Below are 46,163 nucleotides of genomic sequence, written 5' to 3' on the forward strand. Positions count from 1 at the left end.
TTCGGAGCGCTGCAGCAGCACCACGCCGATGAGCGAGATGCAGACGATGATGTGGATGGTGAGCAGAATGCCGAGCAGCATGACGTGGTCCGATGCGTTCGGGCGGTCGCCCGCGCCGAAATGAAGCGCGCGCTCTACCACTGGGAAGATCGCAAGGCCATAGCTAGGGCGTCGCAGTTCGCGGGCAAGGCCATGATTCTCGAAACCGAACGCCTCAGTCTTCGGCCCCTGGAGGCCGCCGACGCCGAGTTGCTGTTCCCGATCCTCAGCGATCCGGAGGTCATGGCCCACTGGGACGTGCCCGAGATCGACGATCCCGACGTGGTGCGCGAGGTGGTCGAGGGCCAGGTCGCCGACGTCGAGGCCGAACGCGCGCTCCACTGGACCATCTGGACGCTGGAAGAGGCCGAGTTCCTAGGGGCCTGCGACCTCTCCGACATCGACCGGCGGCACAAACGCGCCGAAATCGGCTTCATGCTGGGACGCGGCGCCTGGGGCCAGGGCTATGCGCTGGAGGCCATGCGCGCGGTGATCGCCTTCGCCGCCTCGTCGGGCTTCCGGCGGCTGAGCGCTCGAACCCATTTGGGCAACCTGCGCTCCGACACCCTGCTGGAGAAACTCGGCTTCCACGAGGAGGGCCTGTTGCGCGGCCACGTCCTGCGTGACGGAGATCGCCGCGACTGCCGTCTGTTCGGCCTCTTGCTTTGAGGCGAGAAAGCCCGATCTGAGGCCCATGACCGCAAACCCGATCACCCTCGCCGGCCTCGACCACATCGTCCTGCGGATCACCGACAAGGCGGCGATGATCGCCTTCTATACCGAGGTGCTGGGCGCCAGCGTCGACTGGGACCGCCCCGAGCTAGGCCTGACCCATCTTCGGATCGGCGACGACCTCATCGACCTGGTGACCATCGACGGGCGTCTCGGATCGATGGGTGGGGCCGCGCCAGGGGTGGAAGGCCGCAACCTCGACCATTTCTGCCTGCGCGTGCGCCCCTTCGACGAGGCGGCTATTCGCGCACACCTGGAGGCCCACGGCGTCAGAATCGCCGACGAGGGCGAGCGCTACGGCGCCGATGGCGACGGGTTCTCGCTCTATCTGCAGGACCCGGAGGGCAACACGGTCGAGCTCAAGGGGCCGAGCGCCTAGAGCGCTCGGATAATCCCCAGGAAGTCCTCGGCCTTCAGGGACGCGCCGCCCACCAGGGCGCCGCCGACCTCGGCCGCGTGCAGGATCTCGGCGGCGTTCGAGGGTTTCACCGAGCCGCCATAGAGAATCGCCGGGGTCCTGCCGTGCTCCCCGAAGATCTCGACTAGGGTGGCGCGGATGGCCACATGAACCTCCTCGATCTCGGCCGTCGAGGGCGTCAGGCCGGTGCCGATGGCCCAGACCGGCTCATAGGCCACGGAGAAGGCCTTGCCCGCCAGCTCGGCCGGCAGGGAGCCCCTCACCTGCCCGGTGACGATCTCCAGGGCCTTGCCGGCCTTGCGTTCGTCCAGGGTCTCGCCGACGCAAACGATGGGCTCGAGGCCCGCGGCCAGGGCGGCGGCGGTCTTCGCGGCGACCAGAGCGTCGGTCTCGCCGTAGCCGGCGCGGCGTTCGGAATGGCCCAGGATCACCAGGCTCGCCCCCGCGTCGGCCAGCATGGCGGCCGAAACATCGCCGGTGAAGGCGCCGGAGGGTTCGGCCCGGCAGTCCTGGCCGCCGACCAGCACCTTCGTGTCCTTGAGCGCCGAGGCGGCGCGGGCGGTCAGCGTCGCCGGCGGGCAGATCGCCACCCGCGCCGTCGTCTCGCCCAGTCCGGCGGCTGTGGCGAGCGCCTCGGCCAGCGAGGCCAGGAGCCCGTTCATCTTCCAATTGCCGGCGATCAGGGGGATGGGTGCGGTCATCGAGGCCTCGCTTGCGGTGCTGCGAGGCGCGTTAAGCCAAGCCGCTCTTTCTGTCACGCGCTTGCGGGGGGGAAGCCGCCTCCACTATACCCCCGGTTCCACGGTTCATGCCGGACAGGCTCAGGTAAGATCAGATGCTCGCCGCCACACGCAAATTCTCGAGATCTTGGGTCGCCGCCGTGCTGATCGGCCTGCTGGTCGTCAGCTTCGCGATCTTCGGCATCAACGACGTGTTCAAGGGCAATTTCTCGAACGACGTGATCACCGCGGGCTCGCGCGGCGTCACCGCCGCCGACTTCAAGCGGGAGTTCGACCAGTTCCGCAAGAACGCCGAACAACAGATGGGCCAGCCGGTCACCGTCGAAATGGCGGTCGAGAATCGCGTGGACGCCCGAGTGCTCGAGGAGCTCGCTTCGAGCCAAGCCTTCGGCGAGCTGCTCTACAAGGCCGGCGTCCGTCCGTCGGATGGCCTGATGGAGAAGGAGATCCGCAAGATCCAGGCCTTCTTCAACCCGATCTCCGGCGCCTTCGACAAGGCCCTCTACCAGCAGCGGTTGAACGAAGCTGGCCTGACGCCCGAAAAGTTCGACACCGTCATGCGCGACGAGATCGCCCAGTCGCACGCCATCTCGGCCATGGTGAACGGTCTGCGCGTGCCGCGCGCCTATACCGCCCTCGGCGCCGTCTACTCGCTGGAAGCCCGGGACGTGAGCTACTTCCCCATCGATCCGCGCAGCGTCGAAGAGCCGAAGCCTCCCACCGACGCCCAGCTCACCGCCTTCATGAAACAGAACGAGGCTCAGCTCACCCGGCCGGAACTGCGCGTCCTGACCGTGGTCGCCTTCAGCCCGGCCATGATCCAAGGCGTCCTGCCGATCGACGAGGCCGAGGTCCAGAAGCGCTTCGATTTTCGCAAGGACACCCTGGCCAAGGCCGAGACCCGCTCGCTGGTCCAGGTTCCCGCCAAGGACGCCGCCACGGCCAGGACCATCGCCGCGCGCCTGGCCAAGGGCGAGGACGCCGGGGCTATCGCCAAGTCGCTGGGCGTAGAGGCCATCACCTATGTCGACAAGCCGCGCACCGCCGTCGCCGATCCGCGCGTGGGCGAGGCGGCCTTCGCGCTCAAGGCCGGCGAGGTCTCCGGCCCGATCCAGGGCGCGCTCGGGTTCGCGGTGATCAAGGTCGACAAGATCACCCCCGGCCAGTCCGTGACGCTGGAGCAGATCCGCCCGCAGATCGAGGCCGAGTTGCGCAAGGACGCCGCGTCCGAGAAGGTCTATGCGCTGAGCCAGGCCTATGAGGACGCCCGCGCCGAGGGCGCCAACCTGTCGGACGCCGCCAAGAAGGCTGGCGTTCCGTCCATGACCGTGGGCCCCGTCACCGCCCAGGGCATGGGCGCACAGGGCCAACCGGCGCCAGGCCTGACGCCGAAGATCCTGGAGGCCGCCTTCGGTCTGCCGGCCGGCGGCGAGAGCGACATCCAGGAAATCGGCAACGGCGAGTACTTCGCCGTCCGCGTCGAGCGGGTGATCCCCAAATCCATGCCGCCCCTGGCCGAGATCAAGCCGCAGCTCACCCGCGTCTGGATGATGCAGGAGCTGGTCAAGCGCATGCAGGCCAAGGCCGACACCTTCGTCGCGCGCCTGAACAAGGGCGAGACCCTGGAAGCGGTCGCCACCGCCGCCGGGACCAAGGTCGCCCGTGTGGTCGGCCTGGATCGCCAGAACGCCGGCCAGTCCCAGGCCCTGTCGCGCGACGCCCTCATGAAGGCCTTCGGCGCCAAACCGGGCGAGGTCTTCGTCGCCCAGGACCCGCGCTTCGGCCTGGTTGTCGCCAAGCTCGAGGCCGTCCGCGCCCCGCCGCCGGCCAACCTCGCCCGGATCACCGAGGAGACCCGACCCCAGATGACCATGGGCCTGTTCCGCGAGGTCGGTGAAACCGCCCGCCGCGCCGCCCGCGAAGAAGTGAAGGTCAAGATCTATCCCGACAAGGCGCGCGCGGCCCTCGGCCTCCCGCCCCTCAAGGACGAAGGCGAGGCCGGCGCCGCCGGCAAGGCGGAGAAGAGCAAGTGACAATCGAACCTGCGTTTGCGGACTTTGAGGCGAAATATGCTCAAGGCGCGCCGCAGGTGGTCTGGACCCGCCTGATCGATGATCTGGAGACCCCGGTCTCGGCCTATCTGAAGATCGCCCACGGGCGGCCTTACGCCTTCCTGTTCGAGAGCGTCGAGGGCGGCGCGCACCGGGGGCGCTACTCGGTGATCGCCATGAAGCCCGACCTCGTCTGGAGGTGCCGAGGCGACAAGGCCGAAATCGCCGTCGGGCCTGACATCGAGGCCGGCCGCTTCCAGTCCCAAGCCGGCGGGGCGCTGGATTCGCTGCGCGACCTGGTGGCGCGCTCGCGGCTGGACCTGCCCGAGGGCCTGCCGCCCATGTCGGCCGGGGTGTTCGGAGCGATCGGCTACGATATGATCCGGCTGGTCGAGCGTCTGCCCAACGTCAATCCCGACCCGCTGGACCTGCCCGACGGCCTGATGACCCGGCCCTCCATGGTCGCGATCTTCGACGCCATCGCCCAGGAAATCGTGCTGGTCACCACGGTGCGGCCCTCGGAGATCACGGCCAAGGCCGCCTATGAGGACGCCAAGGCCCGCCTGGCCGAGGTGATGGCCGACCTGCGCGGCTCAGCCCCGCCTCTGGTCGGCGACGGCGAGGCCCAGCCCGACCGTTTCACCACCCCGGTGAGCCGCGAGGACTATCACCGCATCGTGGCGCGGGCGAAGGACTACATCCTGGCCGGCGACATCTTCCAGGTGGTGCCCAGCCACCGGTTCCGCGCGCCGTTCGCCCTGGACCCGTTCGCGCTCTACCGGTCGCTGCGGCGGACCAACCCCTCGCCGTTCCTGTTCTATCTGAACTTCGGGGACTTCCAGCTCGCGGGCTCGTCGCCCGAGATCCTGGTGCGCCTGCGCGACGGCAAGATCACCATCCGCCCCATCGCTGGCACCCGCCCTCGCGGCGCCACGCCGGAAGAGGACCGCCGGCTCGAGGCCGAGCTGATCGCCGATCCGAAGGAACGCGCCGAGCACCTGATGCTGCTGGACCTGGGCCGCAACGACGTGGGCAGAGTGGCCATGCTGAAGAGTTCAGGCGCCAACGAGCCGCCCCAGGCCTCGCGCGGTCCCCGCGTGCGGGTCACGGGGTCGTTCTTCGTCGAACGCTACAGCCACGTCATGCACCTGGTCTCCAATGTCGAGGGCGACGCGCCGGAGGGGCTGGACCCCGTCGACGTGCTGATGGCCGCCCTGCCCGCCGGCACGCTCTCGGGCGCGCCCAAGGTGCGGGCCATGGAGATCATAGACGAGCTGGAGCTGGAAAAGCGCGGCATCGCCTATGCCGGAGCGGTCGGCTATTTCGGCGCCGACGGCTCGGTGGACACCTGCATCGTGCTGCGCACCGCCTGCTTCAAGGACGGGATGATGTACGTCCAGGCCGGCGGCGGGGTGGTCGCCGACAGCGACGCCGACGCGGAGTATGATGAGACCCTGCACAAGGCCCGCGCGCTGCGGCAGGCGGCCCAAGAAGCCTGGCGGTTCGTCTAGCCGGTCGCGACCATGACAGCCGCCGCCCGATATCAGATCATCACCCATGCCGGTTCAGGCGCGCCGTGGCTCGTCATGGTGCACGGCGCCACACAGCACAGCAGGCTCTTCTCAGGCCAGGTCGGGGCGTTCTCGCCAGGCTACCGACTTTTCCTCGTGGATCTCCCGGGGCATGGGCGCTCGTCAGACCTGACAGGTCCGTTCGGCCAAGTGGAATATGCGGCGAGCGTCAGGGCGGCGCTCATGGAGGCCGGGATCGAGCGCTTCCACTACTGGGGCACGCATACGGGCGCGGCAGTGGGTCTCCTATTGGCCCTCGAAGAGCCCGGTTGCGTCCTGTCCCTTATCCTCGAAGGTGCGGTCGTGCCCGGCGCCTCCATGCCGTACACCACCCGCAGAATCGAACAGGCGCGCGCCACGGCGCGTTCCCGGGGCGCCGCGATCGCAATCGAGGAGTGGTACGACACCGCCGAGTGGTTCGATGTCATGCGCCGTGATCCCCTTGCCTGCCGAGCCGCCGACCAGAAGGCCATGCTTGCAGAGTTCGGAGCTCGGCCCTGGCTGGATGACGCCGTCCCGGCGCCGGCTCCAACGGTCGAGGCTCGCTTGGGTGAGCTTCAGGTCCGCGTGCTGCTCGTCAATGGCGAGCGCGATCTTCCCGAATTCCTGGCGACCGCCGATCACCTCGAGCAGCGTCTTCCAGATGTGACTCGCGTCACGATCCCGGACGCTGGAGGTTTCCCGCTATGGGAGCGACCGGAAGCGGTGAACCATGTTGTTCTTGGGTTCCTCAGCCAATATTGACGGCCATGGCGGTCCTAGCGCGCCTTCTGCACGATGTGCGTCGTGGTCACCGGCGGGGCCAGGATCATGGCCGTGGCCAAGGCCAGGGCCGTCGAGGCGGCGAAGGCCGCGGCGATCAGGGCCGGCCAGACCCGTTCCTGGGCCTCGGGACCGGCGAGCAGCCGGCGGGCTCTGGCGATCATCACGGCGTCGAGGGCGGAATCGGGGGGCGGCATGGCCACAGCATCCCGCCAAGTTCACGTCTCCGCAATGCGGGGTCTTGGCGCAGAGCCGGCCTCAGCCTAGAGAACCCCTATGATCCTGGTGATCGATAACTATGACAGCTTCACCTACAACCTGGTTCACTATCTGAACGAACTGGGCGCGGAGACGCTTGTCTATCGCAACGACGCGCTCAGCGTTCAGGAGGCTCTCGGCCTGCATCCGCAGGGCGTGCTGCTGTCGCCGGGCCCCTGCACCCCCAACGAGGCTGGCATCTGCCTGCCCCTGCTGGGCGCGGCGCCGGAGGACCTGCCGATCCTTGGCGTCTGCCTGGGCCACCAGGCCATCGGCCAGGCCTATGGCGGCGACGTGGTTCGCGCCAAGCAGGTGATGCACGGCAAGACCAGCGCCATCAGCCACACCGGCAAGGGCATCTTCAAGGGCCTGCCCGATCCCTTCACGGCGACCCGTTATCACAGCCTGTCGGTCGAGCGCGACACCCTGCCCGCCGAGCTGGAAATCACCGCCTGGGCCGAGGACGGCGAGATCATGGGCTTCGCCCATCGCACCCGGCCGGTCCACGGCGTGCAGTTCCACCCCGAGTCCATCGCCACCGAGGGCGGCCATCTGATGCTGGCCAACTTCCTGGAACTGGCCGGCGTCACGCCCTTGGAAGTCGCCTAGCCCGATGTCGGACGCCTTTAAGCCGTTGCTGGGCCGTCTGGCCGATGGCGGCACGCTCACCGAGGACGATGCGGGCGAGTTCTTCGCCGCCTGCCTGCGCGGCGAGCCGACCCCGGCCCAGGTCGCCGCCGCGGTCACCGCCATGCGGATGCGCGGCGAGACGATCGGCGAGATCACCGCCTGTGCGCGCGCCATGCGCAAGGCCGCGGTGCACCTGGAACTGCCCTATGAGACCATGGACGTCTGCGGCACCGGCGGCGACGGCCTGCATACGCTGAATATCTCCACGGCCGTCGGCTTCGTGGTCGCCGGAGGCGGGATCAAGGTCGCCAAGCACGGCAACCGGGCCCTGTCGTCCAAGTCCGGCGCGGCCGACGTACTCCACGAACTGGGCGTCAACATCTCCGCCTCGGCGATCCGCCAGCGCCAGGCCCTGGACGAGGCCGGCATCTGCTTCATGTTCGCCCAGGCGCACCACGGCGCCATGCGCCATGTCTCGCCGATCCGCGCCGAGCTGGGTTTCCGCACCATCTTCAACCTGCTGGGCCCGCTGACCAATCCGGCCGGGGCGCAGCGCCAGGTCATGGGCGTGTTCGCCGATCGCTGGGTCGAGCCCCTGGCTCGGGTGCTGGGCGCCCTGGGCTCGACGCGCGCCTGGGTCGTGCACGGCGGCGGCATGGACGAGATGACGACCACGGGCGAGACCAGCGTGGCCGAGTTCCGCGACGGCCAGGTGCGGCTGTTCACGATCACGCCGGAGGCCGTCGGCCTGCCCCGCTCGGCCCTGGTCGACCTCACCGGCGGTTCGCCGGCGGAGAACGCCGTGGCGCTGAGCGAGCTGCTGGACGGGGCCAAGAGCCCCTATCGCGACATCGTGATGCTGAACGCCGCGGCCGCCTTCCTCGTCGCCGACCAGGTCGAGACCCTGCGCGACGGGGTGGAGCTGGCCGCCCAGGTGATCGATGACGGCCGGGCCAAGGCGACGCTCGCCAAGCTGGTCGCCGTCACCAACGTCCCATGAGCGACATCCTCGACAAGATCGCCGCCTACAAGCGCGACGAGGTCGCCGACCGCAAGGGCCGCCGTTCGCTCGCCGAGCTCGAGGCCGCCGCCAGGGCCGCCTCCCCGCCCCGCGGCTTTCGCGCCGCCCTGGAACGCCATCACGCCCCGGGGCGCCTGGCCCTGATCGCCGAGATCAAGAAGGCCTCGCCGTCAAAGGGCATGATCCGGGCGGACTTCGATCCTCCAGCCCTGGCGAAGGCCTACGAGGCCGGCGGCGCGGCCTGCCTCTCGGTGCTTACCGACGCCCCCAGCTTCCAGGGCGCCGACAGCTTCCTGACCGCCGCCCGCAACGCCGTCGCCCTGCCGGCGCTGCGCAAGGAGTTCCTGGTCGATCCGTGGCAGGTGGCCGAATCCCGGGCGCTCGGCGCCGACGCCATCCTGGTGATCCTGGCCATGGTCGATGACGCCTTGGCCGCCGAGCTGATGTCGGAAGCCGCGCGCCTGGGCATGGACGCCCTGGTCGAGGTGCATGACGAGGCCGAGATGGCGCGCGCGGGCAAGCTTGGCGCCGAGCTCGTGGGGGTCAACAACCGCGACCTGCGCAGCTTCACCGTCGACCTGGCGATCACCGAACGGCTGGCCGGCGCCGCGCCCGCCAGCGCCCTGCTGGTCACCGAGAGCGGCCTCTTCACGCCAGCCGACGCCGCGCGGCTGGAACGGTCCGGCGCGCGGGCCATGCTGGTGGGCGAGAGCCTGATGCGCCAGGCCGACGTCGCCGCCGCGACCAAGGCCTTGCTCGCTTGATCGGCGCGGGCCGCCGCGTCGGCGCGGCCAAGGCCCGGCAGGCGGGCAAGGCGCTGATCGCCCCGGGCGGCTGGGTCTTCCTGGTCAACGACACCCACGACTTCCTGAGCTGGCAGTTCGGCCTGAAGCGCTGGAGCCGCGCCGAACGCGACCGGGTCGCCGCCACCTTGGCCGAGCGGCGGAAGCTCATCGGATCCGCGCCCTATCTGATGTTCATCAGCCCGGAAAAGAGCGTCGCCTATCGCGAATATCTGCCGCTCGGCCTCGACCGCCTGCGGCTCTCGCCTCATCGCCCGGCGCTCGTGATGACGGCGATGGCGCCGAACGCAGTGCGCTATGTGGCCGACGCCTTCGAACGCTTGAAACGCTTCGGCCTGCTCTATTTCCGGGGCGACACCCATATGAATTGGCTGGGCGCCTATCACCACTACCGCATCGCCATCGAGACGGTGCGCGAGGCTGGGATCGCCACCCATCCGCCCAAGACCTATGGCGAGATGCGCTCCTGGATCGCGGGCATGGAAGGCGACGTCTACGTCCAGATCGACGAGGCCCAAAAGGCCGAGTTCGAGGCCGAGGCCAAACTCGGCCGGGCACGCGGAACCATGCTGGAGCTGACCATCGCGCTCTCGGTCCGCGACGACGAAGTCAAGGCGCGCACGGTCGAGATCACCCAGGACTACGCCGAGATCTTCGACGGCCGCGAGCTGATCATCAAGGAACAGGACGACAAAAGCCTGCCGACCGCCGTGGTGTTCCGCGACTCCACGGCCACCCTCAGCATCGATTTCCTGGCCGAGCACTTCTCCCGCTCTCTCTATGTCTGGCACGAGGGGGACGTGGTCGCCGACTTCATCGAGCGCGAACAGCCCGACGTGGTGCTGCACTTTGTGGCTGAGCGGTTCCTGGCCGTCTATCCGGCCACCCAGCCCCTGAGTCGCCTGCCGCAGATTCGGTCCTGACAGCCCTTCGGAAAGGCCTGAAATTTCAACGGTGAAGCCGGTAACTTGACATTAACCAGGAACACCTAGAGAACATTACCAACGTTTGCGCTTTGTTCTCCAAGGGTTCGACTGCCATGCTCACCCGTAAACAGCACGAACTGCTCATGTTCATCCATGAGCGGATCAAGGAAAGCGGCGTCTCGCCTTCCTTTGACGAGATGAAGGAGGCGCTTGATCTTGCGTCAAAGTCCGGCATCCATCGGCTGATCACCGCCCTGGAGGAACGCGGCTTCCTGCGCCGCCTGCCTCACCGGGCCCGCGCCCTGGAGGTGGTGAAGCTGCCACAGCAGGCGACGACCACGGCCCCGCCAAAGGGCCGCTCCCCCTTCAAGCCGCAACTGGTGGAGGCCGGCCAAGCCGCTCCCATGGTGGCCAACGACACCCGCGACCTTCCGATCCTGGGCAAGATCGCCGCCGGCACGCCGATCGAGGCGATCCAGCAGGAACGCGACCGTCTGCCGGTCCCCGAGGTCATGCTGGGCGCGGGCGAGCACTTCGTCCTGGAGATCCAGGGGGACTCGATGATCAACGCCGGTATCCTCGACGGCGACTATGTGGTGATCCGCAAGACCGACGCGGCCAATTCCGGCGACATCGTCGTGGCGCTGGTCATGGGCGAGGAAGCCACCTTGAAGCGTCTGCGCCGCAAGGGCGCCTCCATCGCGCTTGAGGCTTCCAACCCCGCCTATGAGACGCGAATCTTCGGTCCTGATCAGGTCCAGGTGCAGGGACGGCTGGTCGGCCTCATCCGCCGCTACCACTGAGCGTCCAGGGGCGCTGTCCGCGAAGGTCCTGCGCCCAGACGATTCGCCAGCCACCCGGCTGCCGATAGAGTTCGGCGGAACCGCCGCGGGCGAAGTCGGCCTGGGTGAGCGTCAAGGCGCCTGGGCACAGGGGAGCCTCGCCGCGAACCACCACGACTTCGGCCCAGTCGCAGAACAGCGGCAGCTTGCGCTCGATGGTCGAGGGCCTCCGCGTCATGATCGCGGCGATCCTCGGCGTCTCGGCGCCTGGGCGCCTGGGCGCAGGACCAGCGGTCGCAATCATAGGCCCTGTCGCGGGCCATCAGGCCGTCCTCCGGGACCGTCAGGCCGCGCCGCCGCGCCCAGAGCTCGGCGGCGAACAGCTTGGCGTCGGGCCGGAACAGCACCGCGTCCTCGCCGGCCCGCACAGCCACGGTCGAGCCGTCGGCGGCGATCCAGGCGTCCGGCGCGGGCGGCCGGGGATAGATCGCCACCGCCAGGGCGAACGGCAGGCCTAGCCAGCGCAGCGGGCCCTTGCAAAGACACAGCCAAAGGATGCCCAGGAAGGCCGCCGCCAGGGTCCAGCCCGGCGCGCTGGCCACGGTGAGCTGGGCGCCCGGCAGACCCGCCGCAGTCGTTGCGATCCGGTTCATGGTGTCGATCGCGAGGTCTGCCGCGGCCAGGGGAAGCGCGCCAAGGCCCAACGGCGCCAGCACCACGCCGATGGCCAGGGCGGGCATCATCAGGAACGAGGAGATCGGCGCCACCAGCAGATTGGCCACCAGGCCGTAGGTGGCGACCCGGTTGAAGTGCTGCATGGCGAAGGGGCCGGTGGCCAGGCCCGCCACGAAGCTCGCCCCAGGCTGGCCGCCGTCCAGACACCGATCCCCTGCACGAGGCGGATTGGCCAGGGCGTGTTGATCTCCTTGGGAACCCGGGGCCAGGCCTCGGCCAGGGCCACCAGGGCGGCGGTGGCGGCGAAGGACATCTGGAAGCCCGGCTCCGACACCGCCTCCGGAGGCAAGATCAGGATGCCCAGGGCGGCTATGGCCAGGGTCCGCAGGCTGATGGCCTGGCGGTCGACGAGGATGGCCCCGAAGGCCGCTGCCGCGGTGATCGCCGCCCGCTCCGCCGGGCTGGGCGCCCCTGACAGCACCAGATAGGCCAGGACCGCCGCGAGGCCGGCCAGGGCCGCGGTCTTCTTCGAGGAGATACGCAGCGCCGCCCAGGGCCAGGCGGCGATCAACAGCCGCACCAGGGCGAAGGTGAAGCCACCGACGATGGCCATGTGCAGACCGGCGATCGAGACGATGTGCGCCAGGCCGGCGGCGCGCAGGGCCTCGACTTGTTCCCTGGGAATGAAGGCCTCGTGGCCGGTGACCATGGCTGCAGCCAGACCGCCGCTCTCCACGCCCATCTCGCCGACGATCTGCTTGGCCAGCGACCAGCGCGCCGAATTGATTCGCATTTCCAAGGCCAGGCGCCACGGCGGCCGTTCGGCGGCCTCGATCTCGTGAACCGGGGTCAAGGCGAAACCCACCCCGCCGATGCCGTCGAAGAAGGCGTCGCGGGCGAAGTCGTAAGAGCCGGGGCTGGCGGGCGGCGGCGGGGCGTTCAGCATGCCGCGCAATCGGATGGCGGTCCCCGGGGCCGTCAGGACGTCATCGTCCTTCAAGGTGACCCGCACGCGGATCGGGGTGGCCTCGGGCTCCAGGCGGCTGACCCGGATCGGGGCCAGCAACAGGCGCGGCCCGCCCTGCCCCGGACTGGCCACGTCGACCACGAAGGCCTCGATGCTCATCACGCCGGTCCCGGCGGGGGCTATGGGCGCGCGGACGGCCTGGGTGCGCAACTTGGCCGCCGCGAATCCCGCAGATCCGAAGGCCAGCAAGACCAGACCGACGGTCAAGGCACGGCGCGGACTCCAATGCGTCGCGGCGACCAGCCCCGCAGCGACGGCCAGGGCGAGGAACGCGGCCAGGGTCAGGGGTTCGCCCGGCAGGGCCAGATAGATCGCCGCCCCGATCCCGAAGGCGACGGGCGTCCAAAGGGTCCAGCGATCGGTCTGGGCGCGGGCCTGCTCGCCGACCCATGCTGCGATGCGGCGAAAGCTAGGACCGGCGCGAAAGCTCGTGCTAAGACCGCGCGCGCGGCCTCGCGCCGCCGTCTCCAGCTCCAAGCCTTGAGTTTCGATGCCCGACCGTCCCGTCGTCACCCGTATCGCCCCCTCGCCCACCGGCGCGATGCATATAGGCACGGCCCGGACCGCGCTTTTCAACTGGCTATATGCGCGCCATACGGGTGGTAAGTTCCTTCTTCGCATTGAGGACACGGATCGCGAACGATCCACGGAGGCCGCCGTAAAGGTGATCTTCGACGGCATGAAGTGGCTGGGCCTGGACGTGGACGCCGAGCCGGTTTTCCAAGCCGGCCGCGCCGACCGCCACGTCCTGGCCGCTCAGGACCTGCTGGCCAAGGGCCGCGCCTATCGCTGCTACATGACCATCGAAGAGACCGCCGCCGAACGTGAGGTCGCCCGCGCCGAGGGCCGGGCCATCCGTTCGCCTTGGCGCGACGCCGACGCCAATTTCAACGACCGCCCCTTCGTGATCCGCTTCAAGGGCCCGCAGGACGGCGAGACCATTGTCCATGACCGGGTGAAGGGCGACGTCTCGTTCAAGAACAAGGACCTGGACGACCTGATCCTGCTGCGCACGGACGGGACGCCGACCTACAATCTCGCGGTCGTGGTCGATGACCACGAGATGGGGATCACCCACGTCATCCGCGGCGACGACCATCTGAACAACGCCGCGCGCCAAACCCTGATCTATCAGGCCCTGGACTGGGAGGTCCCCACCTGGGCGCACCTGCCGATGATCCACGGCCCCGACGGCGCCAAGCTCTCCAAGCGTCACGGCGCCCAGGCGGTCAGCGAGTTCGATGACATGGGCTATCTGCCGGAAGCCATGCGCAACTATCTGGCCCGGCTTGGCTGGGGCCACGGCAATGACGAGATCTTTTCCGACGAACAGGCCATCGCCTGGTTCGAACTGGAGAACGTGGTCAGCGCGCCGGCCCGCCTGGACTGGGACAAGCTCAACCACCTGAACAACCACTATCTCCGTCTGGCCGCGATCGACCGGCTGGTCGAGCTGGTGACGCAAGTCCACAGGAGCCGCGATTTCCATCTGGCCGATGGCGACGCCGCGATCCTGGCGCGCACCATTCCGCTGGTCCGCGACGGGGCCAAGACCACTCTGGAGCTGGCCGACGCCACGGTGTTCGCCCTGAAGCGGCGGCCGCTGGAGCTGCCGGAAAAGATCCTGGGCCTGCTGACCGACGAGACCCGAGGACGGATGTCGCGCTTGCGCGACCGCCTGGCCCTGCAGGACGCCTGGACGGTTTCCGACCTGGAAGCCGCCCTGCGCGGCTTCGCCGAGACCGAGGGAGTGGGCCTGGGCAAGATCGGCCCGGCGCTGCGCGGCATGCTGTCGGGCGGAGCCCCGGCGCCTGACCTCGCCGGAGCCCTTGTAAGCCTTGGAAAAGAAGAAAGCTTAGGCCGCCTCGACGATGCGCTTTCACCGGCGGCGTAAGGCGTTATAAGGCACGCCGAACAGGCGTTTTATTTCATTGAACCGCGGAAGGGGATGGCATGGGCGATACGGCGAAAGTGAGCTTTGACGGGAAAACCGTCGAGCTGCCGATCCTGAAAGGCACCGACGGCCCGGCGGTCGTGGATATCCGGAAGCTCTACGCCGAAGCCGACGTCTTCACCTACGATCCGGGCTTCACCTCCACCGCCTCGTGCGAGAGCAAGATCACCTTCATCGACGGCGACGCGGGGATTCTCCTCCACCGCGGCTACCCGATCGACCAGCTGGCCGAGAAATCCAGCTTCCTGGAGGTCTGCTACCTGCTGCTGAACGGCGAGCTCCCGAACGCCAAGGAGTTCGAGAAGTTCAACCACAACATCACCTATCACACGATGCTGCATGAGCAGTTCGATAGGTTTTTCATGGGCTTCCGTCGGGATGCTCACCCGATGGCGATCATGGTCGGCGCGGTCGGCGCCCTCTCGGCCTTCTATCACGACAGCACCAATGTCGATGATCCCGAGCAGCGGATGATTTCGTCGCACCGGCTGATCGCCAAGATGCCGACGATCGCCGCGCGCGCCTTCAAATACTTCCGCGGCCAGCCCTTCGTACATCCGCGCAACGATCTCTCCTACTCGGAGAACTTCCTGCGCATGTGCTTCTCGGTGCCCGCCGAGGACTGGAAGCCCAATCCGGTCCTGACCCGCGCCATGGACCGCATCTTCATCCTGCACGCCGACCATGAGCAGAACGCGTCCACCTCCACCGTCCGCCTGGCCGGCTCGTCGGGCGCCAATCCATTCGCCTGCATCGCTGCCGGCATCGCCTGTCTCTGGGGCCCCAGCCATGGCGGCGCCAACGAAGAGGCGCTGAACATGCTCAAGGAGATCGGCACCGTCGATCGCATCCCGGAGTATGTGCAGGGCGTGAAGGACCGCCGCTACCGCCTGATGGGCTTCGGTCACCGGGTCTATAAGAACTACGACCCCCGCGCGACCGTGATGCAGAAGACCTGCCATGAGGTCCTCGCCGAGGTCGGCCTCCAGGACGACCCGCTGTTGAAGGTGGCGATGGAGCTGGAAAAGGTCGCGCTCAGCGATCCCTACTTCGTCGAGCGCAAGCTCTACCCGAACGTCGACTTCTACTCCGGCATCACCCTGCGCGCGCTCGGCTTCCCGCCCGAGATGTTCACGGTGCTGTTCGCCCTGGCCCGCACCGTGGGCTGGATCTCGCAGTGGAAGGAAATGATCGAGGACCCGTCGCAGAAGATCGGCCGCCCGCGGCAGATCTACACCGGCGCCCCGGCCCGCGACTACGTGGCCGTCGACAAGCGCTAGGCGCTATCGCTGCCAGGTTGCGCCATGACGCCACACGCCTAATGTGGAGACCCGGACCGGGGAGGTCCGGGTCATCATAAGGAGGGCGTCATGACGATCATGGCCGTCTACCTGGTAAACGCCGCCACCAAGCAGGACTACGACGACGTCAAGGCCGCCATCGGGTGGGAAGCCGATCCCCCGGACGGCGCCCTGCTGCATTTCGTGGGCTTCGACAAGGAAGGCGCCTGCAGTATCGAGCTGTGGGAATCCGAGGCCCAGTTCGAGGCCTATCGGCGCGACCGATATGATCCCGCCTGCGAGCAGGCGGGGCTGGGACGGCTCGAGGCGCGGGTGCTTGAGGTGCACAACGCCGCCGCCGCGGGACCGGTCGAGACCTATGTCCCGATCCTCGAGTCGGCGCGCCTAAGGCCGCGCGCGGCGATCGGCGAGCAGTTTGAGCACGGCGTCGGCGGCGGCCTCTGAGGGATCGGGGCCGTCGCGCCCCATCTTGGCCAGCGCCTCGTGCTGCGCCTCGATCTGGGCGTAGCGCATACCGGGGAAATCCAGCCGTTCGCCCACGGCGGCGGCCAAGGCCGGCCCATTGCAGTCGTCCTGCACGAATTCAGGCGCGACGAAGTCCTGGGCGGCGATGTTGAACAGGGTGATGTAGGGCGAACGCAGTAGCCGCTTCAGCACGAAGTGCGTGAAGTTGCCCAGCCGATAGGCCACCACCATCGGCACCCCCGCCAGGGCCAGTTCCGTGGTTACGGTGCCGGAACAGGCCAGAGCCACGGTGGCCGCCTTCATGGCGTCCAGCTTGGCTGCGTCGCCCTCGACCACATGCGCCCAGCCGCCAGCCTGGGCCTTCACGGCCTCGGCGACCGTGGACGCGGCTGGAATCACCACCTGCAGCTCTGCACGCTCCGCCTTCAACAACGCGACGGCCTCGGCGAAGGGCGGCAGGACGCGAGCGATCTCGCTGGGCCGGCTGCCCGGCAGGACCAGAAGGACCGGGGCGTCAGGCGCTATGCCCAGGTCATCGCGCAGCCGTGCCCCGTCCGCGTTGCTGAAATCGACATTGAGCGCGGAATTGCCGACGAAGGTGACCGGCAGACCCTCGGCCTCGAAATAGGGCGCGTCGAACTTGTGGATCGAGAGCAGGTGATCGACCGTGGCCGCCAGCGTCTTGGCCCGCCCCGGCCGCGTGGCCCAGACCTGGGGCCCGACATATTTCACCAGGGGCAGGTCCGGCCGGCGCTTCCGTAGCTGCTGCGCCGCCCTCAGGGTGAAGCCCCAGGAATCGATCAGCACCACCACGTCGGGCCGCTCGCGCTCCGCCAGGGCCACGGTGTCGACCACCCGCGCGACGACCTTGCGGTAGGCCAACAGGCCTTCCAGCAGACCCAGGATTGAGAGTTGCGAGATGTCGAAGGGGCTCTGGACGCCCTGCGCCGCCATCTTCGAGCCGCCCACCCCGACGAAACGGACGTGGCCGCCCAGCCTTTGACGCAGCGCCTGGGCCAGGCCCGCCCCGCGGTCGTCGCCGGAGGCCTCGGCGGCCACCAGCATGACACAGAGGGGCCGGTTCACGGCGCGCCCGGAGGCTCCACGCCGACGATGAACAGGCCAAGTTCGTCGGCCATCTCGATCACCGCCTCGCGGTCCAGCACCAGCAGACGCCCGGTCTCGCCCGCTATGCCCGCCAGCCCCGCCTCGGCGGCCCGCCGGATGGTGTTGAGGCCGATGGTCGGCAGGTCGATGCGGGTTTCCTGGATCGGCTTGGGCGCCTTGGCCAGGACGCCGCGCGGTGTGTCGGGCGTGCCGCGGATGGCCGGCGGCAGCTTGGCCACCCGGCCCAGCATGGCGTCGGTGCCCTCCTGGGCCTCCACGGCCAGCACCAGGCCGTCGCAGACCACGGCCCCCTGCCCCACATCCAGCCGGCCAATCTCCCGGGCCACGTGCAAGGCGCACTGCACGTCGGCCATCTGATCGGCGCTAGGCGAAACCCGGCCCAAGGGCCCTGCCGGCAGGGTCAGGTCGCCCATCACCTCATGGGCGCCCTCGACAGCGAAGCCTTCCTTCTCGAACTCGCCGACCAGGGCTCGCAGCAAGGCGTCGTCGCCCTTTCGCGCCGCCACCAGCACCGCGGGCAAGGCCATGAGGCCCCGCAGGTCGGGCGTTAGCGACTTGAAATCGGGCCGATCGACATTTCCCACCAGGGTGACGGCGCGGCATCCGGCGCGCTTCAGCGCCTTGAAGCACTTGCCCAGCTCGGCGATCCCGATATCGGCGCCCGGGAACCGCGCGATTTCCGAGCCAGCGAAGCCCCTCAGCCGCACGATGAAGAACGGCCGACCCGCCTGTTCGCAGTGTTCGGCGATCTCGACCGGGAGGGTCCCGCCGCCGGCGATCAATCCAAGCTTCTGCATAGGCGTCAGCCTAGACCTCGCGCTCGGGCAAGCACAGGGGGCGGCTGGCGTCGGCGCGGATGAAGTCGATGATCTCCATCACCTCGGGGCAGTCGGAATAGGTCTCGACCGTATCGTCCAGGCGCTCCTGGAACGTGCCCTCGTCGGCGAACAGCAGCCGGTAGGCCGCGCGCATGGTGTTGATCGTCTCGCGGCTGAAGCCCCGGCGCTTGAGGCCGAGCAGGTTCAACCCCTCCAGGTGGGCGTGGTTGCCCCAGACCGAGCCGTAGGGGATCACGTCCTTCACCACGGCCGCCAGGCCGCCGATCATGGCGTGACGTCCGACGCGGATGCGTTGATGCACCGCCGCCAGCCCGCCGAGGATCACGAAGTCGCCGATCTCGCAGTGGCCGCCCAGGGTCGCCTGCTTGGTCAGGATCACGTGGTCGCCGACCATGCAGTCATGGCCGATGTGGCATTCGATCATATAGAGCCCGTCGGACCCGACCTGGGTCAGGCCGCCGCCGCCCACCGTGCCGGTGTTCATGGTGGCGTGTTCGCGGACCAGATTGCGGTCGCCGATGACCAGGCGGGTGGGCTCGCCCTTATAGGCCGTGTGCTGCGGCGGGCCGCCCAGCACGGCGAACGGATGGACCACGTTATCGGCGCCCAGTTCGGTATGGCCGTCGATCACCACATGGGAGAGCAGCTTGGTGCCGGCGCCCAGCCGGACGTTCGGGCCGACGATGCTGAACGGCCCGACGGAAACGCCGTCGGCGAGCTCGGCCTTGGCGTCGACGATGGCCGTGGGATGGACTTCGATGCTCACGGGGTCTCCACCAGCATGGCCGCGAACTCCGCCTCGGCCGCTGTCTTGTCGCCCACCAGGGCCTTGCCTTCGAACTTGAACAGGCCGCCGCGGGCGCGCACCACGCGAACGTTCATGCGCAGCACATCGCCCGGCCGCACGGGCTGGCGGAAACGGCAATTGTCGAGCGAGGTGAACAGGATGGTCTTGCCCGCACGGTCGACGTTCAGCGACTTCGACATCAGCACCGCGCCGGTCTGGGCCATGGCCTCGACGATCAGCACACCGGGCATGACCGCGTATTCCGGGAAGTGGCCCTGGAAGAACGGCTCGTTGATGGTCACGCACTTGATCCCGACGATGGACTCGCTCTGGCGATAGTCCTCGGCCCGGTCGACCAGCAGGAACGGATAGCGGTGCGGGATCCGCAGCAGGATCTCGGAGATGTCGATGGAGGTCTGCACCTCGACGACGGGGGCCTCGCTCATTTGTCCGATCCTTTGCGAACGCCGGCCGACTTCGAAAGCCAAGCGACTTCGCGCATCCATTTCCGAATGGGCTGGGCTGGAACCCCACCCCAGGTTTCGCCCGCCGGCACATTGCGGAACAGGCCCGCGGCCGCGGCGATCTGCGCGCGGTCGCCGATGCTGATGTGGTCAGCCACCCCTGCCCGACCCCCGAAGGCGACGCCGTCGCCGATCGTGACGCTGCCGGAAATGCCTGTATAGGCCGCCATGACGCAGTTCCGTCCCACGCGCACGTTGTGTGCGATGTGCACAAGGTTGTCGATCTTGGTGTTCTCGCCCACCACGGTGTCTTCGAAGGCCCCGCGGTCAACGCAACTATTGGCGCCGATTGTAACGCCGTCCTGCAGGATCACCCGACCGAGCTGGGGCACGTCGATCACCCCCTGGGCCGCGCCGGTCGCCCCAAAGCCGGGCTCGCCGATCCGGGCTCCCGCCAGGATGTTGACCCGGTCGCCCAGCAGGGCGAAGCCGATGCTGGCGTTCGCGCCGATAACGCAGTCGCGGCCGATGGCCACGCCGGGGCCGATCACCGCATTGGCGCCGATCACGGTTCCGCGGCCAACGCGGGCGCCCGGGCCGATCACGACGCCGGGCGACAGGGTCACCCCCTCCTCCAGGACGGCCTCGCGCGACACGGCGTCCGCGCCGGCATGGCGGCGGGGACGATGCAGGCGGTTGCCGGCCGCGGCGTAGGCGGCGTGCGGCGCGGCGGTGACCAGGGCGGCGCATCCCTCGGGAACCAGGTCCGCATTGCCAGCGGACACGAAGACACCGGCTGGCCGGCGCTGCGCCAAGGTCTCGGCGTATTTGCGGTCGGTGAGAAAGGTGACGGTGTCGGACTGGGCCTGGGCGAGGACCGCCACGGCGCGGACCGAGCGCCCGCCCTGGGCGTCGTCGGCCAGCTTGGCGCCCGTCACCTCGGCCAGTTCGGCCAGGGTGACGGGTCCAAGGTCCTCAAAGAAACGCGGATCGGGCATCGAAATCCTTCGGCTCGACCCGGGTCTAGCGCGAGTCGGCCTACCGGCGGGGCGGCGTGGCCGGAGATTGCGCGCCGGGCGCTGCCTGGTCCAGGCGCTCGCGGTCGAAGTTGAACTGGGTGATCTTGGCGTTGAGCGCCGTCACGACCGGGCCGGAGATGTCCATGGCCGGGTTGGCGATGACCACGGCGTCGCGGGTCAGCAGCAGGCTGCATTGGCGCTGCTGGTAAACCTGACGGATGATCGGATCCAGTTCCTGGCCAACGCGGCCGAGGGCCTTCTGCTGGGTGGCCTGCAACTCGCGCTCGCGCAGTTGAGCCTTGCGCTGGAAGGCGTTGGCCTTGACCTGCAGGGCCGAGGCACGGGTCTCGAAGGTGTTCTGGTCGAGGGTCGCGCGCTGGCCTTCGAGGGTCTTGGCCTCGTTCTGGATGGCGGTGTCCTCGGCCTTCAGCTCGGCCTGAACCTGGGTGGCGATCTGCTGCAAGCGGGTCTGGACGTACTTGCCCACGGTCGAAGAGCCGATGGAGCCTTCGAGCGAGATGATGCAGTGACCCGGGAGCGCCGGTCCGTGGGTGACCGCAGGCGCGGCCGCGGCGGCGGGCGCCGGAGCGGCCGCCTGGGCGAACGCGGCGCTGGATGCGGACGCGGCGATGGCGGCGACACAGGTCGCCGCGACGAGGGCTTTGATCGTCATGAGTGGAATTAGAACCTGGTTGAGGTGGAAAACCGGAAGGTTTCGGTCTTGTCGTAGTTCTCTTTGGCCAAAACTTGGCTGAAGTCGAAACGAATTGGCCCCATCGGCGACCGCCAGTGCACCGAAAGACCGGCCGAGGCCCGCAGCGACAGGTCGTCGACGATCGCCGGATCGCGCGTTCCTGGCGGGTACGGCAGGTTGGTGAGCGGGTTGATGGCGCCCGGCTGGTAGTTCTTGTCGGCGTCGTCCAGCAGGCCAAGCGTGCCGAAATCGGCGAACAGCCCGGCCTTGATTCCGTACTGCTCGGGCAGGCCGGTCGGTATGGCCAGCTCCACCGTGCCGATAGCGTAGGCCCGGCCGCCGAGGGCGTCGGAACGGCTGAAATTGGTGTCGCGCGGCCCGATGCCGGCGGTCTCGAAGCCCCGGAAGTTGTTGCCGCCCTTATAGAAACGGTCGTTGATCCGGATCGTATCGCCGCTGAACCCGGCGATGAAGCCGGCCGAACCGGAGACGCTGAGAATGAAGTCCTTGTTGAAGCCGTGCCACCAGCCGCCGGTGGCCTCGGTGCGGACGTAGTTCACGTCGCCCCCGACCCCGGCGAAGTCCTGCGAGACATCGAAGCGGTAGCCGCGAGTCGGATTGATCGGGTCGTTCCGGCGATCATAGAGATAGGTGTAACCCACCAGCGAGGTGATGAACTTGCCGCGCTGGGCGCAGAGGGAGAGCGAGACCACCTGGGCGGTGCAGAGCGAGCTGTCGATATCGACCTCGTCGCTGCGGAGGGTGTAGCGGGTCGACATCCGCGAGGCGACCGTCAGCGGGAACCCGAAGCGGATATTGCTGCCGATCGTATTGGTCTCGTAGGCCGAGAACTCCGAGTAATCGAGCCGATAGGCGTAGAGATCGAAGCCCGCACCCAGGTCGCGGCCGAGGAAGCGCGGCTCGGTGAAGCCGAAATCGATCTGCTGGCGCAGCGAACCGACCGAGACCCGGGCGCGCACGCTCTGGCCGCGGCCGCGGAAGTTCCGTTCGGTGATGCCCAGGTCGAGCACAAGCTGGTCGACCGACGAATAGCCGGCGCTGAACGACAGCTCGCCCGTGGGCTGCTCCTCGACCTTGACCTGCAGGCCCGTGCGATCGGGCGCCGAACCGGGAACCTCCTCGATATCGACCTCCTTGAAGAAGCCGAGCGCGCGGATGTTGTTCTTGGATCGGTCCACCAGGGCCCGGTTATAGGCGTCGCCCTCCACCAGGTTCAGCTCGCGCCGGATCACATAGTCCAGGGTGCGGGTGTTGCCGGTGACGTCGATGCGCTCGACATAGACCCGCGGACCCTCGCGGACCTGGAAGACCACGTCGACGGTGTTGGTCTCCTTGTTGGCAGTGTAGCGCGGACGCACGTCGACCGCGGCGAAACCCGCCGCGCCGGCCGCGAAGGTCAAGGCGTCGGTGGCCTGCTCGATCCGTTCGTCCTGGTAGGTCTCGCCAGACCGGATCGGCACGAGCTGCTGCAGGACGTTCTTGTCGAGCTTCTGGAGTTCGGTCTCGACGGTGATCTTGCCGAACCTGTACTCAACGCCCTCCTCGAGGGTGTAGGTGATCGCAAAGCCGTTCTTGTCCGGGGCCAGCTCGGCGATCGCCGAGATCACGCGGAAATCATAGAAGCCGCGGTTGCGGTAGTGCTTGCGCAGCTGCTCCTTGTCGTACTCCAGACGATCGGGGTCGTAGTTGGCGTTCGACGAGAAGAACTTGAACCAGCTGGTCTGCTCGGTCACGACCACGTCGCGCAGGTCGTTGTCCGAGAATTCCTTGTTGCCCAGGAAGTTGACGCGCAGGACACCGCTCTTGGGCCCTTCGTCGATCTCAAAGATCAGGTCGACGCGCTTCTGCGGCAGCTCGACGATCTTCGGCGTGACGGCGGCCGAGATCCGGCCGGAACGACGATAGAGTTCGATGATCCTCTGGACGTCCTGCTGGACCTTGGCGCGGGTGAAGATGCCGCGCGGTCGCACGGTCACCTCGTCGCGCAGCTTCTCTTCCTTCAGGCCGGAATTGCCCTCGAACACCACCTTGTTGATGATCGGGTTCTCGACGACCGTGACGATCATGTCGGCACCCTGCAGCTCGACCTTCACGTCGGCGAACAGGTCGGTGCGGAACAGGGCCTTAAGCGCCAGGTCGGCCTTGGCCGGATCGAGGACCTCCCCCGGCTGGATCGGCAGGTAGGAGAGCACCGTCGACTGCTCGATCCGCTCATTGCCGCGTACGATGATCCGCTGGACGACGCCGGACTGCTGCGGGGCCGCCTGGGCCGCGGCGAGCGTCGGGACGACAAGCGCGGTCGAGCCCATCAAGAGGGCAAGTCCGGAGGCGAGCGCGGCGCTGTGAGCGCGGGTTCTTTGCATCGTTTAAGCCGTTAGCGGAAAAGGGCGGGTCAGGAGAAGACGCCGCCGAGGATTTTGAACACACGCAGCTGTTGCAGATCGTTCCAGGTGGCGAACAACATCAATCCCAGCAACAGCGCAAGACCCACCCGGTAGCCTGCGGCCTGGACATTGGCGGCGACCGGGCGGCGGGCCACGGCCTCATAGGCGTAGAACAGCAGGTGCCCCCCGTCCAACACGGGGACCGGCAACAGATTCATGAAGCCGATGCTCACCGAGACGAAGGCCGCGAGCTGCAGCAGATTGACGGCGCTGCCCAGCAGCATTTCGCCGGGACTCGAGGCGCCTTCGGCGCCGGCCTGGGCCACCTTCCCGGAGATTCGGGCGATTCCCAGTGGGCCGCTCAGCTGGTCGGCCGAGACCTGGCCGGTCACCATGCGGCCGAGATAGTAGACGGTCGTGCCCAGCGTGCTCCAGGTGCGCTCCACCCCGCCGCCCAGCGCCTGGAGCGGCGTATAGCGAACGCGGATGAAGTCGCTGGGCTTCTGGGGCGGGGCGAACCCCAGCACGCCGACCCTACGTTCCCCCGAGATCGGGTCCTTGCGGATCTGCCATTCCGGCGTGGCGTTCAGGGTCAGTTCCCGCCCACCGCGGTTCACAACGAGCGGGGTAAGCACATTGGCGCGAACCTGGATCATGGTGGCGAGCTGGTCGAAGGTCTTGATCGGGGTTCCGGCGGCGGCCACCACCAGGTCGCCCGGCAGGAGGCCGGCGCGCGCCGCCGGGCTGTCCGGCTGGACAAAGGCCACCTTGGCCGGCAACACCTCCGCCCCGTAGGCCATCAGCAGGCCAGCGAACAGCACGATGGCCAGGAAAAAGTTGGCGAAGGGGCCGGCGGCCACGACGATGGCCCGCTGCCACAGCGGCTTGAAGTGGAAATAGCGGTCGATGGCGCCCGGGCCCTCGCGACGCTCGACCTCTTGGCGCAGGCTCTCCAGGCTTTCGTGATCGGGCAGGCTGGCGGCGTTCTCGTCGCCCGAGAAGCGCACATAGCCGCCCAGGGGGATCCACCCGACCCGCCACTCGACACCCGACCTGTCCTTCCAGACCGCCAGCGCCTTGCCGAAGCCGATGGAGAACCGGTCGATGGCGACGCCGAAGCTCTTGGCGGCCAGGAAGTGGCCCAGCTCATGGATCGTGACCACCAGCCCCAGGACCAGCAGGAAGGAGACGACGAAGGTGAGAGACGTGAGGGTGAAATCGATCACGACAGGGTGCTCCTCCAAGGCCTCAACGGCCTAGACCGGCCACGACGTCGCCTGCCACGCGGCGCGCCGTCGCATCGATGTGTCGCGCCCGCTCCAGGGCGTCGCCGGAGAGATCCGCCATGAGCCCCTGCCCGTCCACGCGTTCCAGGGTCCTCGCCACCGTGGCGGCAATATCCAGAAAGCCAATCTTACGGTCAAGGAAGGCGGCCACTGCGACCTCGTTGGCGGCGTTCATCACCGCGGGCGCGGCCCCACCGGCCGCAAGTGCTTCTTTCGCGATCTTCAAGGCGGGAAAACGGCGCAGGTCCGGTTCTTCGAAAGTTAGTTGCCCCGCGGCGGCCAGATCCAGCTTCGGCGCCGGCCACGGCAGGCGGTCGGGCCATGCGAAGGCGCAGGCGATCGGCGTGCGCATATCCGGCGGTCCCAGCTGCGCCAGGGTCGAGCCGTCGGCGTATTCCACGAGGCTATGGATGATCGATTGCGGATGGATCAGCACGTCGACCCGCTCGGCCGGCATGGCGAACAGGTAGGCCGCCTCGATCATCTCGAGGCCTTTGTTCATCATGGTCGCTGAATCGACCGAGATCTTGACTCCCATGTCCCACTTGGGATGGGCCACGGCCTGTTCCGGCGTCGCGTGCTCCATCTGGCCGATCGACCAGGACAGGAACGGGCCGCCGGAGGCGGTTAGAATCAGCCGCGAGACGTGCTGGGCGTTCATCGGGTCCAGCACCTGGAAAATCGCCGAGTGCTCGGAATCGACCGGGATCACCGCCCCGCCCGCCAGCTTGGCGGTGCGCAGCAGCGAGGGGCCGGCGCAGACCAGGCTCTCCTTGTTGGCCAGCGCCACGACCGCCCCGGCCTTGGCCGCCGAGAGTGTCGGCGGGAGCCCCGCGAAACCCACGATGGCCGACATCACCCACTGGGCGTCACCGGCGGCGGCCTCGGCCACGGCGTTGGCGCCGGCGGCGGCCTCGATCCCCGAGCCCTTCAACCGCTGGCGCAACTCGTCGAGCCGGGTCTCATCCTCGATCACCGCCAGCTTCGGCCGCCATTGCAGGGCCTGCTGCGCCAGGCGCTCGACATTGCGTCCGGCGGTCAGGGCGGCGATCTCGACCTCGGCCCCGGCCTTCTCGAACAGGTCCAGTGTCGAGACCCCGACCGAGCCCGTGGAACCCAACACGCTGACACGCCGCGGCAAGGTCAATTCGCCCACCCCAAATGGTTGATGAGCCGGGCGCCTGCCAGGACGACCGCGGCGAACATCAGGCCGTCGACCCGGTCCAGCAGGCCGCCGTGACCCGGGATCAGGTCGCCGGAATCCTTCACTCCGAACCGGCGTTTCAGCATGGACTCCCAGAGGTCGCCCGCCATGGTGGCCAGGCCTGCGACGAACCCGATCAGGGCGCCGGCCTGCAGGCTGAGCACGATGTCGCTGAAGGCGGCCATGGCCACGCCGGCCAGGGCCGCGGCGATCAGGCCGCCTATGAATCCCGACCAGGTCTTATTTGGCGAGAATCGCGGCCATAGCTTGGGCCCCTTGAGCGCGCTGCCAACCGCGAAGGCGGCGATGTCGGCCGTCCAGACGACGGCGAACAACAGCAGGGTCCACTGCCGCCCCTCGGGCATGCCGCGCAGCCAGACCAGGCAGATCATCGGGATGGCGAGATAGACCACGCCATAGGCCGCGTTACCCGGCCGTTCCGAGACGCCCCTCGCCACCAGGGCGGAGGCCGCCGCGCCGATCGCCAGGGCGGCCCAGGCGTAGGTCATCTGGCCTAGATAGGCCAGGAAGGTCCCGGCCAGGATCGCGACCGTGAGCGCCGCCGACACCCGGATCGGCGCCTTGGGGGCGGTCATCGCGCCCCATTCGATGCAGAGCAGCGCGACCGCCACGGCGATCAGGACGAGGAACAGCCAGCGCACGTCGTCGGCGAACCAGACCGCGCCCAGCGCCGCGGGCACCAACACGGTGGCGGAGGCCACGCGTATGCCCAGATTGGTCCAGTCGAACCGCCTAGCCTGTGGCAAGGACATCATCGGCCACGGCCCCGCCGTATCGCCGCTCACGTTTCTGGAACTCCGCGATGCCCTCGGCGAGGTGATGCGGCGTGAAGTCGGGCCAAAGGACGTCGGGGAACACGAACTCGGAATAGGCCGACTCCCAGAGCAGGAAGTTCGACAGCCGCTGCTCGCCGCTGGTGCGGATCACCAGGTCGGGCGACGGCAGGCCGCCGGTGGAGAGGCGGGCCTCGAAGAAGGCGTCGGTGATGTCTTCAGGCGCGATCCGGCCCGCCGCGACCTCGGCGGCGACGGCGCGGGCCGCGTCGACGATGTCGGCGCGACCGCCATAGTTGAAGGCCACCTGGAGGAAGAATTTGTCGTTATGGGCGGTCTGGCGTTCGGCGCGCTCGACGATCTCGGCCACGTCCGGCGGCAGGCCTTCGCGGCGGCCCAGGATGCGGACCTTCACGCCCTCGCGCACCAGCTTGTCGAGGTCGGAGTTCACATAGAGCTTGAGTAGCCGCATGACCTCGGCCACCTCGCCGGCCGGCCGGCGCCAGTTCTCCGTGGAGAAGGCGTAGAGGGTCAACCAGCGGATGCCCTGGTCCGGCGCAGCCTCGACCACGCGGCGGATGGCGTCAACGCCCTTGGGATGGCCCACCTGACGCGGCAGGCCGCGGCGCTTGGCCCAGCGGCCGTTGCCGTCCATGACGATCGCAACATGCAGGGGGGCGTCGGGCGCGCCCTTCGGCTGCTCTTTGTCGGCGATGGTCATGGGGTTCCCGTTCGTCCTTCAACCAGACCGCGGACGATCAAACCTGCATGATCTCTTGTTCTTTGGTTTTCAAGGCTTCGTCCACCCTCTTCACCGCCTCGTCGGTGAACTTCTGGACCTCGACCTCCATCTTGCGATGCTCGTCCTGATTGATGGCGCCGTCCTTCTCCGCCTTCTTCAGGTCGTCATTGGCGTCGCGGCGCACGTTGCGGACGGCCACCTTCTGCTGCTCGGCGTACTTGCCGGCCAGCTTGGCCAGGTCTCGACGGCGCTCCTCGGTCAGCGGCGGAATGGGGATGCGTAGGTTCATGCCGTCGACCACGGGATTGAGGCCGAGACCGGCATTGCGGATCGCCTTTTCCACTGAGACGACCAGGCCCTTGTCCCAGATGCTGACGCTGATCGAGCGCGGCTCGGGGACGCTCACGGAGCCTACCTGGTTGATCGGCACGGTCGAGCCGTAGGCGTCGACCATCACCTGATCCAACAGGCCGGCCGAGGCGCGGCCGGTCCGCAGCGAGGCGAACTCGTCCTTCAGGGCGAGAATCGCCTTGTCCATGCGGTCCTTGTAGCTCGAAAGGACGGGCTTTTCGGTAGCAGCCATAGGGAGTTCTCCCGATCTTCTCGTTTGAGTCTCGTGGTCAGGCGATGGTCGTGAAGACGCCCTGCCCCTGCAAGACCTTCATGAAGTTGCCCCGCTCTCGGATGGAGAACACCACGATCGGGACGTTGTTGTCGCGCATCAGGGCGATGGCCGAGGCGTCCATGACCCGCAGATCCTTGGCCAGAACCTCCTGGTAGCTGAGCGTCTCGTAGCGCTGGGCGCTGGGATCCTTCTTGGGATCGGCCGTGTAGACCCCGTCGACGCTGGTGCCCTTGAAGAGCGCATCGCAGCCCATCTCGGCCGTCCGCAGGGCCGCGGGCGTATCGGTTGTGAAGAACGGCGCGCCGAGGCCGGCGGCGAAGATCACCACCCGGCCCTTTTCCAGGTGGCGCAAGGCGCGGCGACGGATGTAGGGCTCGCAGACCGCCTCCATGGGGATGGCCGACTGCACCCGGGTGTAGACGCCGACCTTCTCCAGGGCGCCTTGCAGGGCGAGCGCATTCATCACCGTGGCCAGCATGCCCATATAGTCGGCGCTGGCGCGGTCCATGCCCTTCCCGGCCAGGGAGACGCCGCGGAAGATGTTGCCGCCGCCAACCACCAGGCAGAGCTCGACACCGGCATCGACCACTTCCTTGATGTCCTCGGCCACCGCCTCAATGGTCTTGGTGTCGATCCCGAAGAGCGCATCGCCCATCAGGACCTCGCCCGACATCTTCAAGAGGATCTTCTTGTAGCGGGGCTTGGCGTCGGGCATCGGCGGCATCCGGAGAATCTTAGGCGGTACTTACATAAACCAAGGGCGTGGTGCGCGTCGAACGCACCACGCCCTTGGGTCGTCTTTATCTTGCAAGCCTTAGGCTTGGCTGGTCATCGAAGCCACTTCGGCGGCGAAATCGTCGACCTTCTTCTCCACGCCCTCGCCGAGCGCGAAACGCACAAAGCCCTTCACGGTCACCGGCGAGCCGGTTTCCTTGGCCGTGTCGGCCAGCAGCTGCTCGATGGTCTGGTCCGGGTTCATGACGAAGGGTTGCTTCAGCAGCACCACTTCTTCCTGCCACTTGCGGATCCGGCCTTCGATCATCTTCTCGACCACGCCGATGGGCTTGCCCGATTCCAGCGCCTGGTCGGTCAGGAACTTCTTTTCCTTCTCGACGGCGGCCGGATCGAGGTCGGCCTCGGTGAGCGCCAGCGGCGGGGTCGGCGTGCCGGCCACGTGCAGGGCGATCTTGCGGCCGACATCCTTCAGCACCTGCTGGTCGCCGGCGCCTTCAAGAGCCACGAGCACGCCCAGCTTGCCGACGCCTTCGCCCTGCGCGTTGTGCAGGTAGAGGGCGACAGCGCCTTGGGCCACGCTTAGGCGCGCCGAGCGGCGCAGGCGCATGTTCTCACCGATGGTCGCGATCATGTTGGTGATCACGTCGGCGACGACCTCGCCCTTGGCGGTCTTGGCCGCCGTGATGGCGTCCACGCCCTCGACATCCAGGGCCACCACGGCGAAGTCGCGCGCGGCGCTCTGGAAGGTGTCGTTCTTGGACACGAAGTCGGTCTCGGCGTTCAGTTCGACCAGCACGCCGGTCTTGCCGTCGTCGCTGAGCTTGCCCGCCACCAGGCCCTCGGCCGCGGCGCGGTCGGACTTCTTCGCGGCCTTGGACAGGCCCTTGGTGCGCAGCCAGTCGATCGAGGCTTCGATGTCGCCGTCGTTCTCCTGCAGCGCCTTCTTGCAGTCCATCATGCCTGCGCCGGATTTCTCGCGCAGGTCCTTGACGAGCAGAGCGGTGATTTCCGCCATGGTCAGCTCCTTCAATTCAAAGAGGTCGGCGAGGCCCGTCTAGGACCTCGCCGTGATCGTTTCGTGTCGACGGGCGCGCGGAGGCGCCGCCGGCCTATTCCTGCGTCGCGGTCGGTTCAGCCGCCGGGGCTTCCGCCGCGGTGGTCTCCGGTTCGGTCGCGACCGGCTCGGGAGCCGGTTCAGCGGCGACCGGCGCGGCGGCGACAGGCTCAGGCGCCAGTTCGCGCGCCAGGGTCGGCTCGATCGGGGCCACCGAGGCGCCCAGGTCGACGCCGGCGGCCGATTGGCCGGCGGCCAGGCCGTCGAGAACCGAGTCGGCCATCAGGTCGCAATAGAGCTGGATGGCGCGCGCGGCGTCATCGTTGCCCGGGATCGGATAGGTGATGCCGTCCGGATTGCAGTTGGTGTCCAGGATGGCGATGACCGGAATGTTGAGCTTGCGGGCTTCCTGGATCGCGATCGCTTCCTTGTTGGTGTCGATCACGAACATCAGGTCGGGAATGCCGCCCATGTCCTTGATGCCGCCGAGGCTCAGCTCCAGCTTGTCCCGCTCGCGGGTCATCTGCAGCAGTTCCTTCTTGGAACGGCCGGCGCTGCCGTCACCTTCCAGCAGGCCTTCCAGCTCGCGCAGGCGGGCGATGGAGCCCGACACGGTGCGCCAGTTGGTGAGCGTGCCGCCCAGCCAGCGGTGGTTCACATAGTACTGGGCCGAACGCTTGGCCGCGACCGCGACCGGCTCGGAGGCCTGGCGCTTGGTGCCGACAAACAGCACGCGTCCGCCGGACGCGGCGACTTCGCGCACCTTCACCAGGGCCTGGTGCAGCAGCGGGATCGACTGCGAAAGGTCGATGATGTGGATGTTCGACCGCGAGCCGAAGATGTAGCGGTCCATCTTCGGGTTCCAGCGGTGGGTCTGGTGGCCGAAGTGCGCGCCAGCTTCCAGGAGCTGACGCATGGAGAATTCAGGAAGCGCCATACGCTTTCAAGTCCTTTTTCCGGTTAACCGCCGCAGGCAAACCCCCCGAGTGGGGGACCGGAATGGATATGGCGGGATGTCTCCCCGCACATCGCCAAACACCTGCGTGTGGAATGAGGCGGGGAAATAGGGGCTAAGCGCGGGAAAAGCAAGTCTCTCCCGCAGGATGGCCGCCACCGGCGCTTGCAAGCTTGACCTTGGTGATGCACTTTTGAGTAGATTTGGAGTGGGATATGAAACTCATTGTAGTGTTCGGTCTGGGGTTGGCGGTTCTCGCCGCGGGCGCCTCCGGAGCCTCGGCCGGGACGTTCAAGGATCAACCCGGAACCTTCGGCGGCTATCGCGCGCCGGCCCCGCCACGCCTCGGCGCGCCGCCCGTGGCTGCGCCCAAACCCTATTCCCCACCTCGCGCCGCGCCGGCGCCCGCGCCATTCCGGCCTTATCAGGGGACCTCCACCTATTCCAACCGCGGCGGGGTGAACGCCTATCCGAGCGCGCCCAAGCCAAAGGGCTATATCAGCCCCTACGGGAAGCCCTGACCGCCTACTGGTGGACCGCCTCCAGGCGATGGCCGTCCGGGTCGGTGACGAAGGCCGCATAGTAGGTGGGGCTGTAGGTGCGCCTTAGACCCGGCGCGCCGCGATCGGTTCCGCCGGCGGACAGCGCGGCGGCATGGAAGGCGTCGACCGACGCCTGGTCCGGCGCATCGAAGGCGATGTGGAATCCGGGGCCGGGCGGACGGGCGTCGGCATGGGGAAACAGGTTGAGCTTCTCGCCCTCCCCCGGCCGCCCGTAACCCAGGCCCCGAGGATCGTCCCATATCCGGACCCAGCCGAGCGGACGCAGGACCGCGTCATAGAAGACCCCGGCGCGGGCCAGGTCCTTCACGCCGAAGGACACGTGGCTCAGCACGGTCCTAGAGGTCCTCGACGAAGACCACGCCCGGCGAGGTCTTCAGGGCCCCGCGTACGGCCCCATCGAGGGTGAAGCGGCCGGGCAGCTTCACCTCCACCTCGCGGCCGCCCTCGACCCCGGCCACCAGGATGATCTCGCCGCCCCGGGCGTTGACCGAGCCCTCCAGCCGCTTCTTCAGCGCTTCGATCTCGGCGCTGCGCGGCGCCAGGTGAACGCGTAGGCCGGCCACGGCGTTCTCGATCGCCTTCTCCACCGGCTCGGCGTCGTCCCCGAAGAAGCGCACCTCACCGTCCTTGGCCTTGGCGCGGACCTTGATGGCCACCGCCCTGCCGGGCTCCAGCAGGTCGCGGCACCTGCGAAGCGCCTCGGGCGGGAACAGCACCTCGTATTCGCCGGTGGGATCGGAGAGGGTCACGAAGGCGAACTTCTCGCCCGAGGACTGCGAGGCCCGTTCCTGCTTGCGGCGCACGACGCCCGCCATGCGGAAAGCCTCCGATCCCGCCTCGGCCTTGGGAATGACGTCGGCCAGCAGGTCGGTTCGCCGGCGCCGAAGCGCCTCGACCATGTCGTCCAGCGGGTGGCCGGAGAGGTAGAAGCCGACCGCGGCCAGCTCCTCGTCCAGACGCTGGACCGGGTTCCACTGCTCCACCTTGGGCAGGCGCGGTCGCTGGGCCTCCACCTGGTCGCCGCCAAACAGCGAAGCCTGGGACGAGGCGCGATCGGCGGCCATGCTCTGGCCGTGGCCGGCCAACACGTCGGCGGCGGCCAGGATCTGGGCGCGGTTGGGATGCAGGCTATCGAAGGCGCCGGCCCGGGCCAGGGTTTCGAAGGCGCGCTTGTTCACCTGCTTGGGATCGACCCGCTCGACGAAGTCGAACAGGTCGCGGAACGGCCCGCCCTCTTCGCGCACGGCCACCACGTGCTCCATGGCCTGCAGGCCGAGATTGCGGACCCCGCCGAGGGCGTACACCACCTCGCCGTTCTCCACCTCGAAGTCGGCGCCCGAGCGGTTCACGTCCGGCGCATGGATCTTGACGCCGAAGCGCTTGGCGTCCTGATAGAAGACCGCCAGCTTGTCGGTATTGGAGATATCGAGGCTCATCGAGGCGGCGAAGAACTCCGCCGGCGTGTTGGCCTTGAGCCAGGCCGTCTGGTAGCTGATCAGGGCGTAGGCGGCCGCGTGGCTCTTGTTGAAGCCGTAGCCCGCGAACTTATCCACCAGGTCGAAGATCGAGCCGGACTGCACTTCCGGCACGCCCTTGGCCAGGGCGCCGGAGATGAAGCGCGCGCGCTGCTGCTCCATCTCCTCCTTCTTCTTCTTGCCCATCGCGCGACGGAGCAGGTCGGCTTCACCCAGGCTGTAGCCGGCCAGGATCTGGGCGATCTGCATCACCTGTTCCTGGTAGACGATGACGCCGTAGGTCTCCTTCAACACCGGCTCGAGCGAGGGATGCAGGTAGTCGATGGGCTTGCGGCCGAACTTGCAGTCGATGAACAGCGGGATGTTGTCCATCGGTCCTGGCCGATAGAGCGCGCCGACGGCGGTGACGTCCTCGATGGAGCCGGGCCTCAGCTGCCGCAGGGTGTCGCGCATCCCCTGCCCTTCGAGCTGGAACACCCCCACGGTTTGCGCGGCCGACATCAGCTCGTAGGTCTTCTCGTCGTCGAGCTTCAGATCGGCCATCTCGATGCGCGCGCCGCGCTTGGCCAGGTGCTTCAGCGCCCGGTCGATCACCGTCAGGGTCTTCAGGCCCAGGAAGTCGAACTTCACCAGGCCCGCGCTCTCCACCCACTTCATGTTGAACTGGGTGGCGGGCAGGTCCGAGCGCGGATCGCGATAGAGCGGCGTCAGCTCGGTCAGCGGCCGGTCGGAGATCACCACCCCGGCAGCGTGGGTGGAGGCATTGCGATAGAGGCCTTCCAGCTGCAGAGCGACGTCCAGCAGCTGGGCGACCGCCTCGTCGTCTTCCTTGGCCTGACGCAGGCGCGGCTCGATCTCTATGGCCTTGGCCAGCGTCACCGGATTGGCGGGATTGGCCGGGACCATCTTGGCCAGACGATCCACCTGACCCAGCGGCAATTGCAGGACACGTCCCACGTCGCGCAGCACGGCGCGCGCCTGCAGGGTGCCGAAGGTGATGATCTGCGCCACCCGATCGCGGCCGTAGTGCTTCTGCACATAGCTGATCACCTCCTCCCGCCGCTCCTGGCAGAAGTCGATGTCGAAGTCGGGCATGGAGACCCGTTCCGGGTTCAGGAACCGCTCGAACAGCAGGCCGTAGCGCAGCGGGTCGAGGCCGGTGATCAGCAGCGACCAGGCGACCAGCGAACCGGCGCCGGAACCCCGGCCGGGCCCGACCGGAATGTCATGGGCCACGGCCCATTTCATGAAGTCCGAAACGATCAGGAAGTACCCGGCGAAACCCATCGTCTGGATGACGCCGATCTCGCGTTCCAGCCGCTCCCAGTAGACGCTTTCTTCCTGCGACAGCTGATGGCCGATCAGCCGCTTGCGCAGGCCCTCGCGGGCCTGTTCGGCCAGCTCCTCGTCCTCAGTGCGCCCGCCGACGGTCGGGAACCGCGGCAGGATCGGGTCGCGCTTCTTGACCATGAAGGCGCAGCGCCGGGCGATGTCGAGGGTGTTGTCGCAGGCCTCCGGCAGGTCGGCGAACAGGGCCCGCATGGTCTCGGCGCTCTTGAAATAGTGCTCGGGCGTGACCCGGCGGCGCTCTTCCTGGCTGATGAAAGCGCCGTCGGCGATGCACAGCAGGGCCTCGTGAGCCGCGTACATCTCCTGCTTGGCGAAATAGACGTCGTTGGTGGCGACCAGCGGCACGTCGTTCTCATAGGCGAAGGCCACCAGCTCCGGCTCCGCGGCCGCCTGGGCCGTCATGCCGTGACGCTGCAGCTCCACATAGAACCGGTCGCCGAACACCGCCGCCATCTCGGCCAGCGCCGCCTTGCCCTCGGCTGACTTGCCCTGGGCGAACAGCGGGTCGACCGGCCCGTCGACCCCGCCCGACAGCAGGATCAAGCCCTCGGCGTGACGCTGGACCATGTCCCAGCTGACCGAGACGTCCTCGGTCCCGTCGGCCTCCAGATAGCAGGCCGACGACAGTTCGCTGAGATTGAGATAGCCCCGCTCGCTCTGGGCGAGCAGCAGGATGGTGGGGACCTTCGACCAGCGATCGGTCTGGCCGCCGCCGATGCCGGTCACCGGCAGGGCGCAACCGACGATCGGTTGGACGCCCGTCTCCTTGGTGAGCACGGAGAATTCAAGCGCGCCGAACAGGTTGGCCCGGTCGGCCAGGGCCACAGCCGGCATCTCGACCTTGGCGGCCAGTTCGCCGATCTTCTCGGCCTTGATCGCGCCTTCCAGCAGGGAATAGGCGGAGCGGACCCGCAGGTGGACGAAACCCTCGCTCACCGCGTCGCTCACCTAGAAACCTCCGTCTGCTAGGCCGCCAGTTGGGCCACGGCGCACATCATCCAGACAAACCCCGCCACCGACACAAAGGCCAGTGATTCCCGAGCCAAACGAACCATTTGCGACGCCCCTCTGTGGATGTTCTGTGAATGTTCTTATTCTTGTTTTGTTCTCATCCGTCAAGGCAAAATTCGCCTTGCTTTGCCGGGATCGCCGGAGCGGCGTGTCGCGAGTCGGGTCGATGGCTGCAAAACGCCCATGTAGCAGCGGCCATGCCTGCCGCTACTTCACAATCACTCGGGTACGCTTGTCGGCTTCACTAGAAATTTTACCTCGTCGGTGAGGTAAGCAATTGAAGCTACCGAAACGAGAAACTGACCCTTTGGCGTTGTTAGGCTAAATGGATGTCCGGCCTTCACCTTGGTTGGCTTTCCAACCTTGCCCATTACTGACACTGAAACACTTGCGCTTTGGTCGGCGTAGGTGTCTAGGACTGCGATGACGATGCCGGTCAGATCATCAACGTCCGCCGTGCCAACTTTAATTCGCCGCTCAGTGTTACCCCCCGCTGGCTGACCGTTCCGGGTTCGATAGGCGGCTACCTCAGAAGTAAGGCCAACCACCTGGGCCTTAAGCTCCGTCACCTTCGGTACAATGGCGGGGAGCGCGTTCTCAGTTCGTCCCAACCATTGTAGGTATTCCGAATTCTGCGCCCGCAGCGTCGCAGCTTCCCGCTCGAGCAACTCCAATTTCACCCGGTACTGTTCAGCCTGAGCACTCGTCGACTCTATCTGCGCCTTCAACAAATTCACGCGATTGTCTGCGAGAATGAAAGTTGAGGCGGCCCATACCGCGCCGGCTACAAAAATGGTGTACGAAACTATCGATTTTGTAGAGTTTTGCTCAAACCAATTAGTCATGCCTCGCCCCCACCGCGATCGAACCGATCAGTCTTGGTTGGAGCTCATTTAGGGGTCGAGTCTCAGTCGCTCACAATCCGCGGTTACTGAGCTTACCCCCTCGCCTGCTCTTCCAGCTTGCCGTCCTTCAGGGCCACCACACGGTCCATGTGGCGGGCGAGCTCGAGATTGTGGGTGGCCACCAGGGCCGCCACGCCGGTCTTGCGCGCCAGGTCGTAGAGGCTCTCGAACACCGCCGCGGAGGTGGCCGGGTCGAGGTTGCCGGTGGGCTCGTCGGCCAGCAAGAGGCGAGGCGCGTTGGCGAGCGCCCGGGCGATGGCCACCCGCTGCTGTTCGCCGCCCGACATCTGGGCCGGCTGGTGATCGACCCGCTCGGCCAGGCCCAGGGTGGTCAGGAGCTCAAGCGCCCGCGCCCGGGCGGCCTTGCGCGAGCGCCCGGCGATCATTTGCGGCAGGGCCACATTGTCCAGGGCCGTGAACTCGGCCAGCAGGTGATGAGCCTGGTAGACGAAGCCGATGGCCGCGAGCCGGACGCGGGTCCGCTGGCGGTCGCTGAGGTCGGAGCAGTCGCGGCCCTCGATGTGGATCTCGCCGGCGTCCGGATGCTCCAGCAGGCCCGCGGCGTGCAGCAGCGACGACTTGCCCGACCCCGAGGGCCCGATCAGGCCGACGATCTCGCCGGGCTTCACGTCGAGCGCGGCGCCGTCCAGCACCACCAGGGTGCGGTCGCCGCTCTTGTAGGTGCGGCGCAGGCCGCGGATTGAGAGGACGGGCTCACTCATAGCGGAGCGCCTCCACCGGATCGAGGCGCGAGGCGCGCCAGGCCGGCGGCAAGGTCGCCAGGAACGACATGGCCAGGGCCCAGAAGGTGATCACGCCGACCTCCCGCCAATCGATCTTGGCCGGGATGCGGCTGAGGAAATAGATGTCCGAGGAGAACACCTGGGCACCGGTGACCCACTCCACCGCCTGCTGGATCTCACCGATGAAGATGCAGAACAGCGAGCCGATCAGCAGGCCGGCGAGGGTGCCCAGCACGCCCACCGCCGCCCCAGCCATGAAGAAGATGCGCAGGATCGACCCCTGCCCCGCCCCCATGGTCCGGAGAATGGCGATGTCGCGGCCCTTGTTCTTCACCAGCATCACCAGGCCCGAGATGATGTTCATGGCCGCGATGGCCACCAGCATCATCAGGATCAGCCGCATGACATTGCGCTCGACCTTGAGCGCGCCCCAGTAGGAGGCGTTCTTCTCGGTCCAGTCCGTGAGCAGGGCCGCGGGCCCCGCGACCCTGGCCAGCTCGGGCTTCATGGCCACCGCTTCATCGGGGTCTTCCAGCTTGATCTCGATATAGTCGAGGCCGGTCTCGCGGCCGAAGAACAGCTGGGCCTGCTCCAGCGGCATGTAGATGAAGGCCTGGTCGTACTCACTCATACCGACGGTGAAGGTGCCGGCCACGGTGTAGGTCTTGCGGAGCGGTGTGGCGCCGAAGGCCGTCGCCCCGGCGCTGGGCGAGACCAGGCTGAGCGGATCGCCGGGCTGGACGCCCAGGGCCTGGGCCAAGCGGTCGCCCACCAGGATCATGTCGCCGCCGTACTCGCCCTCCCCGAAGCCGGCCATGGAGCCTCGGGTGATGTTGTCGGAGACCAGCCGGGTGGCCTTGAGGTCCTTGGCCGTGATCCCGCGCACGATCGCGCCGCTGATCTGGCCATTTCCGAGCGCCATGGCCTGGGCCTCGACCACCGGGGTCACCTGGATCACCCCTGGCATCTGGCCGACGCGCCGGATCATGGCGTCCCGGTCGGGGGAGTTCAGCACCCCGCCCGCGACATAGAGGTGGCCGGAGAAGCCGAGAATCCGCGACAGCAGCTCGGTGCGGAAGCCGTTCATCACGCTCATGACGATGATCAGGACCGCCACGGCCAGCATGATGCCGACGAAGGAGATGATCGAGATCAGCGCCACCCCGCCCTGACTGCGCTTGGCGCGCAGGTAACGCGTCGCCACGGCGCGCTCCCACTGGCCGAAGGGCGGCGCGCGGCCGTTGGTGCTGGCGGTCATGCTCATAAGTCGGAATCGCCCCGTCGAGCTCGTTCAACGGCCCTGTTAGCCATTGGTTCGCCAGCTAGGCAATGAATGCCACGAAAAGAAGGCCGCCCGTCTCAGGCAAGGAACAACTGCAACGCGTATTTAACCGCAACCTCCCAGGGTGCCCCCAGTACGGCGCTGGTGGGGATGGACATGAGCGGGATCGGGCTTGAACTCTTGGCTTCCGCCTTGCTGGCGACAGCCCTCGCGCCGGCTGACTCGATCCGAGCGTGCCAGGGACGTTTCGATCGCGAGGCGAGCAGCGTGTCGGCGGCGATCTTCGTGAACAACCGCCAGCAGGTGGATCTCGGGATCAGCGGCCTGACATGGACCGCCGTGCCGATGCAAAAGACCGCCCTTCCCTTTACGGGTGTCAGCCTCACCTACGCGATCTCGAACGCGAGGGCGCCGCGTTTCGAGCTGCGAAGCGTCGAACTATCCCACAACGGTGGCTCGGGTGATTGTGGAAGCGGCGACGTCATCGTGCAGGCCAATGGGCGTGAAGTCTTTCGTCAGCCGTATCGTTCGACCGTCGGTTTCTGCGCCCTTCGCGGCGCCGTCGATCCCGAGGAGTCGACGACGCCAAGGACTGCGAAGATCACCGCCGAGACCATCGCGCGCGCATCCAGACTGACCGTGCGATTTGTCACGAGCGACGGACGAGTGGTCGGCGAAGCCCAACTGTCCGGCCTCGATCCCCGCGAGAGAACAGCAGATCTTGAGCGCGTCTTCCTGGAGACCTTCCGCAAGTCGGCCGCCTTGGAAGGCTGCCAGCCGTTCGTGTCGCAAATCTTCCCTGAATCGATGCTCCCAAGGAATTGGGCCGACGGTCCCAGCTGAACCCCCTGGGAAACGAAAAGAAGGCCGCCCAGGGAGGTGGGCGGCCTTCAGTCGTCGGGGAAAACGCCACAGCAGTTCCGGAGAGCCGCTCGTGTCTGTGACCATGGATAGCCGCGTTCGGACCGCCCGGCGCGAGGCGCCGCTCCCGCTAGGGGAGGTTCGTGCATTTCGCCCAAAAATTGAGCGCGCCGCGTAGGGAGCCAGCGATACCGCCGCCGGGTTGGGCGCCTAGGTCCAGCTCGCCGGCAGTGGCGGCAGGACGATCAGCCGGAAATGCAGCACCAGGAAAAGGATCGTCCACAGGATCGCGGCGATCCAGGTGGTGGTGAAGAACTTCGTCTTGAGCTTGGGGTCCACCGGCGCGCCGGGATCGCCGCCGTCGCCCTTGTCTATGCCGGCTTCGGCGTGGCTGACCGTGCCTAGCGGCAGGATGGCGAACAGCACCGTCCACCAGATGGTCAGGAAGATCGCGATGCCGGTGGCGATGCCCATCAGTGCGCGTCCTTCGGGGTTTCCATCAGCTCGACCAGCACGCCGCCCATGTTCTTCGGATGGACGAAGATCACCGGCACGCCGTGCGCTCCGATGCGCGGCTTGCCGTCGTTGAGCACCGTGGCGCCCTTGGCCTGCATGTCGTCGCGGGCGACGATGATGTCGGGCACCTCGAAACAGACATGGTGCTGGCCGCCCTTGGGGTTCTTGGCCAGGAAGGCGTGGATCGGCGAGGCCTCGCCATAGGGCTCGATCAGCTCGATCTGGCTATTGGGCAGGTCGACGAAGCAGACATAGACCCCCTGCTCCTCCAGGACCTTGGTCTCGCTGACCTGGGTGGCGCCCAGCATGTCGCGGTACATGGCGACGGACTCGGCGATGGAGGGGGTCGCGATTCCCACATGGTTCAGTCTTCCGATCATGGCGAACGTATAGACCTGTCCGCCACCGAGCGCGAGATCACGTGACGGCAGGGATCGTGCGCTAAATGTACTCTCCCGTGAAAGTCATCCCCGATGCGAAGGCGAAGACCAGCCCGAAGGGGATGTTCACCAGAGCCCAGGCGATGGCGGCAGGCCTCGCCCGTTTCAGCAGAGCGATGAGCGCAGCGGAGAAAACCCCCTGCGCGATCAGGCAGACCAGGATCAATGGGAGCGGCTCTCTGCTCTCGCCGAAGGACAAGCCGGTCCAAGCCATGGCAGCGGCGAACGGTGTCAGCCAAGTCAGCGGCAGGAGAAATGCAAACCGGACGCGAGGCTCCTGCGGGCGGCGTCGCCAGAGCCAGAAAGCTACCGGTCCGAGGACGACGACGCAGAACCCAGCAAATCGGAGTAAATCTCCCGCGATGTGCACGGCGGACTCCACCGGCTAGACCCGCAGCACCGTGGTCTCGACCACGGGCCGCTTGCCCCAGATACGCTGGCTGGCCTTCTTCACGGCGCGGGACAGGGCCATCTCGACCTCGGAATCGATCTCGCGCTGGTCGCCCTTGAGCTTGCCGAAGGCCGTTTCGGCGTCCTCGGCCAGATCGTCCAGGACCTCGTCCATCGAATAGTCTTCGTCGGCCGGGAGACCCAGGGCCTTGACCCGCGGGCCCGAGACGATCTTGCCACGCCCGTCAAGCACGACCGACACAGCCAGGACCCCGTTATAGGCCGCGTGGCGGCGCTCGCGCAGGGCGTCGCCGTTCTCCGGGGTCAGGAAACCGGCGTCCACATAGATGCGGCCGGCCGGCACCTCGTCGATGATCTCGGCGCGGCCGGGGGCCAGGCGGACCATGTCGCCGTTGCGCGGGGCGACGGTCTGCTTGACCTGCAGGTCCTTGGCGAAGGCGGCGTGCTCCAGCAGGTGGCGGCGCTCGCCGTGGGTGGGCACGGCGATCTCCGGCCGCGCCCAAGCGTACATGCGGGCCAGCTCATCGCGGCAGGGGTGGCCGGAGACGTGGATGCCCGGATGATCGCGCTCGGTGTAGAGCCGCACCCCGCGGTCGGCGAGGCGGTTCTGTAGGTTGCGGATCGGCACCTCATTGCCGGGAATGACCCGCGAGGAGAAGACGCAAGCGTCGCCCGCGCCCAGTTTCACATGCTGATGGGTGCCGTCGGCGATCCGCGAGAGTGCCGCGCGGGGCTCGCCCTGGCTGCCAGTGCAGAGATAGAGGATCTTGTCGTCGGGGAAGTGCTTGGCCTCGCCATCGGTCAGGAACTCCTTGATGTCGGAGAACAAGCCGACCGACTTGGCCGCCGCGGCCATGCGGTGCATCGAGCGGCCGACCAGGCAGACCCGGCGGCCCGCGGCCTCCCCGGCCCGGATGATCGAGTCCATGCGCGCGACGTTGGAAGCGAAACAGGCCACCGCCACCTTGCCGGTCAGGCCGGAGATCAACTTGGCCATGGCGTCGCGGACATCTGCCTCCGACCCCGCCTCGCCGTCGACGAAGACGTTGGTGGAGTCGCAGACCATGGCCAGGACCCCCTCGTCGCCGAGCTTGCGGATCGCGCCCTCGTCGGTGACCAGGCCCAGGACCGGATCGGGATCGATCTTCCAGTCGCCCGTGTGCAGGATGGTGCCCAGCGGTGTGCGGATCGCCAGGCCGTTGGGCTCCGGGATCGAGTGGGTCAGGGTGATCAGGTCGATCTCGAACGGACCGAGCTTGATGGTCCCGCCCAGCGGCACCTCGGTGATCTCGGCGTCGGCCGCGTCTTCGTTCTCGCGCAGTTTCTCGCGCAGCAGGAAGGCGGTGAAGGGGGTGGCGTAGAGCGGCGCGCGCAGGCGCGGCCACAGCCAGGCCACGGCGCCGATATGGTCCTCATGGGCGTGGGTCAGCACGATGCCCAGGATATCCTTCGCGTGCGCCTCGATGAATTCCGGGTCGGGCAGGATGATTTCCACGCCCGGCGTGGTCTGGTCGCCGAAGGTGACGCCCAGGTCGACCACGATCCACTTGCGCGCATGCGGAGGGCCGTAGCCGTAGAGATTGAAGTTCATGCCGATCTCGTTCGAGCCGCCGAGCGGCAGGAAGACGAGTTCGTCGGTGGGTTTTACTTTGGTCATTACGTCCCTGCCGCCGTGTTCCGGCGGTGAATTTCAAGAAGACCGCGGATGGTCAGATCCGGGTCGAAGTGGTCGATGGCGAGCGTCGCCCCGTGGAACAGTGAGGCCACACCGCCGGTCCCAATCACCGTCATCGGCTTGCCCCACTCGGCTTTGATACGAGCCACGAGGCCCTCGATCAGGGCGATGTAGCCCCAAAAGACCCCCGCCTGCATGGATTCCACCGTGTCCTTGCCGATCACATGGCCCGGCCGCTGGATCGCGATCCGCGGCAGTTTGGCCGCCGCCGTATGCAACGCTTCCATGGAGAGGTTGATCCCTGGCGCGATGGCGCAGCCCTCCAGGCCGCCGTCGGCCGCCACCACGTCCAAGGTCGTCGCGGTTCCGGAATCGATCACGATCAGGTCACCGGAATAGACGATGTGCGCACCGATGGCGTTCACCAGGCGGTCGGCGCCGGCCTCCGACGGCTTGTGGATCCGCACCTCGATGCCGAGGTCGGCGTTCTCGCCGATCACCAGAGGTTCGACGTGCAGGTAGCGACGGGCCAGGTTGCGCAGGTTGAAGATCGACTGCGGCACCACGCTCGAGATGATCGCCGCATCCAGCACCCCGAACTGCAGGCCCGCCATGTTCAGCAGCTGTGACAGCCAGACGGCGTACTCGTCGGCGGTGCGGCTGGGATCGGTGGCGGCGCGCCACTGGGCGATCCAGGTCTCGCCGTCATGGACGGCGAACAGCGTGTTGGTGTTGCCCTGCTCGATGGCCAGCAGCATGGGTCAGCCCCCTCCGAAAAACACGTCGCCGGCGGTTATGCGCAAGATCGCGCCGTCGTCCAGCTTCAGGCGTAGCGCGCCGTCGGAATCCAGGCCCAGCGCCGTCCCCCGGATCGTCTGGTTGGGCAGGCGGGCCTCGCAAGGCTCGCCCAGGCCGTGGGCCGTGGCCGTCCAGCCCTTGGCGATGGGCGCGAAGCCCTCGCGTTCCCAGGCCGCGCGCCAGTATTCGAACCGGGTCGCCAGCACCTCCAGGGCGTCGAGCGGCGCCGGGGGCGGGACGGTCATGTGCTCGGCGAAGGCGGTGGCGGGCCGTTCCACGTCCTGCGGGGCGTGGGCCAGGTTGATGCCGATGCCGACCGCCAGCCAGAGCGCGCCGTCGGCGCGAACGCCCGACTCCACCAGGATGCCGACCGCCTTGCGGCCATGCACCAAGACGTCGTTGGGCCATTTCAGCTGGGCCGCGCCGGCGCCCAGGCAGGTCTCGGCGAGATCGGCGGCCGCGAGCGCCGCGACGAAGGATATCTGGGCGGCCTCGCCGGCCGGCTTGTCGGTGGTGAGCAGCAGGGTGGCGGCCAGGTTGCCGCTCACCGTCTGCCAGGACCGGCCGCGGCGGCCGCGCCCCGCCGTCTGGACCAGGGCGGTGATCCAGACTGGGCCGCCCTCCCCCGCCTCGGCGCGGCGACGCGCCTCGGCGTTGGTGGAATCGAGTTCGTCGTAGGCTTCGATCGGCGGGTGCGCCACCTAGCTCAGGCCGAAGGCCGCGGCGGCCGCATGGGCCAGCGGATCGATGAAGATGAGGCCGCCCATGACCAGCGGGAAGCTGAACAGCGCCGCCCCATAGGCGATGGCGCGGGCCTCGCCGGGGATGGCGTCGGTCGGGCTGGGCGCGGTGTCGAACCACATGGTCTTGATCAGGCGCAGATAATAGAAGGCCGCCACCACGCTGCCGACCAGGCCCAGGACCGCGGCGATCTGGATCATCGGGTCAGCCACGTTGATGGCCGCCTTGAACACGTAGAACTTCGCCCAGAAGCCGGAGAACGGCGGCAGGCCGAGCGCCGACAGCGAGAAGACGGTCATGGCCAGCGCGATGCCCGGACGCTGTTTGAACAGGCCCGCCATGTCGTCGATGGTCTCCATGGCCACGCCAGCGCGGCTGAGCGCGGTCAGGCAGGCGAAGAAGCCGGTCACATCGACCATGTAGAGCACCATGAAGACCAGCATGGCCTGGACGCCCTCGGCGTTGCCCGCCGCCAGGCCCAGGATCGCGTAGCCGACATTGGCGATGGAGGAATAGGCCCAGAGCCGCTTGAGGTTCTTCTGGGCCAGGCCCGCGAAGGCGCCCACGAAGACCGAGAACAGGGCGATGACCACCAGAATCTGACGCCACTGGTCGATGGCGCCCTCGAAGCCCTCGGTGAGGACCCGGGCGAATAGCACCATGGCCGCCAGCTTGGGCGCGGCGGCGAAGAAGGCCACCACGGGGGTCGGGGCGCCTTCATAGACATCGGGGGTCCACATGTGGAACGGCGCGGCGGAGACCTTGAAGGCCAGGCCGCAGATCAGGAAGATCAGCCCGAACAGCACCCCGGTATTGGCGCCGGAGGTCACCGCCAGGGCGATGTCGGTGAACATGGTCGAGCCGGCGAAACCATAGATCAGCGAGGCCCCGTAGAGCAGCAGGCCTGAGGAGAGCGCGCCCAGCACGAAGTACTTCAGGCCGGCCTCCGAGGCCTTGGCGTTCTCGCGATGCATCGCGGCCAGGACGTAGAGCGCCAGGGACTGCAGCTCGACGCCGACATAGAGCGAGATCAGGTCGCCGGCCGAGGCCATCATGCCCATGCCAAGCGCGGCCAGCAGGACCAGGACCGGGAACTCGAAATTGCGCACCGACTGGCGCTCGAACCATTTCTGGCCCAGCGGCAGGGCCACGGCGCTGGCCAGGTAGATCGCCACCTTGGCGAAGGCCGAGGCCTGATCGGAGATCATGCCGCCGGAGAAACCGCGGCCGAGCGGACCGACGGCCGCGGCCCAGGCCGCGCCCAGCAGCACCAGGATCGACGCCCACATGATCGCCGTGGTGCTGCGCGGCGAAAAGGCGCCGGCCACCAGCAGGACAAGGGCGCCGCCGGCGAGGATCAGTTCCGGGACGGCGAGAGAGAGGGAGGTCTCGAAGTTCATCTGGTGGTCTTCCTCACCCGCCGATGGCCGCGCGATAGATCGCGGCGAGGTTGTCAGCCGAGGCTTGGGTCAGATCGAGGACGGCGGCCGGATAGACGCCGAGGTACAGGGTGGACGCGATCAGCGGCGCGAAGATCGCCACCTCGCGCCAGTCGAGGTCGGTGATGTCGGCGAGCGCCGGATTGGTGATCTCGCCGAAGATGACCCGCCGATAGAGGCTGAGCGCATAGACCGCCGAGAAGATCACCCCGGTGGCGGCCATAACCGCCGTCCAGGTGGAGACCTGATAGACCCCGACCATGGTGGTGATCTCGCCGATAAAGCCCGAGGTGCCCGGCAGGCCCACATTGCCCATGGTGAACAGCATGAAGGTCGCCGCATACCAGGGCATGCGGTTCACCAGTCCGCCATAGAAGGCGATCTCGCGGGTGTGCATGCGGTCATAGACCACCCCGACGCAGAGGAAGAGCGCCCCGGAGATCACCCCGTGGCTCAGCATCTGGAAGATCGCGCCCTGGATGCCGATAGCGTTGCCGGCGAAGATGCCCATGGTCACGAAACCCATGTGGGCCACCGACGAATAGGCGATCAGCTTCTTGATGTCGGTCTGCCGGAAGGCGACCAGCGAGGTGTAGATCACCGCGATCACCGACAGGGCGAAGACCAGCGGCGCGAAATAGTCCGAGGCTTGCGGGAACATCGGCAGCGAGAAGCGCAGGAAGCCGTAGCCCCCCATCTTCAAGAGGATGCCGGCCAGGATCACCGAGCCCGCCGTGGGCGCCTCGACGTGGGCGTCGGGCAGCCAGGTGTGGACCGGCCACATGGGCATCTTCACCGCGAAGGAGGCGAAGAAGGCCAGCCATAGCCAGGTCTGCAGCTCGGGCGCGAACTTGTAGACCATCAGCTCGGGGATCGAGGAGGTCCCGGCGACGCCAATCATCGCCAAGATGGCGGCCAGCATCAGGACCGAGCCCAGCAGGGTGTAGAGGAAGAACTTGTAGGCCGCGTAGACCCGGTTCTTGCCGCCCCAGATGCCGATGATCAGGAACATCGGCACCAGGCCGAACTCGAAGAAGGCGTAGAACAGCACCAGGTCCAGGGCGCAG

The 46,163-nt window shown here is 67.5% G+C and carries 48 protein-coding genes; 15 read left to right on the forward strand and 33 right to left on the reverse strand.

Translation table 11 applies throughout. The annotated features are described in order from the left end of the window. On the forward strand, positions 1 to 708 hold a 708-nt coding region (locus tag Q8Q88_RS02790; protein ID WP_305673676.1), incomplete at its 5' end, for a GNAT family N-acetyltransferase. A 25-nt stretch (positions 709 to 733) separates the two neighbouring features. Next, entirely contained in the window at positions 734 to 1,150 is a 417-nt protein-coding gene (locus Q8Q88_RS02795) for a VOC family protein (protein WP_305673677.1), read from the forward strand. Here the strand turns inward: Q8Q88_RS02795 and tpiA are convergent. After that, positions 1,147 to 1,890: a triose-phosphate isomerase gene (gene tpiA / locus Q8Q88_RS02800; protein WP_305673678.1), complete on the reverse strand. Its 744-nt coding sequence runs from the start codon at positions 1,888 to 1,890 to the stop codon at positions 1,147 to 1,149. The two genes, Q8Q88_RS02795 and tpiA, sit on opposite strands and share 4 nt — an antisense overlap. Positions 1,891 to 2,024: 134 nt before the next feature. Here tpiA and Q8Q88_RS02805 point away from each other — a divergent pair, with 134 nt between their 5' ends. Genes Q8Q88_RS02805 through Q8Q88_RS02815 form a run of 3 tightly spaced genes read left to right on the forward strand, consistent with a single transcriptional unit; the run spans position 2,025 to position 6,295 of the window. Continuing rightward, a complete protein-coding gene (locus tag Q8Q88_RS02805) occupies positions 2,025 to 3,962 on the forward strand; it encodes a peptidyl-prolyl cis-trans isomerase (RefSeq protein WP_305673679.1) in 1,938 nt (645 codons plus the stop codon). Further along, positions 3,959 to 5,491 (forward strand): anthranilate synthase component I, encoded by a 1,533-nt coding sequence (gene trpE, locus Q8Q88_RS02810; protein ID WP_305673680.1) that lies wholly within the window; start codon positions 3,959 to 3,961, stop codon positions 5,489 to 5,491. The genes Q8Q88_RS02805 and trpE overlap by 4 nt, the downstream gene beginning before the upstream one ends. A 12-nt stretch (positions 5,492 to 5,503) precedes the next feature. Next, the gene (locus Q8Q88_RS02815) at positions 5,504 to 6,295 is read left to right on the forward strand and encodes an alpha/beta fold hydrolase (protein WP_305673681.1); all 792 of its coding nucleotides are present in this window, start codon (positions 5,504 to 5,506) and stop codon (positions 6,293 to 6,295) included. A gap of 14 nt (positions 6,296 to 6,309) precedes the next feature. Here Q8Q88_RS02815 and Q8Q88_RS02820 read toward each other — a convergent pair whose 3' ends face one another. Continuing rightward, complete coding sequence (locus Q8Q88_RS02820; protein WP_254833214.1) at positions 6,310 to 6,510, reverse strand: hypothetical protein; 201 nt, start codon at positions 6,508 to 6,510, stop codon at positions 6,310 to 6,312. 79 nt (positions 6,511 to 6,589) lie between these two features. On the opposite strand from Q8Q88_RS02820, the gene Q8Q88_RS02825 reads away from it, so the two are divergent. The 5 genes from Q8Q88_RS02825 (at position 6,590) to lexA (ending at position 10,754) form a co-directional block, all read left to right on the forward strand. Next, complete coding sequence (locus Q8Q88_RS02825; protein WP_305673682.1) at positions 6,590 to 7,180, forward strand: aminodeoxychorismate/anthranilate synthase component II; 591 nt, start codon at positions 6,590 to 6,592, stop codon at positions 7,178 to 7,180. 4 nt (positions 7,181 to 7,184) lie between these two features. Next, entirely contained in the window at positions 7,185 to 8,201 is a 1,017-nt protein-coding gene (trpD, locus tag Q8Q88_RS02830; RefSeq protein ID WP_305673683.1) for an anthranilate phosphoribosyltransferase, read from the forward strand. Beyond that, a complete protein-coding gene (trpC, locus tag Q8Q88_RS02835) occupies positions 8,198 to 8,986 on the forward strand; it encodes an indole-3-glycerol phosphate synthase TrpC (protein ID WP_305673684.1) in 789 nt (262 codons plus the stop codon). Before trpD ends, trpC begins: the two co-directional genes overlap by 4 nt. Continuing rightward, positions 8,983 to 9,948: a hypothetical protein gene (locus Q8Q88_RS02840; protein WP_305673685.1), complete on the forward strand. Its 966-nt coding sequence runs from the start codon at positions 8,983 to 8,985 to the stop codon at positions 9,946 to 9,948. The genes trpC and Q8Q88_RS02840 overlap by 4 nt, the downstream gene beginning before the upstream one ends. A gap of 116 nt (positions 9,949 to 10,064) precedes the next feature. Further along, positions 10,065 to 10,754 carry a transcriptional repressor LexA gene (gene lexA, locus Q8Q88_RS02845; RefSeq protein ID WP_305673686.1) on the forward strand — a complete coding sequence of 230 codons (690 nt, stop codon included), beginning with the start codon at positions 10,065 to 10,067 and terminating at the stop codon, positions 10,752 to 10,754. On the opposite strand, the gene Q8Q88_RS02850 is transcribed toward lexA, so the two are convergent. Together Q8Q88_RS02850 and Q8Q88_RS02855 are read right to left on the reverse strand one after the other, a co-directional pair. After that, positions 10,745 to 11,581 carry a ComEC/Rec2 family competence protein gene (locus tag Q8Q88_RS02850; RefSeq protein ID WP_305673687.1) on the reverse strand — a complete coding sequence of 279 codons (837 nt, stop codon included), beginning with the start codon at positions 11,579 to 11,581 and terminating at the stop codon, positions 10,745 to 10,747. The genes lexA and Q8Q88_RS02850 overlap by 10 nt on opposite strands. Continuing rightward, a complete protein-coding gene (locus tag Q8Q88_RS02855; RefSeq protein ID WP_305673688.1) occupies positions 11,476 to 12,912 on the reverse strand; it encodes a ComEC/Rec2 family competence protein in 1,437 nt (478 codons plus the stop codon). The genes Q8Q88_RS02850 and Q8Q88_RS02855 overlap by 106 nt, the downstream gene beginning before the upstream one ends. A 13-nt stretch (positions 12,913 to 12,925) precedes the next feature. Between Q8Q88_RS02855 and gltX the strand changes: the two genes are divergently transcribed. The 3 genes from gltX to Q8Q88_RS02870 all read left to right on the forward strand — a co-directional run bounded on the left by gltX (position 12,926) and on the right by Q8Q88_RS02870 (position 16,134). Beyond that, positions 12,926 to 14,329 (forward strand): glutamate--tRNA ligase, encoded by a 1,404-nt coding sequence (gltX, locus tag Q8Q88_RS02860; RefSeq protein ID WP_305673689.1) that lies wholly within the window; start codon positions 12,926 to 12,928, stop codon positions 14,327 to 14,329. Positions 14,330 to 14,388: 59 nt separating this feature from the next. Further along, a complete protein-coding gene (gene gltA / locus Q8Q88_RS02865; protein WP_254833206.1) occupies positions 14,389 to 15,669 on the forward strand; it encodes a citrate synthase in 1,281 nt (426 codons plus the stop codon). Between the two features lie 90 nt (positions 15,670 to 15,759). Beyond that, positions 15,760 to 16,134: a hypothetical protein gene (locus Q8Q88_RS02870; RefSeq protein WP_305673690.1), complete on the forward strand. Its 375-nt coding sequence runs from the start codon at positions 15,760 to 15,762 to the stop codon at positions 16,132 to 16,134. On the opposite strand, the gene lpxB is transcribed toward Q8Q88_RS02870, so the two are convergent. The 15 genes from lpxB to rpsB all read right to left on the reverse strand — a co-directional run bounded on the left by lpxB (position 16,075) and on the right by rpsB (position 30,868). Continuing rightward, positions 16,075 to 17,241, reverse strand: coding sequence for a lipid-A-disaccharide synthase (gene lpxB / locus Q8Q88_RS02875; RefSeq protein ID WP_305673691.1), 1,167 nt, complete (start codon positions 17,239 to 17,241; stop codon positions 16,075 to 16,077). The two genes, Q8Q88_RS02870 and lpxB, sit on opposite strands and share 60 nt — an antisense overlap. Further along, on the reverse strand, positions 17,238 to 18,080 hold the full coding sequence (locus tag Q8Q88_RS02880; RefSeq protein WP_305673692.1) for an LpxI family protein: 843 nt from the start codon (positions 18,078 to 18,080) through the stop codon (positions 17,238 to 17,240). The genes lpxB and Q8Q88_RS02880 overlap by 4 nt, the downstream gene beginning before the upstream one ends. A 10-nt stretch (positions 18,081 to 18,090) precedes the next feature. Then, complete coding sequence (lpxA, locus tag Q8Q88_RS02885; RefSeq protein ID WP_305673717.1) at positions 18,091 to 18,882, reverse strand: acyl-ACP--UDP-N-acetylglucosamine O-acyltransferase; 792 nt, start codon at positions 18,880 to 18,882, stop codon at positions 18,091 to 18,093. A gap of 2 nt (positions 18,883 to 18,884) precedes the next feature. Further along, positions 18,885 to 19,355 (reverse strand): 3-hydroxyacyl-ACP dehydratase FabZ, encoded by a 471-nt coding sequence (gene fabZ, locus Q8Q88_RS02890; RefSeq protein ID WP_305673693.1) that lies wholly within the window; start codon positions 19,353 to 19,355, stop codon positions 18,885 to 18,887. Continuing rightward, on the reverse strand, positions 19,352 to 20,371 hold the full coding sequence (gene lpxD, locus Q8Q88_RS02895) for a UDP-3-O-(3-hydroxymyristoyl)glucosamine N-acyltransferase (protein ID WP_305673694.1): 1,020 nt from the start codon (positions 20,369 to 20,371) through the stop codon (positions 19,352 to 19,354). Before lpxD ends, fabZ begins: the two co-directional genes overlap by 4 nt. 40 nt (positions 20,372 to 20,411) lie before the next feature. Continuing rightward, on the reverse strand, positions 20,412 to 21,065 hold the full coding sequence (locus Q8Q88_RS02900; protein ID WP_305673695.1) for an OmpH family outer membrane protein: 654 nt from the start codon (positions 21,063 to 21,065) through the stop codon (positions 20,412 to 20,414). Positions 21,066 to 21,073: 8 nt separating this feature from the next. Continuing rightward, positions 21,074 to 23,470, reverse strand: coding sequence for an outer membrane protein assembly factor BamA (bamA, locus tag Q8Q88_RS02905; protein ID WP_305673696.1), 2,397 nt, complete (start codon positions 23,468 to 23,470; stop codon positions 21,074 to 21,076). 29 nt (positions 23,471 to 23,499) lie between these two features. Next, entirely contained in the window at positions 23,500 to 24,717 is a 1,218-nt protein-coding gene (gene rseP, locus Q8Q88_RS02910; protein ID WP_371129801.1) for an RIP metalloprotease RseP, read from the reverse strand. Positions 24,718 to 24,739: 22 nt separating this feature from the next. Beyond that, entirely contained in the window at positions 24,740 to 25,933 is a 1,194-nt protein-coding gene (gene dxr / locus Q8Q88_RS02915; RefSeq protein ID WP_305673697.1) for a 1-deoxy-D-xylulose-5-phosphate reductoisomerase, read from the reverse strand. Continuing rightward, positions 25,921 to 26,757 carry a phosphatidate cytidylyltransferase gene (locus Q8Q88_RS02920; protein ID WP_305673719.1) on the reverse strand — a complete coding sequence of 279 codons (837 nt, stop codon included), beginning with the start codon at positions 26,755 to 26,757 and terminating at the stop codon, positions 25,921 to 25,923. Before Q8Q88_RS02920 ends, dxr begins: the two co-directional genes overlap by 13 nt. Further along, complete coding sequence (locus Q8Q88_RS02925; RefSeq protein ID WP_305673698.1) at positions 26,735 to 27,496, reverse strand: isoprenyl transferase; 762 nt, start codon at positions 27,494 to 27,496, stop codon at positions 26,735 to 26,737. The genes Q8Q88_RS02920 and Q8Q88_RS02925 overlap by 23 nt, the downstream gene beginning before the upstream one ends. Before the next feature lie 37 nt (positions 27,497 to 27,533). After that, a complete protein-coding gene (gene frr, locus Q8Q88_RS02930; RefSeq protein ID WP_305673699.1) occupies positions 27,534 to 28,100 on the reverse strand; it encodes a ribosome recycling factor in 567 nt (188 codons plus the stop codon). Between the two features lie 37 nt (positions 28,101 to 28,137). Beyond that, positions 28,138 to 28,857, reverse strand: a complete 720-nt coding sequence (gene pyrH, locus Q8Q88_RS02935) for a UMP kinase (protein WP_254833194.1) — start codon at positions 28,855 to 28,857, stop codon at positions 28,138 to 28,140. Positions 28,858 to 28,956: 99 nt separating this feature from the next. Continuing rightward, positions 28,957 to 29,892, reverse strand: a complete 936-nt coding sequence (gene tsf, locus Q8Q88_RS02940; RefSeq protein WP_305673700.1) for a translation elongation factor Ts — start codon at positions 29,890 to 29,892, stop codon at positions 28,957 to 28,959. Between the two features lie 94 nt (positions 29,893 to 29,986). Beyond that, positions 29,987 to 30,868, reverse strand: a complete 882-nt coding sequence (gene rpsB, locus Q8Q88_RS02945) for a 30S ribosomal protein S2 (protein WP_305673701.1) — start codon at positions 30,866 to 30,868, stop codon at positions 29,987 to 29,989. A gap of 233 nt (positions 30,869 to 31,101) precedes the next feature. Here rpsB and Q8Q88_RS02950 point away from each other — a divergent pair, with 233 nt between their 5' ends. Beyond that, a complete protein-coding gene (locus Q8Q88_RS02950) occupies positions 31,102 to 31,407 on the forward strand; it encodes a hypothetical protein (protein WP_305673702.1) in 306 nt (101 codons plus the stop codon). A 4-nt stretch (positions 31,408 to 31,411) separates the two neighbouring features. Here Q8Q88_RS02950 and Q8Q88_RS02955 read toward each other — a convergent pair whose 3' ends face one another. From Q8Q88_RS02955 to Q8Q88_RS02975, 6 genes are all read right to left on the reverse strand, one after another. Beyond that, positions 31,412 to 31,780 (reverse strand): VOC family protein, encoded by a 369-nt coding sequence (locus Q8Q88_RS02955; protein ID WP_305673703.1) that lies wholly within the window; start codon positions 31,778 to 31,780, stop codon positions 31,412 to 31,414. A gap of 4 nt (positions 31,781 to 31,784) precedes the next feature. Then, positions 31,785 to 35,222, reverse strand: coding sequence for a DNA polymerase III subunit alpha (gene dnaE, locus Q8Q88_RS02960; RefSeq protein WP_305673704.1), 3,438 nt, complete (start codon positions 35,220 to 35,222; stop codon positions 31,785 to 31,787). A gap of 17 nt (positions 35,223 to 35,239) precedes the next feature. Next, positions 35,240 to 35,329, reverse strand: coding sequence for a cell division inhibitor SidA (sidA, locus tag Q8Q88_RS24665; RefSeq protein WP_082531887.1), 90 nt, complete (start codon positions 35,327 to 35,329; stop codon positions 35,240 to 35,242). Between the two features lie 174 nt (positions 35,330 to 35,503). After that, positions 35,504 to 36,130 carry a hypothetical protein gene (locus Q8Q88_RS02965; protein WP_305673705.1) on the reverse strand — a complete coding sequence of 209 codons (627 nt, stop codon included), beginning with the start codon at positions 36,128 to 36,130 and terminating at the stop codon, positions 35,504 to 35,506. A gap of 92 nt (positions 36,131 to 36,222) precedes the next feature. Next, positions 36,223 to 36,912, reverse strand: a complete 690-nt coding sequence (locus tag Q8Q88_RS02970) for an ABC transporter ATP-binding protein (protein WP_305673706.1) — start codon at positions 36,910 to 36,912, stop codon at positions 36,223 to 36,225. Further along, entirely contained in the window at positions 36,905 to 38,191 is a 1,287-nt protein-coding gene (locus Q8Q88_RS02975) for a lipoprotein-releasing ABC transporter permease subunit (protein ID WP_371129802.1), read from the reverse strand. Before Q8Q88_RS02975 ends, Q8Q88_RS02970 begins: the two co-directional genes overlap by 8 nt. A 180-nt stretch (positions 38,192 to 38,371) precedes the next feature. Between Q8Q88_RS02975 and Q8Q88_RS02980 the strand changes: the two genes are divergently transcribed. Continuing rightward, a complete protein-coding gene (locus Q8Q88_RS02980; protein WP_305673708.1) occupies positions 38,372 to 39,058 on the forward strand; it encodes a hypothetical protein in 687 nt (228 codons plus the stop codon). Between the two features lie 228 nt (positions 39,059 to 39,286). On the opposite strand, the gene Q8Q88_RS02985 is transcribed toward Q8Q88_RS02980, so the two are convergent. From Q8Q88_RS02985 to Q8Q88_RS03020, 8 genes are all read right to left on the reverse strand, one after another. Beyond that, on the reverse strand, positions 39,287 to 39,550 hold the full coding sequence (locus Q8Q88_RS02985; RefSeq protein ID WP_305673709.1) for a DUF1467 family protein: 264 nt from the start codon (positions 39,548 to 39,550) through the stop codon (positions 39,287 to 39,289). Beyond that, positions 39,550 to 39,972 carry a methylmalonyl-CoA epimerase gene (gene mce / locus Q8Q88_RS02990; protein ID WP_305673710.1) on the reverse strand — a complete coding sequence of 141 codons (423 nt, stop codon included), beginning with the start codon at positions 39,970 to 39,972 and terminating at the stop codon, positions 39,550 to 39,552. Before mce ends, Q8Q88_RS02985 begins: the two co-directional genes overlap by 1 nt. A gap of 61 nt (positions 39,973 to 40,033) precedes the next feature. Beyond that, positions 40,034 to 40,402, reverse strand: a complete 369-nt coding sequence (locus tag Q8Q88_RS02995) for a hypothetical protein (RefSeq protein WP_305673711.1) — start codon at positions 40,400 to 40,402, stop codon at positions 40,034 to 40,036. A gap of 15 nt (positions 40,403 to 40,417) precedes the next feature. After that, positions 40,418 to 42,100: a ribonuclease J gene (locus Q8Q88_RS03000; RefSeq protein WP_305673712.1), complete on the reverse strand. Its 1,683-nt coding sequence runs from the start codon at positions 42,098 to 42,100 to the stop codon at positions 40,418 to 40,420. Beyond that, positions 42,100 to 42,876, reverse strand: coding sequence for a type III pantothenate kinase (locus Q8Q88_RS03005; RefSeq protein ID WP_305673713.1), 777 nt, complete (start codon positions 42,874 to 42,876; stop codon positions 42,100 to 42,102). The genes Q8Q88_RS03000 and Q8Q88_RS03005 overlap by 1 nt, the downstream gene beginning before the upstream one ends. Before the next feature lie 3 nt (positions 42,877 to 42,879). Then, a complete protein-coding gene (locus Q8Q88_RS03010; RefSeq protein ID WP_305673714.1) occupies positions 42,880 to 43,617 on the reverse strand; it encodes a biotin--[acetyl-CoA-carboxylase] ligase in 738 nt (245 codons plus the stop codon). After that, positions 43,618 to 45,057, reverse strand: coding sequence for an NADH-quinone oxidoreductase subunit NuoN (gene nuoN, locus Q8Q88_RS03015; protein WP_305673715.1), 1,440 nt, complete (start codon positions 45,055 to 45,057; stop codon positions 43,618 to 43,620). It abuts the gene before it with no gap. Positions 45,058 to 45,070: 13 nt separating this feature from the next. Next, positions 45,071 to 46,163, reverse strand: a 1,093-nt coding sequence (locus Q8Q88_RS03020; RefSeq protein ID WP_305673716.1) for an NADH-quinone oxidoreductase subunit M, incomplete at its 5' end; no start/stop codon positions are given.

Source organism: Phenylobacterium sp. (assembly GCF_030697925.1).
Classification (GTDB): Bacteria; Pseudomonadota; Alphaproteobacteria; order Caulobacterales; family Caulobacteraceae; genus Phenylobacterium.

Excerpts from the sequence above, each read along its gene's own strand:
- gltA (WP_254833206.1), top strand. The coding sequence starts at position 14,389 with ATGGGCGATACGGCGAAAGTGAGCTTTGACGGGAAAACCGTCGAGCTG.
- tpiA (WP_305673678.1), bottom strand. The coding sequence starts at position 1,890 with ATGACCGCACCCATCCCCCTGATCGCCGGCAATTGGAAGATGAACGGG.
- Q8Q88_RS02795 (WP_305673677.1), top strand. The coding sequence starts at position 734 with ATGACCGCAAACCCGATCACCCTCGCCGGCCTCGACCACATCGTCCTG.
- frr (WP_305673699.1), bottom strand. The coding sequence starts at position 28,100 with ATGGCTGCTACCGAAAAGCCCGTCCTTTCGAGCTACAAGGACCGCATG.
- Q8Q88_RS02925 (WP_305673698.1), bottom strand. The coding sequence starts at position 27,496 with ATGACCATCGCCGACAAAGAGCAGCCGAAGGGCGCGCCCGACGCCCCC.
- sidA (WP_082531887.1), bottom strand. The coding sequence starts at position 35,329 with ATGGTTCGTTTGGCTCGGGAATCACTGGCCTTTGTGTCGGTGGCGGGG.
- Q8Q88_RS02920 (WP_305673719.1), bottom strand. The coding sequence starts at position 26,757 with ATGATGTCCTTGCCACAGGCTAGGCGGTTCGACTGGACCAATCTGGGC.
- trpC (WP_305673684.1), top strand. The coding sequence starts at position 8,198 with ATGAGCGACATCCTCGACAAGATCGCCGCCTACAAGCGCGACGAGGTC.
- Q8Q88_RS02975 (WP_371129802.1), bottom strand. The coding sequence starts at position 38,191 with ATGACCGCCAGCACCAACGGCCGCGCGCCGCCCTTCGGCCAGTGGGAG.
- Q8Q88_RS02950 (WP_305673702.1), top strand. The coding sequence starts at position 31,102 with ATGAAACTCATTGTAGTGTTCGGTCTGGGGTTGGCGGTTCTCGCCGCG.
- Q8Q88_RS02870 (WP_305673690.1), top strand. The coding sequence starts at position 15,760 with ATGACGATCATGGCCGTCTACCTGGTAAACGCCGCCACCAAGCAGGAC.
- Q8Q88_RS02825 (WP_305673682.1), top strand. The coding sequence starts at position 6,590 with ATGATCCTGGTGATCGATAACTATGACAGCTTCACCTACAACCTGGTT.
- pyrH (WP_254833194.1), bottom strand. The coding sequence starts at position 28,857 with ATGCCCGACGCCAAGCCCCGCTACAAGAAGATCCTCTTGAAGATGTCG.
- Q8Q88_RS02900 (WP_305673695.1), bottom strand. The coding sequence starts at position 21,065 with ATGACGATCAAAGCCCTCGTCGCGGCGACCTGTGTCGCCGCCATCGCC.
- Q8Q88_RS02980 (WP_305673708.1), top strand. The coding sequence starts at position 38,372 with ATGAGCGGGATCGGGCTTGAACTCTTGGCTTCCGCCTTGCTGGCGACA.
- mce (WP_305673710.1), bottom strand. The coding sequence starts at position 39,972 with ATGATCGGAAGACTGAACCATGTGGGAATCGCGACCCCCTCCATCGCC.
- lexA (WP_305673686.1), top strand. The coding sequence starts at position 10,065 with ATGCTCACCCGTAAACAGCACGAACTGCTCATGTTCATCCATGAGCGG.
- Q8Q88_RS02820 (WP_254833214.1), bottom strand. The coding sequence starts at position 6,510 with ATGCCGCCCCCCGATTCCGCCCTCGACGCCGTGATGATCGCCAGAGCC.
- rpsB (WP_305673701.1), bottom strand. The coding sequence starts at position 30,868 with ATGGCGCTTCCTGAATTCTCCATGCGTCAGCTCCTGGAAGCTGGCGCG.
- fabZ (WP_305673693.1), bottom strand. The coding sequence starts at position 19,355 with ATGAGCGAGGCCCCCGTCGTCGAGGTGCAGACCTCCATCGACATCTCC.
- bamA (WP_305673696.1), bottom strand. The coding sequence starts at position 23,470 with ATGCAAAGAACCCGCGCTCACAGCGCCGCGCTCGCCTCCGGACTTGCC.
- lpxD (WP_305673694.1), bottom strand. The coding sequence starts at position 20,371 with ATGCCCGATCCGCGTTTCTTTGAGGACCTTGGACCCGTCACCCTGGCC.
- Q8Q88_RS02985 (WP_305673709.1), bottom strand. The coding sequence starts at position 39,550 with ATGGGCATCGCCACCGGCATCGCGATCTTCCTGACCATCTGGTGGACG.
- trpD (WP_305673683.1), top strand. The coding sequence starts at position 7,185 with ATGTCGGACGCCTTTAAGCCGTTGCTGGGCCGTCTGGCCGATGGCGGC.
- Q8Q88_RS03000 (WP_305673712.1), bottom strand. The coding sequence starts at position 42,100 with ATGACCAAAGTAAAACCCACCGACGAACTCGTCTTCCTGCCGCTCGGC.
- gltX (WP_305673689.1), top strand. The coding sequence starts at position 12,926 with ATGCCCGACCGTCCCGTCGTCACCCGTATCGCCCCCTCGCCCACCGGC.
- Q8Q88_RS03005 (WP_305673713.1), bottom strand. The coding sequence starts at position 42,876 with ATGCTGCTGGCCATCGAGCAGGGCAACACCAACACGCTGTTCGCCGTC.
- Q8Q88_RS02880 (WP_305673692.1), bottom strand. The coding sequence starts at position 18,080 with ATGCAGAAGCTTGGATTGATCGCCGGCGGCGGGACCCTCCCGGTCGAG.
- Q8Q88_RS02965 (WP_305673705.1), bottom strand. The coding sequence starts at position 36,130 with ATGACTAATTGGTTTGAGCAAAACTCTACAAAATCGATAGTTTCGTAC.
- tsf (WP_305673700.1), bottom strand. The coding sequence starts at position 29,892 with ATGGCGGAAATCACCGCTCTGCTCGTCAAGGACCTGCGCGAGAAATCC.
- nuoN (WP_305673715.1), bottom strand. The coding sequence starts at position 45,057 with ATGAACTTCGAGACCTCCCTCTCTCTCGCCGTCCCGGAACTGATCCTC.
- Q8Q88_RS02805 (WP_305673679.1), top strand. The coding sequence starts at position 2,025 with ATGCTCGCCGCCACACGCAAATTCTCGAGATCTTGGGTCGCCGCCGTG.
- Q8Q88_RS02970 (WP_305673706.1), bottom strand. The coding sequence starts at position 36,912 with ATGAGTGAGCCCGTCCTCTCAATCCGCGGCCTGCGCCGCACCTACAAG.
- Q8Q88_RS02815 (WP_305673681.1), top strand. The coding sequence starts at position 5,504 with ATGACAGCCGCCGCCCGATATCAGATCATCACCCATGCCGGTTCAGGC.